This window comes from Kribbella sp. NPDC048915 (genome assembly GCF_040649595.1).
Lineage (GTDB): Bacteria > Actinomycetota > Actinomycetes > Propionibacteriales > Kribbellaceae > Kribbella.
In genome coordinates, this window is record NZ_JBEZFT010000012.1 from 1 (window position 1) to 57,671 (window position 57,671).

General features: G+C 70.1%; 50 protein-coding genes (1 of these 50 running past the window's edge). 18 read left to right on the top strand and 32 right to left on the bottom strand.

Going from position 1 to position 57,671, the window contains the following annotated elements:
- Positions 1–406 precede the first annotated feature (406 nt).
- Positions 407–1,582 carry a M20 family metallopeptidase gene (locus AB0B82_RS09250; protein WP_360164382.1) on the top strand — a complete coding sequence of 392 codons (1,176 nt, stop codon included), beginning with the start codon at positions 407–409 and terminating at the stop codon, positions 1,580–1,582.
- On the opposite strand, the gene AB0B82_RS09255 is transcribed toward AB0B82_RS09250, so the two are convergent.
- Positions 1,552–1,752, bottom strand: a complete 201-nt coding sequence (locus tag AB0B82_RS09255) for a hypothetical protein (RefSeq protein WP_360164384.1) — start codon at positions 1,750–1,752, stop codon at positions 1,552–1,554. The genes AB0B82_RS09250 and AB0B82_RS09255 overlap by 31 nt on opposite strands.
- A gap of 323 nt (positions 1,753–2,075) precedes the next feature.
- Between AB0B82_RS09255 and AB0B82_RS09260 the strand changes: the two genes are divergently transcribed.
- Positions 2,076–2,582 carry an amidohydrolase family protein gene (locus AB0B82_RS09260; protein WP_360164386.1) on the top strand — a complete coding sequence of 169 codons (507 nt, stop codon included), beginning with the start codon at positions 2,076–2,078 and terminating at the stop codon, positions 2,580–2,582.
- Here AB0B82_RS09260 and AB0B82_RS09265 read toward each other — a convergent pair.
- From AB0B82_RS09265 to AB0B82_RS09275, 3 genes are read right to left on the bottom strand one after another with little or no spacing between them, the layout of a single operon-like run.
- Positions 2,569–3,060 (bottom strand): DUF3830 family protein, encoded by a 492-nt coding sequence (locus tag AB0B82_RS09265; RefSeq protein WP_360164388.1) that lies wholly within the window; start codon positions 3,058–3,060, stop codon positions 2,569–2,571. The two genes, AB0B82_RS09260 and AB0B82_RS09265, sit on opposite strands and share 14 nt — an antisense overlap.
- Positions 3,057–4,442, bottom strand: a complete 1,386-nt coding sequence (locus tag AB0B82_RS09270; protein WP_360164390.1) for an amidase — start codon at positions 4,440–4,442, stop codon at positions 3,057–3,059. Before AB0B82_RS09270 ends, AB0B82_RS09265 begins: the two co-directional genes overlap by 4 nt.
- Positions 4,439–5,431, bottom strand: coding sequence for a D-2-hydroxyacid dehydrogenase (locus AB0B82_RS09275; RefSeq protein ID WP_360164392.1), 993 nt, complete (start codon positions 5,429–5,431; stop codon positions 4,439–4,441). Before AB0B82_RS09275 ends, AB0B82_RS09270 begins: the two co-directional genes overlap by 4 nt.
- Before the next feature lie 66 nt (positions 5,432–5,497).
- On the opposite strand from AB0B82_RS09275, the gene AB0B82_RS09280 reads away from it, so the two are divergent.
- The 3 genes from AB0B82_RS09280 to AB0B82_RS09290 are packed head-to-tail and all read left to right on the top strand — an operon-like array spanning position 5,498 to position 8,608.
- A complete protein-coding gene (locus tag AB0B82_RS09280) occupies positions 5,498–6,268 on the top strand; it encodes an Asp/Glu racemase (protein WP_360164394.1) in 771 nt (256 codons plus the stop codon).
- On the top strand, positions 6,265–7,419 hold the full coding sequence (locus tag AB0B82_RS09285; protein ID WP_360164396.1) for a M24 family metallopeptidase: 1,155 nt from the start codon (positions 6,265–6,267) through the stop codon (positions 7,417–7,419). The genes AB0B82_RS09280 and AB0B82_RS09285 overlap by 4 nt, the downstream gene beginning before the upstream one ends.
- Before the next feature lie 4 nt (positions 7,420–7,423).
- A complete protein-coding gene (locus AB0B82_RS09290) occupies positions 7,424–8,608 on the top strand; it encodes a PLP-dependent aminotransferase family protein (RefSeq protein ID WP_360164398.1) in 1,185 nt (394 codons plus the stop codon).
- Here AB0B82_RS09290 and AB0B82_RS09295 read toward each other — a convergent pair.
- A complete protein-coding gene (locus AB0B82_RS09295; RefSeq protein WP_360164400.1) occupies positions 8,605–11,493 on the bottom strand; it encodes an FAD-linked oxidase C-terminal domain-containing protein in 2,889 nt (962 codons plus the stop codon). The two genes, AB0B82_RS09290 and AB0B82_RS09295, sit on opposite strands and share 4 nt — an antisense overlap.
- Positions 11,494–11,535: 42 nt before the next feature.
- On the opposite strand from AB0B82_RS09295, the gene AB0B82_RS09300 reads away from it, so the two are divergent.
- Positions 11,536–12,294: a maleate cis-trans isomerase gene (locus AB0B82_RS09300; RefSeq protein ID WP_360164402.1), complete on the top strand. Its 759-nt coding sequence runs from the start codon at positions 11,536–11,538 to the stop codon at positions 12,292–12,294.
- Positions 12,291–12,941, top strand: coding sequence for a GntR family transcriptional regulator (locus tag AB0B82_RS09305; protein WP_360164404.1), 651 nt, complete (start codon positions 12,291–12,293; stop codon positions 12,939–12,941). The genes AB0B82_RS09300 and AB0B82_RS09305 overlap by 4 nt, the downstream gene beginning before the upstream one ends.
- Positions 12,942–12,950: 9 nt before the next feature.
- Here the strand turns inward: AB0B82_RS09305 and AB0B82_RS09310 are convergent, their stop codons facing one another.
- Complete coding sequence (locus AB0B82_RS09310; protein WP_360164406.1) at positions 12,951–14,411, bottom strand: NAD-dependent succinate-semialdehyde dehydrogenase; 1,461 nt, start codon at positions 14,409–14,411, stop codon at positions 12,951–12,953.
- 80 nt (positions 14,412–14,491) lie between these two features.
- Here AB0B82_RS09310 and AB0B82_RS09315 point away from each other — a divergent pair, with 80 nt between their 5' ends.
- A complete protein-coding gene (locus tag AB0B82_RS09315) occupies positions 14,492–15,745 on the top strand; it encodes an aspartate aminotransferase family protein (protein WP_360164408.1) in 1,254 nt (417 codons plus the stop codon).
- A gap of 47 nt (positions 15,746–15,792) precedes the next feature.
- Here AB0B82_RS09315 and AB0B82_RS09320 read toward each other — a convergent pair whose 3' ends face one another.
- The 9 genes from AB0B82_RS09320 to AB0B82_RS09360 all read right to left on the bottom strand — a co-directional run bounded on the left by AB0B82_RS09320 (position 15,793) and on the right by AB0B82_RS09360 (position 25,795).
- Positions 15,793–17,172: an MFS transporter gene (locus tag AB0B82_RS09320; RefSeq protein WP_360164410.1), complete on the bottom strand. Its 1,380-nt coding sequence runs from the start codon at positions 17,170–17,172 to the stop codon at positions 15,793–15,795.
- 137 nt (positions 17,173–17,309) lie between these two features.
- Positions 17,310–18,281 (bottom strand): glycine betaine ABC transporter substrate-binding protein, encoded by a 972-nt coding sequence (locus tag AB0B82_RS09325; RefSeq protein WP_360164412.1) that lies wholly within the window; start codon positions 18,279–18,281, stop codon positions 17,310–17,312.
- Entirely contained in the window at positions 18,278–19,099 is an 822-nt protein-coding gene (locus tag AB0B82_RS09330; RefSeq protein ID WP_360164414.1) for an ABC transporter permease, read from the bottom strand. Before AB0B82_RS09330 ends, AB0B82_RS09325 begins: the two co-directional genes overlap by 4 nt.
- A complete protein-coding gene (locus tag AB0B82_RS09335) occupies positions 19,096–20,280 on the bottom strand; it encodes an ABC transporter ATP-binding protein (RefSeq protein WP_360164416.1) in 1,185 nt (394 codons plus the stop codon). The genes AB0B82_RS09330 and AB0B82_RS09335 overlap by 4 nt, the downstream gene beginning before the upstream one ends.
- The gene (locus AB0B82_RS09340) at positions 20,273–20,914 is read right to left on the bottom strand and encodes an ABC transporter permease (protein ID WP_360164418.1); all 642 of its coding nucleotides are present in this window, start codon (positions 20,912–20,914) and stop codon (positions 20,273–20,275) included. Before AB0B82_RS09340 ends, AB0B82_RS09335 begins: the two co-directional genes overlap by 8 nt.
- A gap of 132 nt (positions 20,915–21,046) precedes the next feature.
- Positions 21,047–21,406 carry an iron-sulfur cluster assembly accessory protein gene (locus AB0B82_RS09345; protein WP_360164420.1) on the bottom strand — a complete coding sequence of 120 codons (360 nt, stop codon included), beginning with the start codon at positions 21,404–21,406 and terminating at the stop codon, positions 21,047–21,049.
- Between the two features lie 214 nt (positions 21,407–21,620).
- On the bottom strand, positions 21,621–23,519 hold the full coding sequence (locus AB0B82_RS09350) for a glutamine amidotransferase (RefSeq protein ID WP_360164422.1): 1,899 nt from the start codon (positions 23,517–23,519) through the stop codon (positions 21,621–21,623).
- The gene (locus tag AB0B82_RS09355) at positions 23,516–24,475 is read right to left on the bottom strand and encodes a zinc-binding alcohol dehydrogenase family protein (protein ID WP_360164424.1); all 960 of its coding nucleotides are present in this window, start codon (positions 24,473–24,475) and stop codon (positions 23,516–23,518) included. The genes AB0B82_RS09350 and AB0B82_RS09355 overlap by 4 nt, the downstream gene beginning before the upstream one ends.
- Before the next feature lie 39 nt (positions 24,476–24,514).
- Positions 24,515–25,795, bottom strand: coding sequence for an MFS transporter (locus AB0B82_RS09360; protein ID WP_360164426.1), 1,281 nt, complete (start codon positions 25,793–25,795; stop codon positions 24,515–24,517).
- 418 nt (positions 25,796–26,213) lie between these two features.
- Between AB0B82_RS09360 and AB0B82_RS09365 the strand changes: the two genes are divergently transcribed.
- The 4 genes from AB0B82_RS09365 (at position 26,214) to AB0B82_RS09380 (ending at position 30,607) form a co-directional block, all read left to right on the top strand.
- Positions 26,214–26,810, top strand: a complete 597-nt coding sequence (locus AB0B82_RS09365; protein ID WP_360164428.1) for an amino acid synthesis family protein — start codon at positions 26,214–26,216, stop codon at positions 26,808–26,810.
- A 73-nt stretch (positions 26,811–26,883) separates the two neighbouring features.
- Entirely contained in the window at positions 26,884–27,804 is a 921-nt protein-coding gene (locus AB0B82_RS09370) for a LysR family transcriptional regulator (protein ID WP_360164430.1), read from the top strand.
- A gap of 50 nt (positions 27,805–27,854) precedes the next feature.
- Positions 27,855–29,399 (top strand): aldehyde dehydrogenase family protein, encoded by a 1,545-nt coding sequence (locus tag AB0B82_RS09375; RefSeq protein ID WP_360164432.1) that lies wholly within the window; start codon positions 27,855–27,857, stop codon positions 29,397–29,399.
- A complete protein-coding gene (locus AB0B82_RS09380) occupies positions 29,396–30,607 on the top strand; it encodes a CoA transferase (protein ID WP_360164434.1) in 1,212 nt (403 codons plus the stop codon). Before AB0B82_RS09375 ends, AB0B82_RS09380 begins: the two co-directional genes overlap by 4 nt.
- Positions 30,608–30,642: 35 nt before the next feature.
- Here the strand turns inward: AB0B82_RS09380 and AB0B82_RS09385 are convergent, their stop codons facing one another.
- From AB0B82_RS09385 to AB0B82_RS09420, 8 genes are all read right to left on the bottom strand, one after another.
- Positions 30,643–31,272: an SRPBCC family protein gene (locus AB0B82_RS09385; RefSeq protein WP_360164436.1), complete on the bottom strand. Its 630-nt coding sequence runs from the start codon at positions 31,270–31,272 to the stop codon at positions 30,643–30,645.
- Complete coding sequence (locus AB0B82_RS09390; protein ID WP_360164438.1) at positions 31,269–32,123, bottom strand: xanthine dehydrogenase family protein subunit M; 855 nt, start codon at positions 32,121–32,123, stop codon at positions 31,269–31,271. Before AB0B82_RS09390 ends, AB0B82_RS09385 begins: the two co-directional genes overlap by 4 nt.
- Positions 32,120–34,504: a xanthine dehydrogenase family protein molybdopterin-binding subunit gene (locus AB0B82_RS09395; RefSeq protein WP_360164440.1), complete on the bottom strand. Its 2,385-nt coding sequence runs from the start codon at positions 34,502–34,504 to the stop codon at positions 32,120–32,122. Before AB0B82_RS09395 ends, AB0B82_RS09390 begins: the two co-directional genes overlap by 4 nt.
- On the bottom strand, positions 34,501–34,968 hold the full coding sequence (locus tag AB0B82_RS09400; protein WP_360164442.1) for a (2Fe-2S)-binding protein: 468 nt from the start codon (positions 34,966–34,968) through the stop codon (positions 34,501–34,503). Before AB0B82_RS09400 ends, AB0B82_RS09395 begins: the two co-directional genes overlap by 4 nt.
- A gap of 132 nt (positions 34,969–35,100) precedes the next feature.
- Complete coding sequence (locus AB0B82_RS09405) at positions 35,101–36,261, bottom strand: XdhC/CoxI family protein (protein WP_360164444.1); 1,161 nt, start codon at positions 36,259–36,261, stop codon at positions 35,101–35,103.
- A complete protein-coding gene (locus AB0B82_RS09410) occupies positions 36,254–37,357 on the bottom strand; it encodes a VWA domain-containing protein (protein WP_360164446.1) in 1,104 nt (367 codons plus the stop codon). The genes AB0B82_RS09405 and AB0B82_RS09410 overlap by 8 nt, the downstream gene beginning before the upstream one ends.
- A 6-nt stretch (positions 37,358–37,363) precedes the next feature.
- Complete coding sequence (locus AB0B82_RS09415) at positions 37,364–38,239, bottom strand: MoxR family ATPase (protein ID WP_360164448.1); 876 nt, start codon at positions 38,237–38,239, stop codon at positions 37,364–37,366.
- Between the two features lie 38 nt (positions 38,240–38,277).
- Positions 38,278–38,868 (bottom strand): nucleotidyltransferase family protein, encoded by a 591-nt coding sequence (locus AB0B82_RS09420; RefSeq protein ID WP_360164450.1) that lies wholly within the window; start codon positions 38,866–38,868, stop codon positions 38,278–38,280.
- 79 nt (positions 38,869–38,947) lie between these two features.
- Here AB0B82_RS09420 and nadA point away from each other — a divergent pair, with 79 nt between their 5' ends.
- On the top strand, positions 38,948–40,138 hold the full coding sequence (gene nadA / locus AB0B82_RS09425) for a quinolinate synthase NadA (RefSeq protein ID WP_360164452.1): 1,191 nt from the start codon (positions 38,948–38,950) through the stop codon (positions 40,136–40,138).
- A 193-nt stretch (positions 40,139–40,331) separates the two neighbouring features.
- On the opposite strand, the gene AB0B82_RS09430 is transcribed toward nadA, so the two are convergent.
- The 5 genes from AB0B82_RS09430 to AB0B82_RS09450 form a co-directional block, all read right to left on the bottom strand.
- The gene (locus AB0B82_RS09430; RefSeq protein WP_360164454.1) at positions 40,332–41,522 is read right to left on the bottom strand and encodes a glycosyltransferase; all 1,191 of its coding nucleotides are present in this window, start codon (positions 41,520–41,522) and stop codon (positions 40,332–40,334) included.
- Positions 41,522–41,938, bottom strand: coding sequence for an adenylyltransferase/cytidyltransferase family protein (locus tag AB0B82_RS09435; protein WP_360164456.1), 417 nt, complete (start codon positions 41,936–41,938; stop codon positions 41,522–41,524). The genes AB0B82_RS09430 and AB0B82_RS09435 overlap by 1 nt, the downstream gene beginning before the upstream one ends.
- Complete coding sequence (locus AB0B82_RS09440) at positions 41,938–42,660, bottom strand: CDP-alcohol phosphatidyltransferase family protein (RefSeq protein ID WP_360164458.1); 723 nt, start codon at positions 42,658–42,660, stop codon at positions 41,938–41,940. The genes AB0B82_RS09435 and AB0B82_RS09440 overlap by 1 nt, the downstream gene beginning before the upstream one ends.
- Entirely contained in the window at positions 42,657–43,106 is a 450-nt protein-coding gene (locus AB0B82_RS09445; protein ID WP_360164460.1) for an adenylyltransferase/cytidyltransferase family protein, read from the bottom strand. Before AB0B82_RS09445 ends, AB0B82_RS09440 begins: the two co-directional genes overlap by 4 nt.
- Positions 43,107–43,185: 79 nt before the next feature.
- Positions 43,186–44,385 carry a glycosyltransferase gene (locus tag AB0B82_RS09450; protein WP_360164462.1) on the bottom strand — a complete coding sequence of 400 codons (1,200 nt, stop codon included), beginning with the start codon at positions 44,383–44,385 and terminating at the stop codon, positions 43,186–43,188.
- A 76-nt stretch (positions 44,386–44,461) separates the two neighbouring features.
- Between AB0B82_RS09450 and AB0B82_RS09455 the strand changes: the two genes are divergently transcribed.
- Both AB0B82_RS09455 and AB0B82_RS09460 read left to right on the top strand, forming a co-directional pair.
- Complete coding sequence (locus AB0B82_RS09455; protein WP_360164464.1) at positions 44,462–46,177, top strand: right-handed parallel beta-helix repeat-containing protein; 1,716 nt, start codon at positions 44,462–44,464, stop codon at positions 46,175–46,177.
- A gap of 170 nt (positions 46,178–46,347) precedes the next feature.
- The gene (locus tag AB0B82_RS09460) at positions 46,348–47,934 is read left to right on the top strand and encodes a right-handed parallel beta-helix repeat-containing protein (RefSeq protein WP_360164466.1); all 1,587 of its coding nucleotides are present in this window, start codon (positions 46,348–46,350) and stop codon (positions 47,932–47,934) included.
- Between the two features lie 3 nt (positions 47,935–47,937).
- On the opposite strand, the gene AB0B82_RS09465 is transcribed toward AB0B82_RS09460, so the two are convergent.
- Together AB0B82_RS09465 and AB0B82_RS09470 are read right to left on the bottom strand one after the other, a co-directional pair.
- Positions 47,938–49,314 (bottom strand): mannitol dehydrogenase family protein, encoded by a 1,377-nt coding sequence (locus tag AB0B82_RS09465; protein ID WP_360164468.1) that lies wholly within the window; start codon positions 49,312–49,314, stop codon positions 47,938–47,940.
- A 45-nt stretch (positions 49,315–49,359) separates the two neighbouring features.
- Positions 49,360–50,382 (bottom strand): LacI family DNA-binding transcriptional regulator, encoded by a 1,023-nt coding sequence (locus AB0B82_RS09470; RefSeq protein ID WP_360164470.1) that lies wholly within the window; start codon positions 50,380–50,382, stop codon positions 49,360–49,362.
- A 197-nt stretch (positions 50,383–50,579) separates the two neighbouring features.
- Between AB0B82_RS09470 and uxaC the strand changes: the two genes are divergently transcribed.
- Entirely contained in the window at positions 50,580–51,986 is a 1,407-nt protein-coding gene (gene uxaC, locus AB0B82_RS09475) for a glucuronate isomerase (protein WP_360164472.1), read from the top strand.
- Positions 51,987–52,201: 215 nt separating this feature from the next.
- Positions 52,202–53,617 carry a right-handed parallel beta-helix repeat-containing protein gene (locus AB0B82_RS09480; RefSeq protein WP_360164474.1) on the top strand — a complete coding sequence of 472 codons (1,416 nt, stop codon included), beginning with the start codon at positions 52,202–52,204 and terminating at the stop codon, positions 53,615–53,617.
- Position 53,618: 1 nt separating this feature from the next.
- Here the strand turns inward: AB0B82_RS09480 and AB0B82_RS09485 are convergent, their stop codons facing one another.
- The gene (locus tag AB0B82_RS09485; protein ID WP_360164476.1) at positions 53,619–54,887 is read right to left on the bottom strand and encodes a hypothetical protein; all 1,269 of its coding nucleotides are present in this window, start codon (positions 54,885–54,887) and stop codon (positions 53,619–53,621) included.
- Between the two features lie 65 nt (positions 54,888–54,952).
- Positions 54,953–56,575 (bottom strand): Wzz/FepE/Etk N-terminal domain-containing protein, encoded by a 1,623-nt coding sequence (locus tag AB0B82_RS09490; RefSeq protein ID WP_360164478.1) that lies wholly within the window; start codon positions 56,573–56,575, stop codon positions 54,953–54,955.
- A 197-nt stretch (positions 56,576–56,772) separates the two neighbouring features.
- Between AB0B82_RS09490 and AB0B82_RS09495 the strand changes: the two genes are divergently transcribed.
- Positions 56,773–57,671 carry the 5' portion of a LamG-like jellyroll fold domain-containing protein gene (locus tag AB0B82_RS09495; protein ID WP_360164480.1) on the top strand. It continues 1,321 nt past the right edge of the window, so the window shows 899 of its 2,220 coding nt (coding positions 1–899); its start codon is at positions 56,773–56,775; its stop codon lies beyond the right edge, outside the window.

A 57,671-nucleotide genomic window follows, 5' to 3' on the forward strand; every position in this document is an offset into this window, starting at 1 on the left:
GCCGCGCGCAGGATGCCGACCTCGGCCTGTTCACGGATCTGGACGTACTCGGCCGCCGCGGACAGCAGGTCCGCGGTGTCGAGCTCATCCAGATCTGATTCGAACATGTGTTCTAGTGTAGGTCACGGAATGGTCACACGCTAGCCAGATCAAGAGCCACGATGCCTTATATACAAGGCGATTCACGATGCGGGAGGTACGCGGCGCGACGGACCGTCGCGCCTGCAAAGTCTCAGGACATCGGTGACAGTCGGGGGCCATTGGTGATCCCCCGATTGTTCACCGTTGCGGCGTGCTCGGTGCGAGTCGGCGTGTTCGATGAGGAGCTTGCGCCGACGAGGTGTTGGACCCCTGTCAGGTAGCGCGCCGACGCAGAAACCCCGGCACGCACCTAGGGTGGGTGACCATGGGTGTGACGCCGGACGAACAGGCAGTGCTCGATCGCATCGACGCAGACCTCGTGGTGCGCGTGACGCAGGAACTGGTCCGGGCGCGCGGGCAGAACCCACCCGGCGAGGAAGCGGCGACCGTGGCCGTCCTCGCCGACGTGGCCCGCGAACTCGGGCTCGACATCTCCACGACGACGGTCGAACCAGGCCGGGACAACGTCTCGGTGACGCTTGCCGGTGGCAACGAGCCCGGACTGCTGCTGCTCGGTCACACCGACGTCGTACCGGTCGGCGACGGGTGGACGGTCGACCCGTACGGCGGCCTGCTGCGCGACGGCCGGATCTACGGTCGTGGTTCGTCCGACATGAAGGGCGGTCTCGCAGCCGCTGTCGCTGCATTGGCCGCCCTACGCGGCACCGACCTCCGCGGTCCGGTCGAGCTGGCCGCGGTGGTGGACGAAGAAGAGACCGGTAAGGGCATTCGCGCGTTCCTCACCGCAACGCAGCGGAAGTACGGCGGCTGCATCACCGCGGAGCCGACCGACCTGCAGACGATCATCGCGGCCCGCGGTGACTCGTACCTGCAGGTGTCGGTCCACGGCCGTGCCGCGCACGCCGGCCACCCCGACGGCGGCGCCAACGCGATCTACGGCGCGGCAGCTGTGGTGGCCGAGATCGAACGGCTGCATCACGAGCTGGCCGACGACCCGCATCCGCTGCTCGGCCCGGCCACGTGGAGCGTCGGCCAGATCAACGGCGGAACCGGCGGTTCGATCGTCCCGGCCGACTGTGTCGTGGTCGCGGACCGCCGCCTGCTGCCCGGCGAATCCCCGGCGGACGTCCTCGCCGACCTCGAACGCCGGGTAGCCGCTCTGCAGCTGGAGGACCGCGGCCTGACGGTCGAGCTCGCGATGCCGATGGAGATGCCGGCCTTCGAGACTGCGGAAGACCACGAACTGGTGACCATCACCGAGGAGTCCCGCTTCGACGCCGGCGGCCCACCACTCCCGCTCGGCGGCTGGACCGCGGCCTGCGACGGCGGGTACATCGCCCGCGACCTCGGCGTACCGGTCGTCGTCCTCGGCCCCGGTTCGGTCACCACCGAGGCTCACCGCGCCGACGAGTCCGTACCCGTCGCAGACCTCATCACCACCGCCCGCGCCTACACCCTCACCGCCCTGAGGCTGCTATGAGGTTGCTGCTGCACGGTGGTTCGGTCCTCGACGTCGCCGCCGGCCGGGTCCACCGAGCCGATGTCGTCCTGGAAGGCGATCGCATCGCCGACGTCGGCCTGGGGCTCGACGGCGATCAGGCGGTCGACTGCGCCAGTGGGCTGCCCGTGCCGGGCTTCATCGACTGCCACACGCACCTGTGCATCACCCAGACGCGGCAGGAGCCGTTCAAGCTGCCGCGGTCGGTCCGGCCGCTGTCCGCAGTCCCGGTTCTGCGGACGCTGCTCGGTCTCGGCGTCACGACGGTACGGGACGCCTGGGGCGCGGACGCCGGCGTACGGATGGCCGTCGAGAAGGGCTGGATCGATGGGCCGCAAGTGCTGCTCAGCCTGCGCCAGGTCGGGATCACGGGCGGTATCGGTGACCTGTGGGCGCCGCGCACCGGACCACTCGACTTCTTCGATGACCCTTCCCTCCCGGACCCGATCCCCAGCGACGCGGCGGTCGACGCGTCATGGTGCACGCGCACGGCGCGCGAGCGGTCGAGATGGCTGCCCGCGCCGGTGCCGGCAGCATCGAACACGGGACCCACCTGGACGAGGCCGCGGTCCAGGCGATGGCCGACTCCGGAACCTGGTACGTGCCGACCCTGTCGGTCACCCAGACCGACCCGAACTCCGTACCCGACGGGGCCGCCGACGCTCACCGCGAATCGATGCGCCTCGCGATCGCGGCCGGTGTCACCATCGCGATGGGCACCGACAACCCCGTCCGCCCGCACACCGAAGCCCTGTGGGAGCTGAGGCATCTGTCGGCCACCGGCCTGGGCGACGCCGGAGCGTTCCGCGCGGCAACCCTCGACGCGGCGCGGCTGCTCGGTCTCGCCGACGACCGCGGCGAGATCGCCCCAGGCAAACGCGCGGACCTGGTCGTCCTCACCGGAACCGACCTGGACTGCACCGCGCTCGACGCGAGAATCCGGCAGGTATTCCACAACGGCGCTGAGGTCACAACCGGCTGAACGACAGGGTCTCGCCCCGGGCGCCGCCCATCCACAGGTCCTGACACGCGGCGGCAAACTCCTCGAGGTTGGAGGTGACCGCACCGAAGACGTTGCCTGGCACCCAGCCCTGATCGCCGTTGATCAGCAGGTTGTTCCGCCCGTAGAACAACGCGAGGTCGACGATCGCGCCGGTCGTGCCAGTGCCGGTCGTGTTCTCGTACCCGTAGGCCGGGTTACCCAGATCGTCGGAGTCGAACGAGAACCAGCACAGATCACCCGGGATCGGCGTCACCGTCGTGTTCTCCTTGCCGGGATCGGCGGCGAACGCCGGCAGCAGCGTGTAGATCTCGTTGCGCGCGTACTTGCCGTGGAAGACCGGTGCCGACAGCGGCAGCGCGTCCCAGATCGCGGCGCAGGTCCGCGGCGCGACGTCGTCGAGCAGCTTCGCCACGCAGCTCACGCCGCGCTTGTCCAGGCTGACCGTGATCTGCTTCATCGTGCCTCCAGGGTCGGGGTACGCCGATGCCAGTCGGTCGCCGCCTGATACGCCTGACCGACGCGCAACGTCAGCGCATCGGCATGCCGCGGTCCGACGATCTGCAGCCCGACCGGCAGACCAGCCGTCGTGAAACCGCACGGGACACTCAGCGCCGGCTGTTGCGTGAGATTGAACGGATACGTGTACGGCGTCCAGGAGGTCCAGTCCGGCGACGACGACCCGTCCGGCACGTCCTGCCCGACCGGGAACGCGGTGATCGGCAGCGTCGGCGTGACGAGGACGTCGTACCGCTCGTGGAAGCGCCCCATCCTCGTGCCGAGCTCCATCCGGACGGACGTCGCATCGAGGAAGTCCGACGCCGAGTACGCCGACCCGAGCTCGGTCACCCGCCGCAGCCCGGGGTCGACGCGGTCGTCCACGGTGTACTGCGACAGCACCTTCGCAGCGCCCGACCACCACAGCACGTTGAACGCGTCGATCGGGTCCGCGAACCCGGGATCCACCTCGGTCACCTGCGCACCGAGCCCCGCCAGGATCTCGACCGCCGCGCGCACCAGTGCCTCGACCTCGGGCTCGTTACGCACGTACCCGAGGTTCGGCGAGAACGCGATCCGCAGCCCGGCCACCCCGTCGTCCAGCCCGTCCAGGAACGACTCGCGCGGCGTCGGCATCGCCGACCAGTCCCGCGCGTCGAACCCGGTGACCACGTCCAGCAGCGCCGCCGCGTCGCGCACGGTCCGCGTCATCGGCCCTGCGTGCGACAACGTGCCGAAGGCACTCGGCGGATACAGCGGGATCAGCCCGTACGTCGGCTTCAACGCGACCGTACCGGTGAACGCCGCCGGGATCCGCACCGAGCCGCCGCCGTCAGTGCCGAGCGACCACACGCCCATCCCGAGCCCGACCGCGGTCGCCGATCCGCCACTCGACCCGCCCGGCGTGCGCGTCGGGTCCCACGGATTACCGGTCGCGCCGTAGGTGAACGAGTCGGTGACGCCCTTCCACGAGTACTCCGGGGTGGTCGTCTTCCCGAGAATGACCGCACCCGTCCCGCGCAGCCGCGCGACGGACGGCGCGTCCTCGTCCCACGGACCGGCCGGGTCGATCAGCGTGCTGCCGCGCAGCGTCGGCCAGCCCTTCGTCCACAGCGCGTCCTTGATCGACGTCGGTACGCCGTCGCCAGGGCCGAGCGGCGTACCGGCATGCCAGCGGGACTCGGATTCCTTCGCCGCAGCGAGTGCGCCCTCGGCATCGACCAGGACGAACGCGTTGACCTGGTCGTCGTACTGCTCGATCGCATCCAGTGCCGCCTGCGTCGCCTCGACCGGCGACAGGTCGCCGGTCCGGTACCCCTCGACCAGCTCGGTTGCCTCGATCATCGATCTCCCGTCGGGACGTAGCCAAGTTTCTTGTCGACGACGTTGCGCAACGGCCGGCCGGCCAGCCACCGCCGGAGGTTGTCCACGAACTGGGCCGAGAGCGTGTCCCGCCAGCCGGCCACATCGCCGCACATGTGCGCGGTGATCGTGACGTTGGGCGCGTCCCACAGCGGATGGTCCGGCGGCAGCGGCTCGGTGTCGAACACGTCGAGCGTGGCGGCGACCCGTCCGCTCATCACCTCGGTGAGCAACGCCGCTTCTTCGACGATCGGACCGCGGGCGATGTTGACCAGGTGCGAGCCGGACCGCAGCGCCGCGAGTACTTTCGCGTCGACCAGGCCACGCGTCGACGGGGTCAGCGGGGCCGCGATCACCAGGTGGTCGGCCCAGCCGGCCTCCGCCGGCAAGTTGCTGCTGGCAACGACGGTGCCGAAGTCCGGGTCGTCCCCTCGTGCGACCCGGCCGGCACCGCGCACCTCCATCCCGGCCGCGCGCAGCAGCCGGGCCGTCTCCCGGCCGATCGCGCCGGTTCCGACGATCAGCGCCTTCGCGCCCAGGATGCTCCGGGTCTCGCGGTGCTCCCAGCGATGGGCGCGCTGCAGGTCGTAGTTGCGCAGGCTCTCCTTGGCGTGCGCGATCACCGCACCGAGCACGTACTCTGCGATCGGCCGGTCGAAGACGCCGTGCGCGTTGGTGACCACGACCGCGGAGTTCCGCAGTTCGTCGAAGAGCAGTGTGTCGACACCGGCCGCGGTGACATGGATCCACTCCAGCGCGTCGGCGGCCGGCCAGGCGTCGCGGACCGCCCGCGAGAAGTAGTCCCAGAGCAGCAGCGCGTGGGCGCCGCGCAGCGCCGCGGGCAGCCCGTCCGCCACGCAGTACCGGAACTCGGCCGGCAGCCCGTCGAGACCCGGCGGGCGGTCGTCGGCGTGCTCGCAGAGCACCGCGACCACGGGTCGGCCGGCGCGGGGCGGCGAGGTGGCTGGCACGCCTTCGAGGCTAGGAACTCGCTAGTAGGATTGTCAACAATCTCCCGGGACCGCACACTGACTGGCATGAGCGCACGTCCCAGCACGCACCCGATGCCGGCGGCGGTACCGCCCGTGCTGCAGACCGGCGTCGGCGTGGTCGCGCCGTACGACTTCGCCCTCGACCGCGAGCTGTGGCGCTGGGTCCCCGACGACGTCTCGCTGCACGTCACGCGGACGCCGTACGCGCCGATGGCGGCCACCGTCGAGATGGCGTTGCACATCTCGGATCCGGAACTGATCGCGCGGACGACGTACAACGTGCTGCCGGTCGGACCACTCGTCGTCGCGTACGCGTGCACGTTCGGCAGCTTCGTCGGCGGGCTGCCTGGTGAGCAAGCGCTCGTGGACGCGATGGTCGGCGCCGGCGCACCGGCCGCGGTGACGACCAGCGGCGCGCTGCTGCTCGCGCTGCGCCGGCTCCGGGTCAGTCGGATCGCGACCGTCACGCCGTACACGAACGACCTGACCGCGGGGCTGACCGCGTTCCTCGGACAGGCCGGGATCCAGGTGATGGCGACCGCGGGGCTCGGGCTGATCGCGCAGATCTGGGCGGTCCCGTACGAGACAACCGTCGAGCTGGTGCGCAGCGTCGACAGCGACGCGGTCGAGGCGATCTTCATCAGCTGCACGAACCTGCCGACGTACGACGTGATCGCCGGGCTGGAGGCGACGCTCGACAAGCCGGTGCTGACCGCCAACCAGGTGACGATGTGGTCCGCCCTCGAACTGGCCGGACATCAGGCCGTCGGCCCGGGCCAAAGATTGCTGACCACCCGATGCACGAGCGCCCGATGAACGAGCATGCGGCCCGCCTGGCGAAGGTGCGCGCCGTCCTGGCCGAGCGTGGTCTGGGTGCGCTCGTGGTCAGCGACCCGGCGAACCTGTACTACCTGACCGGTTATGACGCGTGGTCGTTCTACACGCCGCAGTGCCTGCTGGTCCCGGCCGATGGTGACGTGCAGTTCTTCGCGCGGGCGATGGACGCGGCGGGCGCGCCGTACACCTGCGACCTCCGCCCCGACCAGATCCACGGCTATCCCGAGGCGCTGGTGCATCGGCCCGACGTCCATCCGTACGACTGGATCGCGGCCGTCTGCCACCAGCTGATCCCACCCGGCGCGGACGTCGCGGTCGAGAGCGACGCGCACTACTTCAGCGCTCGCGGGTATCTTGCCCTCAGCAACGGTCTGGCCGGCCGCCGGCTGGTCGACTCGGCCGAGCTGGTGAACTGGGTTCGCCTGGTCAAGTCCCCCGCCGAGCTCGAGCACCTCCGGATCGCGGGAACGATCGCCGAGCAGGCGATGCGGGTCGCGCTCGAGCGGGTCCGGCCGGGGCGACGGCAGTGTGACGTCGTGGCCGAGATCCTCGCCGCGCAGGCCGTCGGCACCTCCGAGCACGGCGGTGAGTACCCGGCGATCGTGCCGATGCTGCCGACCGGCGACGCCGCCGGGACACCGCACCTGACCTGGAGCGAGCGTCCGTTCGCCGAGAACGAGGCAACCACCGTCGAGCTGGCCGGCGTCCACGGCCGGTACCACGCACCGCTGGCCCGGACCGTGATGCTCGGCGACCCGCCGCGGCGTCTCCGGGAGACCGCGAAGATCGTTGCCGAAGGCATGCAGGCGGCGCTGGCGACGATCCACCCGGGGGTGACCGGCGGCGAGGTCCATGCCGCCTTCCACGCGGTGATCGCGGCCCACGGGCTGGTGAAGGAGTCCCGGATCGGGTACTCGATCGGTATCGGGTACCCGCCGGACTGGGGCGAACGCACCGTGAGCCTGCGGCCGGAGGAGACCACGGTGCTGACCGCGGGGATGGCGTTCCACGTGATCCTCGGGATGTGGATGGACGGCTGGGGCTACGAGCTGTCCGAGCCCGTCGTGGTCAGCCCGGACGGCATGGAACGGCTGACCGGCTTGTCCCACGAACTGACGATCAGGAGGTAGGCCCTTGTCCGCACTCCCGTACGCCGCCCGCGCCGGTGGACTGGTCGGTTCGGTGATCGACTCGAGTACCTCGCTGTTGCACAAACAGACGCACGACATCGTCCGCTTCGCGATGGGATCGCCCGCGGCCGAGGCGGTCCCGGCGCAGGTCCTGTCCGCGATCGCATCCGATCAACTGAGTCGGCCGGACGCCTACGACTACGCGGCAACCGAGGGCGACCCGCCGCTGCACGCCGCGCTGCTGGAGATGCTGCGCGGCACGAGCGACGAGACGACCGCGGACCGGCTGACGATCACAGCCGGGGGCATGCAGGGTCTCGACCTGTTCGGCAAGATCTTCGTCGACCCGGGCGATCTCGTGGTCGTCGAGTCGCCGACGTACACCAACGGCAGCGCGACCGCGCTCTCGTACGGCGCCGAGCTGCTCGAGGTTCCGGTCGACGGCGACGGCATGCTGGTCGACGAGCTGCCGCGCCTCCTCAACGGCCGCACACCGAAGGCGATCTACACGATCCCGACATTCCAGAACCCGTCCGGCGCGACGCTGTCCCTGGAGCGTCGGCACCGGCTGCTGGAGCTGGCGCGCTCGTGGGGATCGATGGTGATCGACGACGACCCGTACGGCCTGCTGCGGTTCGCCGGTGATCCGCTGCCGACACTGCGCGAGCTCGGTGCGGGTGATCCGCTCGTCTTCGCCGTACGGACGTTCTCGAAGATCGTGGCGCCCGGACTGCGCGTCGGCTGGGTGGACACCGACCCCGAGCTGCAGCCGCTGCTGATCAACGCCAAGCAGGCGATGGACACCTGCACGAACCTGCCTGCGCAGCGCTTGCTGACCGGATTCCTCACCGGCGGCCACCTCGAGAAGCATCTGGTCACGCAGCGGGCGGAGTACAGGCGACGCAAGGAGGCGATGCACGCAGCGTTGCGCGAACACTTCGGCGACATCGGGCACTGGACCGATCCGGAAGGCGGCTTCTTCCTGTGGGTCACGCTGGACAACGGCGTCGATACCGAGGAACTGTTCGAGGTCGCGCTCGCCGAAGGTGTCGCGTTCATCCCCGGCCCCGCCTTCTCCCCCACCGGCCGCTTCCAGAACGCGTTCCGCCTCTGCTTCGCCTCCACAGCCCCCGACCGGATCACCGAAGGTGTCGTGCGCCTCCGCCGAGCAGTCGACAAGCTGGCCTAAGCACCCAATGCGTCAGCCAGCACTTGCGCCAGATGCCGGGGTACCCGTTGCGTGCCGTGCGCGATCTGGGTGCGGCAGCTGAAGCCGTCGGCCAGCACGGTGGTGGTCTCAGGCAACGACCGTACGGCGGGCAGCAGCGCGCGCTCACCCACCGCGAGGGACACGTCGTAGTGCTCGCGCTCGAACCCGAAGTTGCCGGCCAGCCCACAACAGCCGGGGTCCGCCAGACGAGAGTCGATCCCGGCTGCCCCCAGCAGCGCGCGGTCCGCGTCGAACCCGAGCACCGCATGCTGGTGACAATGCGGTTGGACAAAGGCCGCTCCGCCGACCTGCGGCGGCTGCCAGCCGGAGTCGACGAGCAGCTCCGAGAAGGTCCGGATGTTCGCGGCCGCCGACGGGGCGAGGGTGTTGTCCGCCAGGAGCGCGGGCGCGTCGTGGCGGAAGGCCGCCGTACAGCTGGGTTCGAGACCGACGATCGGCGTACCCGTTTCCAGGTGCGGCGCGAGGACACGGAGCGATCTCTCCAGGACCCGGCGCGCGGTGGTGAGCTGACCGGTCGAGATCCAGGTCAGCCCACAGCAGACCGGCTTGTCCGGAAGGACGACCTCGAAGCCGGCCGCCTCCAGCACTTCGGTCGCGGCCCGCCCGATCTCCGGCACGAAGTAGTCGGTCAAGGTGTCCGGCCACAGCAGCACCTGCCGCCCCTGGCCAGCGGGCTGGCGTCGACGGGCGAACCACTGAGTGAAGGTCTCCTCGGCGAAGCGCGGCACCGCACGCTCGGCGGCGATTCCACCCAGCCGCTTGGTCAGCCCCGACCCGGCGAAGCGGTTCGCCAGCCGCGGCGCACGGGACGCGAACCGCGCCCACAACGGCAGCCACCCCATCGACCAGTGCGACAGCGGCCGCGCCCACGGACGACGCGCGTAGTGGTGCTGGGTGAACTCGGCCTTGTACGTCGCCATGTCGACGTTGACCGGACAGTCCGACAGACATCCCTTGCAGGACAGGCACAGATCGAGTCCGTCGCGGACCTCGGTCGACCGCCAGCCGTCGGTGATCAGGTCGCCCTGCAACATCTCCCACAGCAGGTGCGCCCGACCGCGCGTCGAATGCAACTCGTCCTTCGTCACCTGATAGCTCGGGCACATCACGCTGCCCGACGACTGCCGGCACTTGCCGATCCCGACACAGCGTCGCTGCGCCTGGGCGAAGCTGTGAGCGTCGTCCGGGTAGTCGAAGACCGTCGGCAGCAGCCGCTCCTTGGCCGGGCCGTCGTGCCGGATCGCGAGATCCAGCGGCGGCGGGTCGACGATCATCCCCGGGTTCATCACCCCCGCCGGATCCCAGATCCGCTTCAGCTCGCCGAACAGCGCCACCCCGTCGGCGCCGTACATCTTGCCGAGCAGCTCACCGCGCGCCCTCCCGTCACCGTGTTCGCCGGACACCGACCCGCCGAGCTCGACCACCAGGTCCGCGGCCTGCTCGACGAACTCGCGGTACGTCGCGATCCCCTGCGGACTCAACAGGTCGAAGTCGATCCGCATGTGCATGCAGCCCTCGCCGAAGTGCCCGTACGACGCACCCGACAGTCCATGCCGTCCGAGCAGGTCGTCCAGACCGCGCAGGTACACACCGAGCCGCTCCGGCGGTACGGCGGCATCCTCCCAACCGCCCCACGCCTCGGCCCCGTCCGCGCGCCGGGTCGCCAGACCGGCGGCGTCCGTACGGCAACGCCACAGCACCGCCTGCGCCCTCGCGTCGGTGACCAACGACGCGGTCGCTCCGGAGTCGCGCAGTTCGTCGAGCATCGCGCGCGCCGCTGCGGCCGCCGCCTGCTCGTCCTCGCCACCGATCTCGACCAGCAGCCAGGCGTTCCCGGCCGGGAGACCGGCATGAATCGCGGCGTCGCGGACCTCGGTCGGCAGCCGGTCGACCAGCGTGCTGTTGATCGACTCCATCGTCAGCGGCGTGTGCCGCAGCACGATCGGTACGCAGTCGGCCGAGGTGATCGAGTCGGTGAACCCGAGCACACACAGCACCTTGGCCTTCGGCAACTCCATCAGCCGGACCGTCGCACGCAGGGTCGCGGCGAGCCCGCCCTCACTCCCGGCCAGCAGACCGGCGACGTTGTACCCGTACTCCGGCAGCAGCCGGTGCAACGCGTACCCGGAGATCTGCCGCGTGAACTGCCCGAACCGCCGCCGGATCAGCAACTCGTGCCGCTGCACGAACGCCTGCAACGCCCGATGCAACTCGCCCTCGCGCCCAGGCCGCGCAGCCAATGCCTCCGTCGACCCAGCTGCTTCCAGGGTCAGCCGCGTTCCGTCGGCGAGGACGACGTCGAGCGAGCGGAGGTTGTCGGCTGTCGTGCCCCAGGCGACCGAATGCGCGCCGCAGGCGTTGTTCGCGATCATGCCGCCGAGCGTCGCGCGACTGGCCGACGAAGGATCGGCCCCGAACGCCAACCCGTACGGCTTGGCTGCGGCCAGCAGGTCAGTGAGCACGACGCCGGGCTCGACCACCGCGGTGCGACCCTCGGCGTCGAGGTCGAGAATGCGGTTCACGTGCCGGGAGGCGTCGATCACGACACCTCCACCCCCGACACTCCCGATCGCGTTGCCCGCCATCGACGTACCGCCGCCGCGCAGCACCACCGGCACCCCGGCCGCAGCGGTGGACGCGACCGCGGTCGCGAGATCCTCCACGTCGGCGGGGACGACGACCAGGTCCGGTACGGCGCGGTAGTTCGAGCCGTCCGCGGCGTACAGCGCCCGCGTCCGCCGGTCGGCACGGACCTCGCCCCGGAGCTCCCGCCGCAGCGTCGCGACCAGCCGCGTGACGTCGTACGCCATGGCACCGGTCCGGCTGCGCTCTGGGGTTAACATTGTCGACAATCTACCTTTCCTTGGATCCAGGCAGGAGGCCCGATGGTCACGGTAGGACTCCTTTACCCCGGACACAGCGCGGAGGACGACTACCCGGCGCTCGAGGCCCGGCTCGACGGCGCGGTGAAGCTGCCGGTCGTCATCACCTCGGTCGGCGAGGACGCGCATCGCGTGGACGCGCTGCTCGACCTCGGCCGGGCGGAGCGCCTCGCCGAGGGCGCCGCGGAGCTGAAGCCCGCCCGTCCCGACGCGGTGATGTGGGCGTGCACCTCGGGCAGCTTCGTGTTCGGGCGCGAGGGCGCGAACATCCAGGCTGCTGGTGTCGCGCAGGCGCTCGGAGTCCCTGCCTCCTCCACCTCGATCGCGTTCGTCGACGCGTGCCACGCGCTCGGCGTCCGGCGGGTCGCGGTCGCCGCGTCGTACCCCGAGGACGTCGCCCAGCACTTCGTCCGGTTCCTGACCGCGGGCGACGTCGACGTGGTGTCGATGGGCAGCAACGGCATCGTCACCGCCGCGGAGGTCGGGACGCTCGCACCGGGCCAGGTGCTGGCGATGGTGCAGGCGGCCGATCACCCGGAGGTCGAGGCGGTCCTGGTCCCGGACACCGCGATGCACACGCTCGGGATCGTCGACGACCTCGAGGCCGCGGTCGGCAAGCCGGTGCTGACCGCGAACCAGGTGACGGTCTGGAAAGGTCTGCAACTCACCGGCGCGGTACCGTCGGTGCCGAACTTGGGGACGTTGTTCGCCGGCCCGAGACCAACCGCCGGGAAGACATCGACGAGGGGGAACACGAGGTGACCAGTTTCATCGAGCCGCTGGCCCAGGAGTCGACGCCGAGCATCATCGCCGACAAACTGCGCAAGGCCATCGGCCACGGGGAGCTGAAGCCCGGCAGCCAGCTCGGCGAGGCCGAGCTGGCCCGCAAGCTCGGCGTCAGCCGCGGACCGCTGCGCGAGGGCATGCAGCGGCTGACCCAGGAGGGGTTGCTGATCTCGATCCGCAACCGCGGGCTGTTCGTCATCGACATGACGCCCGACGACATCCGCGACATGTACCTGGCCCGCGAGGCGATCGAGCGCGCCGCGGCCCGCAAGCTGTTCCTCGACGGCAACCACGAGGCGGCCGGCGCGGCGCTGCTCGCGATCGTCGACCGGATGGCGGCCGCCGAGGGCGACCCGGCGGCGGTCGGCGAACTGGACATCGCGTTCCACGAGCTGCTCGTCCGGACGGCCGGCAGCCCACGGCTGTCCCGGATGCACCAGACGTCGATCGTCGAGACCCGGATGTGCATCCACGCCCTGGAGGAAACCTACGCGGCCTCCGACCTTCGCGCGGGTGAGCACGCCCAGCTCGCCGAAGCGATCCGGACCGGCGACGCCGACCGCACCGACGAGCTGCTGCGCGCCCACATGGACGACGCCATTCAAAGGTTGGTCAACCGCTGACTGCCTTGCTCAGCTGACCGCGATCCCGATGTACTTGGTCTCGAGGAATTCGTCGATCCCGACCGCACCGCCTTCGCGGCCGAGCCCGGACTGCTTCACGCCGCCGAACGGCGCGGCCGGGTTCGACACGACGCCCTGGTTCAGGCCGACCATTCCGGTCTCGATCGCCTCGGCGACCCGCAGCGCGCGCCGCAGGTCGTTGGTGAACACGTAGGCGACCAGTCCGTACTCGGTGTCGTTCGCCGCGCGCAGCACCTCGTCCTCGGCGCTGAACGGCGTGAGCGGCGCGACCGGCCCGAAGATCTCCTGATCGGCCATCGCCGCCTCCCGCGGTACGCCGGTGAGCACCGTCGGCGGATAGAAATACCCGCCGCCACCCGTCGGAGCCTCACCGCCGGTCAGGACGGTGGCGCCACGGCCGACCGCGTCCGCCACCAGCGAGCGCACCTTCTCCAGACCCGCTTCGTCGATCAGCGGACCGACGTCGACCCCGGCTTCGGTGCCGCGGCCGACCGTCAAAGCACCCATCCGCTCCGCGAGCCGGCGGCCGAACTCGTCGATCACCGACGCGTGCACGAAGATCCGGTTGGCCGCCGTACAGGCCTCGCCCATGTTCCGCATCTTCGCCGCGAACGCACCGGCCACCGCCTCGTCCAGGTCCGCGTCCTCGAACACGATGAACGGCGCGTTGCCGCCGAGCTCGAGCGACGTCCGCAGCACCTTCTCGGCGGACTGCTCGAGCAGGATCCGACCGACCTTCGTCGAGCCGGTGAACGACAGCTTCCGGGCCAGACCCGAGCGGATCAGCGGCTCCATCACGCCGCCGGCGTCCATCGCGGTGATGCAGTTGACGGCACCCGCCGGTAGGCCGGCCTCGGCCAGGATGCCCATCAACGCGAGCATCGACAGCGGCGTCTGGTGGGCGGGCTTGATGACACTCGTGCACCCGGCCGCGATCGCCGGGCCGAGCTTGCGGGTGCCCATGGCCATCGGGAAGTTCCACGGCGTGATGAGCAGGCACGGACCGACCGGCTGCTTGGTGATCAGGAACCGCGCGTTGCCGGCCGGAGCGGTCTGGTACCCGCCGTCGATCCGTACCGCCTCGCCGGCGAAGTGCCGGAAGAACTCGGCCGCGTACGCGATCTCGCCGCGCGCCTCGGCCAGCGGCTTGCCCATCTCCAGCGTCATCAGCAGCGCCAGGGCGTCCACGCGGTCCATCAACAACCGGTACGCCGTCATCAGCAAGTCGGCGCGATCGCGCGGCGACGTCCGCGCGAAGGCGGGCTGCGCGGCGACCGCGGCCTCGAGCGCGGCCCGGCCGTCCGCCGGAGTCGCGTCCGCGACCGCGCACAGCACCTTGCCCGTCGACGGGTCCACGACCTCGAACGTCGCACCCCGGGTGGCGTCGACCCAGCGGCCGTCGATGAACAGTTGCTTTCCGACCGCCTCGACCACTCTCGACTCGTCCATTTCCACCCCTTCACCGACTCTGGACGCTGAGATACGCTGATTGTCGACAATCTACCATCCATCGGTGGGAGGGACAGTCCGTGGCCGAGCTCTCGCAGATCCTCAAACAGGCGACCGGCGTGGTGGTGGCGCGGGGTGCGGGCGTCCAGCTGTTCGACGAGGACGACCGCAGGTACCTGGACTTCACCGCCGGTATCGGCGTCACCTCGACCGGGCACTGCCATCCGCGGGTGGTCGCGGCCGCCCAGGAGCAGGTCGCCAAGGTCATCCACGCGCAGTACACGACCGTCATGCACCGGCCGCTGCTCACGCTGGTCGAGCGCCTGGGCGACGTCCTCCCCCGGCACCTGGACCGGATGTTCTTCGCGAACTCGGGCAGTGAGGCGATCGAGGCGGCGCTGCGGCTCAGCCGCCAGGCAACCGGGCGCCCGAACGTGATCGTGTTCCACGGCGGCTTCCACGGCCGGACCGTCGCCGCGGCCTCGATGACCACGTCCGGGACGAAGTTCCGCTCCGGCTTCAGCCCACTGATGGCCGGCGTCCACGTGTCGCCGTTCCCCGATCCGGGTCATTTCGGCTGGCCGGTCGAGCAGGCCACGGACTTCGCGCTCAGCCAGCTCGACTACACGCTGCAGACACTGAGTACGCCAGCCGACACCGCCGCGTTCTTTGTCGAACCGGTGCTCGGCGAAGGCGGATACGTCCCCGCGAACGAGCGATTCTTCACGGGCCTGCGCGAACGGGCCGACGCACACGGCATCCTGCTCGTGGTGGACGAAGTACAGACCGGCTTCGGCCGGACCGGCAAGTTCTGGGGCGGCGACCACTTCGGATCACATCCCGACGTCCTCGTCACCGCGAAGGGCCTGGCGTCCGGCTTCCCGTTGTCCGGCATCGCCGCGTCGTCGGAGCTGATGGCCAAGGCGTGGCCCGGCTCCCAGGGCGGAACGTACGGCGCGAACGCCGTCGCCTGCGCGGCCGCACTCGCGACCCTCGACGTGATCGAGGACGAAGGGCTGGTGCAGAACGCCGCCGACCGCGGCGCCCAACTCAAGCAGGCGCTGCAACTGGTCGCCGACAAGCACGACCAGATCACTGACGTCCGCGGACTCGGCCTGATGATCGGCAACGAGTTCCGCAACGCCGACGGCAAGCCGGACCCGGTGACGGCAACCGCGGTCCAGCAGGAGGCGGCGCGCCGCGGTCTACTGCTGCTCACGTGCGGGGCGTGGGGTCAGGTCGTGCGCTTCATCCCGGCCCTGGTCGTGTCTCCCGACGAGATCGACGAAGCCACCGCGATCTGGTCCGACGCCGTCGGCGCCGTCCTCGACTGACTCCGGCCCGCCGCTTCCCCCGAGGGCACGGCGGGCCGGGTCCCGCTTCAGGCCTTCGCGTGAGCCGGTTCGAGGGCCACCGGCGGCGGTGCATCCTCGGTGCCCGGGATCTCGGTGCCGTTCAGCGGGCACCGCGTCGTCTCGGGCATCTTGAGCAGCGCGATGGCGCCCACCACACAGGCCGCCATCATGTAGTACGCCGGTACCAGCGAATCGCCGGTCTTGGCGGTCAGCCAGTCGTTGACCGCGGGCGCCGTACCGCCGAACAGCGACGTCGACACGTTGTACGCGATCGCGAATCCGGCGTACCGGACGTGGGTCGGGAACATCGCCGGGAAGGTCGCGGAGATGGTCGCGAGCTGCGGCACGTACAGCAGACCGAGGACCGCGAACCCGACGATCGCGCCGAGCACGTTCGTGCCCATCAGCAGGAACATCGGGATCCCGAACACGAACAGACCACTCAGCGAACCCCACCACAACGGCTTGCGCCCGAAGCGGTCCGAGGCCCGGCCGGCGAGCGGGACGAAGACCATCATCGACAGCATCCCGATGATGGGGACCACCAACGACAGGTCGGCACTCAGGCCGATCTCCTTCTCCAGGTACGTCGGCATGTAGGTGAGCAGCGTGTAGTTGACGACGTTCAGCGCGATCACCAGACCGCCGAGGCGCAGGATCGGCTGCCAGTAGCCGGCCAGCAGGTCCTTGAACTGGGTCGCGGTCTCCTCTTCCTTCTGGCCCTTCTCCTCGAGCTCCCGGAACACCGGGGTGTCCTCGAGCCGGGACCGCAGGTAGACACCGACCAGACCGAGCGGTGCGGCGACCAGGAACGGCAGGCGCCAGCCCCAGGCATGCATGGCGTCGTCACCGAGCACCAGCGAGAAGCCCAGCATCAGCAGCGCGCCGAGCGAGAAGCCGGCCAGCGTGCCGAACTCCAGGAAGCTGCCGAGGAACCCGCGGCGGCGGCTCGGCGCGTACTCGGCCATGAAGGTCGCGGCACCGCCGTACTCGCCACCGGTCGAGAAGCCCTGCACCATCCGCAGCAGCACCAGCAGGATCGGTGCCCACAGGCCGATCGAGTCGTACGACGGGACCAGACCGGCGAGCAGGGTCGCGCCGGACATCATCAGGATCGTGATCGCCAGCACGTGTTTGCGGCCGAGGCGATCACCGAGCGGACCCCAGACCAGGCCGCCGAGCGGCCGGACCAGGAACGACACGGCGAACGTCATCAGCGCGAGCAGCGTCTGGCTCTCGGTGTCGCCGGGGAAGATCGCGGCCGAGATGTAGGTCACGCCGTACGCGTAGATGCCGTAGTCGAACCACTCGGTGGCGTTGCCGATCGCCGACGCGGCGATGGCCTTCTTCAGCACGCCGGGCGGCGGCTCCTTCTCGACGGTCGCGGGTGGATTCTCGGCGTCCACGGTCTTCCTCCTGTCATTCGTACGGCCTCACTCGGGTGCCCCGCCCGCGCCACATCCACACGCCGAGAACTCAGTCGTAGTTTTGTTGACAATCCGAAGGTTAACCAAGTGCGCTCCCGGGCCACAACCGATCGACCTCAGTCGCGACTGACGAATCCCTCCTGCACCAGCCAGTCCATCGCCACGTCGGCCGGCTCCCGGCCGTCCACGTCGACCTGCGCGTTCAGCTCGATCAGCACCTCGTCGGTGAGCTTGTCCGACACCGGCTGCAACAGGTCCCTGAGCTGCGGATACTCGGCCAGCACGTCCTTGCTGATCACCGGCGCCACGTTGTACGCCGGGAAGTACGCCTTGTCGTCCTCGAGCACGACCAGATCGAGCGACTTGATCCGTCCATCGGTGGTGAAGATCTCACCGAACCGGCAGTCACCGTTCTCGGTCGCGGCGTACACCGCGCCGGTGTCGAGGGTGCGGATGTTGTCCCGCGGTACGCCGGAGCCCAACGGGATCCCGTAGTGCTTGAGCATCGGCTCGAAGCCGTCGTTGCGGTTGGCGAACTCGGACTCGACGCAGAACGTCCGCTCCTTCGCCGGCAGCGACTCGATCTGCGAGAGCTTCGTGACCTTCGTACGCTCGGATTCCTCGCGGGTCATCGCGAAGCCGTAGCTGTTGTTCATCGGCGCCGGCTTCAGCCAGATCAGCCCGTACTTCTGCTCGTCCTCCCGGCGTACGGCGTCGTACTGCTGCTGTTTGTCCGGGATGCCGGTGTCGTGGCCGAGGTACGAGATCCAGGCCGTCCCGGTGTACTCCCAGGCCATCTGGATCTGACCCTGGATCATCGCCTGCCGGGACGTGTCACTGCCGGGCATGTTGGTGAGATCCTTCACCTCGGCACCCGCCGACTGCATCAGGATCGCGGCGATCTTGCCGAGGATCAGCTGCTCCTGGAAGCTCTTCGAACCGATCGCGATGGTCAGGCCGTCGAGGTTCTTCACCGACGAGAGCGGACCCTGCAACGCGCCGGTGGGCACGAAACCGCCGCTGGTCCCGAGGCCGCACCCGGCCAAGATCATCACGAGCGCGGACGCTGCCGCGACGAGCCGCTTCATTCGAGTCCCCTCGGTCGGGTCACTTCTTCCAGCACCCGGCCCGCCCAGTCGATGAGCAATGCGAGCGCCGCGACCAGCAGCGCGCCGCTGATCAGGACCGGGTACCGCAGCAGGCGGATCCCGGTGGTGATGAGACTGCCCAGTCCCCCGGCGTCGATGAACGTGGCGAGCGTCGCCGTACCGACGACCAGCACCAAGGCGGTGCGGATACCGGCCATGATCACCGGCACGGCGAGCGGCAGCTCGATCCGGCCGAGGACTGCGGCACCGGACATGCCCATGCCGCGACCGGCCTCGACCAGCGTCGGGTCGACGCCCTGCAGTCCGACGATCGTGTTCCGCAGTACCGGCAGGATCGCGTACAGGCAAAGCGCCAGGATCGCGGTCCAGAAGCCGAACCCGAGCCAGATCGCGAGCAGCACGATCAGGCCGATCACCGGGGCCGCCTGACCGGCGTTCGCGAACGCGACCACGATCGGAGCCGCCCGCCGCGACCGCCGCCGGGTCAGCAGGATCCCGAGCGGTACGGCGACCACGAGCACGATGACGGTGGCAACGACGGTCAGTTGCAGGTGCTCGATCGTCAGCCGGCCGACCAGTTTCCAGTCGAGCTGACGCTGCTCGATCGAGTCCAGCTCGGCCTGCGAGCGCCAGATCGCCCAGCCCGCCACAACGACCGCGACGAACAAGGGCTGGCCGATCAGCAGACCCCAGGACGGCCGTCGGGTACGGCTCGAGGCCAGGCCGGCGGCCTTCGCCTTCGCGTCGGCGAGGTTCTCCTTGGGCTGGACGTCAGGTCCGGGATCGACGGCGGTCACGGCGCGCCCTCCTGGAGACGGGCGATCACGGTCTGGAAGTCGACCACGCCGAGGTACTCGTCCCGGCGGCCGGTGACCACCGCGCTGCCGTGGCTGGACATCAGCATCGTGTCCAGCGCGTCGTTCAGCGTCGCGCGCCGGTCGATCGTCACCAGGTCGGTGTCCTCGTCCGGCGGCGGCACGCTGTCGACCTCCGACAGGTCGTCGGTCCACATCCAGTCCACCGGGCGGCGCCGCCGGTCGAGCACGACCACGGACTCGTCACCGGCGGCCTGCGCGGCCCGCAGTACCTCGGACGCCGGGGCGCCGACCTCAGCGACCGTCGGCTGGCTGAGCTCGATCTCACTCACCCGGCTGAGCGTGAGCTGCTTGAGCGCCGCGCCCGCGCCGACGAAGTCCGCGACGAACCGGTCGGCCGGGTTCGCCAGGATCGCCTCCGGGGTGTCGTACTGCGCGATCTTCGCGCCCTCGGTGAGGATCAGGATCCGGTCGCCGAGCTTCACCGCCTCGTCGAAGTCGTGCGTGACACAGACGATCGTCTTGCGCAGTTCCTCCTGGATGCTGAGCAGTTCGTCCTGCAACCGTTGCCGGGTGATCGGGTCGACGGCGCCGAACGGCTCGTCCATCAGAATCACCGGCGGGTCGGCCGCCAGTCCGCGGGCGACGCCGACGCGCTGCTGCTGACCGCCGGACAGTTCCCGCGGGTAGCGCCCGCGGTACCGGGCCGGGTCGAGGCCGACGAGTTCGAGCAGTTCGTCGACGCGTTCGGCCGTACGGCGTTTGTCCCAGCCGAGCAGCCCCGGGACCAGCGCGATGTTCTGCGCGACCGTCATGTGCGGGAACAGGCTGCCGCCCTGGATCACGTACCCGATCCGGCGGCGCAGGTCGTCGTCGTTACTGCGGCTGACGTCCTCGCCGCCGATCCGGATGCTGCCCGAGGTCGGCTCGATCAGCCGGTTGATCATCTTCAGCGATGTGGTCTTGCCGCAGCCGGACGGGCCGACGAACATCACGATCTCACCGGCCGGGATGTGCAGCGAGAGGCCTCCGACGGCCGGCTTCTTCTGCCCGGGGTAGCGCTTGACGACGTCGGTCAGCTCGATGTCGACCCCGCTGACCTCCGGTTCGGCCGCGGTGCCGGTCACGGGTGTGGTGGCAGCTGTGGTTTCGATTTCAGGCACGGATACCCCTCGAGGTGGTCAGGCGGCCGACGAGCAGCAGCAGTGCGTCCAGGACAAGAGCGAGCAGGACCACGCCGATTGTGCCGACCAGCGCGGAGTTCAGGGCGTTCTTGCCGCCGATCTGGGTGAGGCCGGTGAAGATGAAGCTGCCCAGCCCGGGGCCGAGCACGTACGCCGCGATCGCCGCGATGCCCATCGACATCTGCGCCGAGACCCGGACGCCGGCCAGGATCACCGGCCAGGCCAGCGGCAGCTCGATCCGCAACAGCGTCCGCGCGGCGCCCATCCCCATCCCGCGCGCCGACTCGATCAGCGTCGCGTCGACGCCGGCCAGCCCGACGACGGCGTTGCGCAGGATCGGCAGGCACGCGTAGAACGTGACGGCGACCACCGAGGTCGCCGTACCGATGCCCGCGATCGGGATCATCAACCCGAGCAGCGCGAACGACGGGATCGTCAGCCCCACCGCGCTGACCCCGCCCGCCAGCGCGGCGATCCGGGGATTGCGGTGCACGACGACGGCCAACCCGACTGCGATCACCGTGGCGAGCAACACGCACTGGATGACCAGGCTCAGGTGCTGATAACTCTGGTAGAGGAGCTGGGAGTATCTCTCACTGATGTAGTCCCACACGTGGGACCGGGTACCCAACAAGTGTTGGATTCACTCATCGGGACGCTCGTCCCACGATCCGGACATGACGAAGCCCCCGGTCACCGCGTCGGTGACCAGGGGCTTCGAGGTGCTCTAGGTCGGGCTACACCCTCAGTTGAACGAGTCGCCGCAGGCGCAGGAGCCGGTGGCGTTCGGGTTGTCGATCGTGAAGCCCTGCTTCTCGATGGTGTCGACGAAGTCGATCGTCGCGCCCTTCAGGTACGGCGCGCTCATCCGGTCGGTGACGACGTTCACGCCGCCGAAGTCGGCCACCACGTCCCCGTCGAGCTGCCGCTCGTCGAAGAACAGCTGGTACCGCAGTCCGGAGCACCCGCCGGGCTGCACGGCGACCCGCAGCGCGAGGTCGTCGCGGCCTTCCTGGTCGAGCAGCGCCTTCACCTTGGCGGCGGCCCCGTCGGTGAGGAGAACGCCCGTCGCCGTCGTGGCCTGCTCGGTCTGCGCTTCAGTCATCCCTGACTCCAGTCATCTACTCAAGTGCCGGGCGCCCACTCCCCGGCACGGAAGTCTCTTGTCAACACTGGCCAACAGCGGTCGGCCGGCGCTCATTCCCATGGTCGCACACCAATTTCACAGATCAACGACCCTGGTCACACCCCGAACCCGGCCGACCCGTCCGCGTGACCACGCTCCGCTACCAGTGCCTTCGTACGGTCACCGGTCGTTGTTATCGCGCCCACGTCCGGGCGACCCGCTCGGCGACCGCGGCGAGCGAACCGTGCGGGTCCGCGAAGGCCCGCTCCTCACCGACCGCGTCGACCAGCGCGTACGCCGATTCGACGCCCATCGAACGCATCTCGCGGGAGCCGATCAGGACCTTCCCGGCCAGCACCACACAGGGTCGCATCGCGTCGTTCGCGACCTTGGCGACGCCGGCGATCACCTTCCCGTCGCGGGACTGGAAGTCGAACGCGCCCTCACCGCTCAGCACCAGATCCACCTGCGATGCCTTCTGCCGGAGCCCGGTGAGCTCGGCGACCAGGTCGATCCCGGAGACCCGCTCGGCACCGAGCAGCAGCAACGCGTACCCGAGCCCGCCCGCCGCCCCCGCGCCCTTCTGGTCCGCGGTCTTCCGGCCGGCCAGCTCGGCGAAATGCGTCAGCCAGCCGTCGACGACCGGCTTGCGCTCGTCGGTGATCCCCTTCTGGGTACCGAACACGTTGGTCGCGCCACGCAGCCCGAGCATCGGGTTCTCGACGTCGCTTGCGGCGACGAACTCGACACCGGCCACCCGCTCCAGCGCCGGCGCGAGGTCGACCGAGGTCACGTCGGCCAGGCCCGCGGCACCGGCATCCAGCGCGCCGCCTTCCGCCGTCGCGCCGAGCGCGGCGAGCAGGCCCGCGCCGGCGTCGTTCGTCCCGGAGCCGCCGAGGCCCAGCACGATCCGCCGCGCACCGGCGTCCACCGCCGCGGTGATCAGCTGCCCCACGCCGTACGTCGTCGCGTCCTCGGGGCGGCGCTGCTTCGGTTCCACCAGGTGCAGCCCGCACGCCTGCGCGGTCTCGACGTACGCCGTCTCCCCCGCCAGCAGCACCGTCGCCGGGGTTTCCTCGCCGAGCGGGCCCCGGACGGTGACCGAGAGCAGCTTGCCGTCCACCACCGCGGACAGGACGTCGATGAACCCCGGGCCGCCGTCGGCCATCGGCGCGACCAGCACCTGGGCCTCCGGGTCCCGGCGTCGCCAGCCCTCCTCGATGGCCGCCGCGGCCTCCACGGCGGTCAGCGTGCCCGCGAACTTGTCCGGCGCAATCAGAATCCGCATGGCGACATCCTCTCCCACCGGCTTCGGCTGACGACGGCCAGTGCCACCAGGTGGATCGACGGCACGGGGTTGACGGGTGAGGTGGGTGAGCCAGGTTGTGAAGATCGAGCGGGCGCGAGCTGCGAGTTCGGGGCCGTGGAGCTGTGCGTCGGCCCGGATGACGGCCGGATCGATGCCGTGGCTCGCGAGTTCGTGGGCGTGGCCGACGAGCCAGCGTTCGATCCGGGTGTGGTCGGCTTCGAGATGGAACTGCAAGCCGAGCAGGTTCGGTCCGGCAAACGCCTGGTTCGGGTACCCCGGTGTCTCCGCGAGCCGGACCGTGCCCTGCGGGATCTCGAACGCGTCGCCGTGCCAGTGCAGCACCGGCGTACCGGCGAGCAGACCCAACGCGCTCTGCCGTCCGGACTCCGTGAGCGCAAGCGGCGCGTAGCCGATCTCCACCCGGCCTGTGGGCGTGACGGACGCACCCAGGGCGGCGGCCATGAGCTGAGCGCCGAGGCAGATCCCCAGCGTGGGCCGACCGCGCTCCAGCCGCGCCGCGATCGCGCGCATCTCCGGGAGCAGGAACGGATACCGCGCGGCATCGTTCACCCCGATCGGGCCGCCGAGAACGACGACGAGATCGGCGTTCAGCATCGCGGCCTCGTTCAGGCTGTCCACTCCGGCGTCGAGGTAGCGGATGCCGTAACCGAGGTCGGTCAACAGCGGGCCGAGCAGACCGAGGTCCTCAAACGCGACATGCCGGATCACCAGCGCGGTGCACTCCGCCTTCGGACCGGCCCCCTCGGTACCACCGCGGCTCAAGGCTCCAGCACCAGCTTCACGCCAGGCGACGCTGCTTGCCTGCCCCAAGCCTCGGCGACGCGAGCCAGCGGCAACGTTTCCAGCTCCACTCGCAGCCGATCGGCCATCACATGCTCGGCAAGTGCCTGGTACGCCGCACGCTTCTCGGGCCACGGGATGGCGTAGATCGTGTACCCGAGGATGCTGGCCGTGCTCCTGCGCACCAGGCCGGCAGGTAGTTCGAGCGTCTCGCCGCCCGACGAGCCGATCTGTACCAGCCGCGCCCCGTCCGCCGCGCAGGCAAGGGCCGCCTGGGCGGCGAGCCCCCACACCGGATCGAGAATCACGTCGTAGCCACGCGGAGCGCCCGCCTGCAGTCCCGACACCAGGGTTGCGAGCTCCGCGCTGTCCAGCCTGATCACCTGATCGGCGGCGGCGAGGGCGGCCGAGCTCATGACGGCAGGGTTCCGCGTCGCGGCCACGACCCGTGCCGCCCCCATGATCTTGGCAATCTGTACGGCGAACTGTCCGACCGCACCGCCCGCACCGAGCACCAGCACCGACTCGCCGGAGCGCAAGCCGCCACGCCTGCCGAGCGCGTCCCAGGCCGCGAGCCCCGCGACGCCGAGTGTGGCCGCGACCGGATCGGCCAGTCCGTCCGGGATCTCCACAAGATGGGCGTCGTCCACTGCGGTCAGCTCGGCGAAGGCACCGCCGAGCGGCCCGCGCTCGTACCAGACGCGTCGGCCTGCTTCGAAGGCCGCACTACGGAGCACGCTGCCCACGCCTTCCGCCCCGGCGACGTACGGCGGGTCCGGAGCTCCGAAGTAGTAGCTGCCGGCGGCCATCTTCAGGTCGACGGGATTGACTGCGGCGGCCAGGTTGCGGATCAGCGCCTGCCCGGCGGCCGGCTCCGGCTCCGCCCACTCCGACAGCGCGGGGACCTGACCATAGGCGTGGACAACTGCGGCATCCATCGGTACTCCGTTCAGCGTCGTCCGACTTACCCGGGCAGATCAGGTGAACGCCGGGCCTGTCTTGTCCGTGATGGTGGGCTGGACCTCGCTCGGGCCGGCAGACAGCGTCCGGCGCGTGTCGGGAGCGAGCGTCGCGCCGATGAAGGTGATGACCTGCAGTGCGGCGACGTACAGAATGACGTAGATCGGAGATCCGCCGCCGGCGAGGAGAAGACTCGCGCCGACCAGCGGCGCCAGACCACCCACCACCGAGCCGAGCTGATACCCGAGCGACGCACCGCTGTACCTGACCTCCGCCCCGAAAAGCTCACTGAAGAACGCGGCCTCGGGCGCGTACATCAGCGCATGGACCACGGCGAGGCCGAGGATCAGCGCCAGATAGATCAGCGCCGGCCGGCCGGTGTCCAGCAGCGCGAAGAACGGGAACGCGAAGACCACCGCCGCGGCAGCACCGAGCCGGAAGAGTGTTCGCCGCCCGAAACGGTCGGACAGCGCGCCGATCAGCGGCAGCGTGACCAGGGCGACCAAGGCGGCGATGAGGGTTCCGTTCAGCATCACGCCGCGAGTGACGCCGACCTGCTCGGTCCCGTACGAGACCGCGAAGGTGACGACCACGTAGAACACCGTGGTCTCCTGCCGCATCGCGGCCGCCAGCAGGATGTTCTTGGGGTTGTTGCGCAGCGCGGAAAGTACTGGGTTCTGTACCTGGCCGCCGGTGTCCCGGAGTTTCTCGAACTCGGGACTCTCGGCGACGGTCAGCCGGATCATCAGGCCGGCCACGACCAGCACACCGCTGGCCAGGAACGGGATGCGCCAGCCCCAGGCGGCGAACTGTGCGTCGTTGAGCGGGGCAAGCGCGATGAACGCTGCGGAGGCGAGGATCAAGCCGGCCGGCACGCCCATCTGCGGGAAACTGCCCGCCAGCCCGCGACGTCGCGGGTCGGAGTGTTCGACCGCCATCAGCACTGCGCCGCCCCACTCGCCGCCGACCGCGAACCCCTGACAGAACCGCAGCAGAACGAGCACGACAGGGGCTGCCACACCGATGGTGTCGTAGGACGGCAACAACCCCACCAGGACGGTAGCTGTTCCCATCAGCAACAGAGATCCGACCAGTGCCGACTTCCGCCCGTGCCGGTCACCGAAGTGGCTGAACACGATGCCGCCGAGCGGCCGGGCGACGAATCCGACCGCGAACGTCGCGAACGCACTCAGCGTGCCGACCACCGGATCGAACTTCGGAAAGAAGAGTTCGCCGAAGACCAGCGCCGCGGCGAGCCCGTAGACGAAGAAGTCGTACCACTCGATGGTGGTTCCCACGAAACTGCTCCAGAACACCCGGCGCCGCATGACCCGGCCGGACGGGGTGGGGGCAGTGGAATCGCCGACGCCCATTGGTCCTCCCAAGCGAAGATGTGCCACGCTGACCGCCAGGTACTCCGGGCCGGCCGAATGGGCCGGCAACAGCGGTCAGTGCGAGATCGATTGACCTGAAGCTAGCAGCGCCCACGGAGGCCGAAAATGCTCATCTCTGCACAGATCGTTGCATCGAATCGCCCCCTTTTCTACGGCCCGCGCCCGGTGGGTACTCAGTGGTCCGGCCGTGACCGAGCGCGGCGCACCGGACACCGGCCGCGTCGTGCGCCGATGCAAACGCCGGTGCAATTCTGGCTCTTCTCGCCACTCGTTGCGCCCGGCTACTTTCGTTCCGAAGCAGCGATTTCGAAGGAGCGAGAATATGGACGCGAACGCATTGATTCGCAAACTGGTGCATTTCGAGGAAGAGATCCGGACCGAGTACGGGCAGCCGGTCCAGCCGGTGCTGCGCCGGGTCGTCCAGGGTGCGGTGATCGCCAACCCATGTCTGTCGCCGGATACGCCGGCCGGGCTCCCTGATCTCGTCGACGTCTCCGCGCAGCTCGGCATCGAGCTGACCCGGCGGGCCCTGGAGCGGGTCGGTGACGCGACCGGTATCCGGGCGTACGCGAAGGCGGTGGTGGTCGGCACCGCCGGGGACAAGGAGCATGGTGCCGCGATGATCCATGCGCGGCTGGGGATGGCGATGCGGCAGACCATCCGCCGCGGCCGGGTGCTGATCCCGGGCAATGCCAAGGTCGGCCCGGCCGGCACGCCGATCGACGTCTGTTTCGGCCCGATCGACGAAGGCTGGGACCTGGACGCCATGGACAGCCTGACCGTGTCCGTCGCCGACGCCCCGCACCCGGACGAGATCCTGCTGCTGGTCGCTTACGCTTACGGGCCGCGCGCCAACGCCCGCACCCAAGGCCCGAGCCAGGCCGATGTCGATCAGCTCCTCGTCACCGCGAGCGCCTGAGCGGCCACCGTCCCCGGAGGCCACCTGGTGGCCTTCCGGGACAATGGGCGCGTTCGGCCACACAATGGTGGATATGGAGGGGACGCCCGGTCACGACAGCCGTCCGGAGCCGCTGCCCTGGGACGACGTCCAGTACTTCCTCGAGCTCGCCCGCCGGCGCACGCTCGCGAAGGCGTCCCTGCGGCTCGGTGTCGCGCACACCACGGTCCTGCGCCGAGTCGCCTCGTTGGAGCGGCGTCTGGACCGAAAACTGTTCGACCGTTCGCATTCGGGGTTCGACCTGACCAGCGCCGGTCAGGAGTTGCTGCATCGCGCCGAGGAGATGGAGTCCGTCGCCGACACCATCTTCAGTGCGGGCGGCGAGCGCGGCCGGGTGGCGGGCACGGTCCGGGTCGCGATCGTCGAAGGGCTGGCGCACTCGATCGTGGTGCCGGCGCTCCGGCCGTTCCACGTCGCGTTCCCGGACGTTCGCCTGGAGCTGATCACGGTCATGCAACTGGCGAACCTCACCCGCCGTGACGCCGACATCGCGGTCGGTCTGAGCCGGCCCAGCGGCTCCAAGCTGTACGCCCGCAAGGTCGCCCAGTCCCATGTGCACCTGTACGCCTCGACCGCCTACCTCGCCGAGCACGGGACGCCGGCCACGGTGTCCGACCTGGACCGGCACTTCTTCGTCGACTACGTCGAGGACATGATCGAGATCCAGGCGCTGCGCTGGCTCGCCGACGTCGTGGGCTCGAACCGGGTCGTGTTCCGCAGCACCAGCCCGCTGGTGCAGCTGGCCGCCGTCCGCAGCGGACTGGGCATCGGCATGTTCCCGACCTACCTGACCCGCGACGAACCGGACTTCGTCCGCCTGCTGCCCGACGAGGTCTGCGCGCACCGCGAGTTCTGGGCGGCCGTCCATCAGGACCTCCTGCGTCTGCCGCGGATGCAGAGCGTCTTCGACTTCCTGATCCACTGCCTGACCGCGGAACTCGAGCCCGAGTCCTGAGTTACCGGCGGGCCGTCGCGCACGACACATCTGCCGAAGGGAAAGCAACCATGACGACACCGTCGTCCGTCCAGTCACGCCTGCCCGCGAACCCGGCGGACACCGGCACCGGTACGACCGCCGAACAGCGGCCCGAGGCAACCGTCAAGCGCATGCTCATCGGGGGCCGATGGGTCGAGAGCCGGACCGGTGCCTGGCGGGAGGTGATCAGTCCGGCCCATCGCGGCCGCGTGCTCGGCCAGGTCCCCGAAGCGGGCCCGGACGACGTGGATCGCGCGGTCGCCGCCGCTCGTGCCGCTTGGCCGGCGTGGCGGGATCAGCACTTCACCGCCCGGCAACGCCAGCTGCTCAAGATCGCCGATCTGGTGGAGCAGCGGGCCGACGAGCTCGCCCGGATCACGGCCGCCGACACCGGCAACGCCCTCCGCACCCAGGCCCGGCCGGAGGTCGCGACCCTCGTCGACCTGTTCCGATACTTCGGCGGGGTCGCCGGTGAGGTCAAGGGATACACACTGCCGGCCGGTCCGGCACAGCTGCAGTACACCCGGCAGGAGCCGCTCGGCGTCGTCGGCGGGATCCTGCCGTGGAACTCGCCGCTGATGATCGCCGGCTTCAAGGTCCCGGCCGCGCTCGCCGCGGGCAACACCGTGGTCCTCAAGGCCGCGGAGGACGCCCCGCTGTCGATTCTGCTGCTCGCCGAGATCTGCCAGGACGTGCTGCCGCCCGGCGTGCTGAACGTCGTGACCGGCGCGGGCGCCACCGTGGGGCAGGCGCTGGTGAACCACGACGGCGTCGACAAGGTCTCCTTCACCGGCTCGACCGAGGTCGGTCGCCGCATCGCCCAGCAGGCGGCCTCCCGACTCGCACACGTCTCGCTCGAGCTCGGCGGCAAGAGCCCTTCGATCGTCTTCCCCGGCGAAGTCACCGACGCGCTGATCGACGGCCTGCTGCTGTCGTCGCGGGTGACCCGGCAGGGCCAGAGCTGTACGGCGGGCACCCGGCTGTTCGTCCATCGCGACGTCCACGACGAGGTCGTCGCCCGCCTCGTCACACGGATGAGCGCGCTGACGGTCGGAGATCCGCTGGATGAGGCGACCGACATCGGCGCGATCATCAACGAGACCCAGTTCCGGACCGTCGGTGACTACCTGGACGAAGGACTGTCCGATCCGCGGCTGACCCTGGAACTCGGCGGGCTTCCGCCGGACACGGGACCGCTCGCCGAGGGCTACTTCCATCTGCCGACCCTGTTCTCCGGCGCCGACAACTCGTTCCGGCTGGCACGCGAGGAGATCTTCGGTCCGGTGCTGGTGGCGATCCCGTGGGACGACGTCGACGACGTGATCCGAATGGCGAACGATTCCGCCTACGGACTGGCGGCGTACGTCTGGTGCGACGACATCCATCGAGCCGTCGACACCGCACACCGTCTCGAGGCCGGGTGGGTCCAGGTGAACCAGGGCGGCGGTCAGGTGGTCGGGCAGTCGTACGGCGGATACAAGCAAAGCGGGATCGGCCGCGAGGTGTCGCTGGAGGGCATGATCGCCGGGTTCACCCAGACCAAACAGATCAACATCCAACTGGCGGACCGATGAACGCATCCGTCCGCGGTCCGGGCGCAGGCCCGTTGGCCGGTTACCTGGTCGTCGACCTGTCCAGGGCACTCGCTGGGCCGCACGCCGCGATGATGTTCGGAGATCTCGGCGCCCGGGTGATCAAGGTCGAACCGCCGGGCATCGGTGACGACGTCCGAGGCTGGGGACCGCCGTTCGCGGGGCCGGTCGACGCGCCACAGTCGACGTACTTCCTGGCCGCGAACCGCAACAAGGAGTCGATCCAGCTGAATCTGAAGGACCCGGCGGACCTTCGGACACTGCAGCGGCTGATCGAGCGGGCCGACGTGCTCGTCGAGAACTACCGCCCAGGTGTTCTCGATCGGCTCGGTCTGTCCGCCGCGGTCCTGGAGGCGCTGAACCCGAGGCTCGTCGTCCTGTCCATCACCGGATTCGGCCACGACGGACCGGAAGGCCACCGGGCCGGTTACGACCAGATCGCTCAAGGCGAGGCAGGCCTGATGAGCGTCACCGGCCCGGACGCCGACTCCCCCACCCGGGTCGGTGTTCCCGTCGGCGACATCCTGGCGGGCCTGAACGGCGCGATCGGTGTGCTGGCAGCGCTGCTCGACCGCCAGGCGACCGGCCGCGGATCGGTCGTCCGGACCTCGCTGCTCGCCGGCCTCGTCGGCGCACACGCCTTTCACGGGACGGCGTGGACGGTCGCCGGTCAGGCCGGCCGGGCCGGCGGCAACCACCATCCGCAGATCTCGCCGTACGGCGCCTTCCGGTGCGGCGACGGGCACGTCCAGGTGGCGATCGGCTCGCAGGCGCTGTGGCACACCTTCGCCGCGCTCCTCGGGCTCGACGCCGACGACGAGCGCTTCGCGACCAATGCGGCGCGGCTGCGGCATCGCGACGAGCTCACCGCACTGATCGAAGAACGGCTGGCAACCGGCAGTCGCGAGCACTGGCTCGGCCGGTTCGAGAACGCGGGGGTCCCGGCCGGCGCGATCAAGACGATCGACGAGGTCTACGAATGGGACCAGACCCGCAGCCAGAACCTCGTCGTGACGGTGCGACACGCTGCCCTGGGGCCGATCGAGCTACCCGGTCCCACGGTGCGGCTCGAGGACTTCGACGGTCGGGACGTCGGCCGACACAGCCACCAGCCGCCACCGCTGCTGGGGGCTCATCGAGACGACATCCTCCAGTGGCTCGACGACGCTTCCTCGAACACCCGCCGCTGACCATCCCCTGCCCAGCCTCAGAGTCAGCGGCGGGCTCACCGTCGGATCAGGCGGCGGACGACGAGGGCGAGGACCGCGCCGATCAGGAACGGGGCCGCACGGCGGACGAGGGTCGGGATCAGGGTGTTGCCCAGGTCCAGGACCGCCTCCGGGGCCTCGGGCGTGTCGGGTGGCGGGTTGGGAGTGGGAGTGTCGGCGGGCTGCTCCTGTGGGCTCGAGGTGGTGTCCAGCTTGGTTTTCAGGCACTCGGTGAACTGATCGAGGAGCTTGTCGGACACCTCCTGGATCAGGCCGCGACCGAACTGAGCGGGCCGGCCGGTGATGGTCAGGTCGGTGTCGACGGTGACCTCGGTCGTGTCACCCGGGCCGGCGGTCAGCCGCGCGGTGACGCGGGCGGTCGCCGTACCGTTGCCGCGGCGGTCCTTGCCCTTGGCCTCGATCACCGCGTGGTGGTCGCTCTCGTCCCGCTCGACGAAGGTGCCGGTGCCCGTGTACTGCAGGGACACCGGCCCGAGCTTCACCTTGCAGGCGCCGGTGAAGTCGTCACCTTCGGACGACGTCAGGGTGGCGCCGGGAAAACACGGCACCACCCGTTCGAGGTCGTTGAACGCGGCCCAGGTCGTGTCGACCGGAGCCGGTACGACGAACTTGTGCTCGAGCTTCACGCCGTACCTGCCGCAGCCAGGACCGCGCGCCGGGTGAGCACCGTGGCGAGGTGCCGCCGGTAGTCGGCGTCGCCGTTGAGGTCGCTCGTCGGTGACGTCCCCTCGGCCGCCCGGGCCGCCGCCTCCCGCACCGCGTCGGCGGTCGCGGGCCGGCCGACCAGGGCCTGCTCGACCGCGGTCGCCCGGATCGGGGTCGGGCCCATGTTGCCGAGCCCGACCCGCGCCTCGGCGATCGCGTCACCGTCGAGCCGGACCGCGGCCGCGACCGACACGATCGACCACGCCTGCGCCACCCGGCGGAACTTCTCGTAGTGCGCGCCCCACCCGGTGTACTTCGGCACCCGGATCTCGACCAGCAACTCGTCCTCCCCGAGCGCCGTCGTGAACACGCCCTGGAAGAACTCGCCCGCCGGCACCGTCCGGCGCCCGGTCGGCCCCGCGATCACGAACGACGCGTCCAGCGCCACCGCGACCGCGGGCAGATCGGCCGCCGGATCCGCATGTGCCAGCGACCCGCCGAACGTCCCACGGTGCCGGATCTGCGGATCCCCGACCGTTGCCGTGGCCAACGAAATCAGCCGCGCGTGCTCGCCGACCAGCGGATCCGACTGCACGGTGCTGTGCGGTGTCATCGCGCCGATCACCAGGGCGTCGCCGTCGTCGCGCACACCACGCAGTTCGTCGATCTTCGCCAGGTCGACGATCGACTCCGGCGCCGCCAGCCGCAACCGCAGCGCGGGCATCAGGCTCTGCCCGCCGGCCAGGACCTTCGCGTCGGAGTGCTCGCGCAGCAACGTCAGCGCCTCGTCGACGGTCGTCGGGCTGTAGTACTCGAACGGCGCCGGGATCATGACTGCGCTCCTTCCTGGATCGCCTTCCACACGCGGTACGGCGTACACGGCATCGGCACGTCCGTGACGCCCAGCGGCCGCAGCGCGTCGACGATCGCGTTCACCACGGCCGGCGTCGACGCGATCGTGCCCGCCTCGCCGACACCCTTCACGCCGAGCTGGTTCGTCGTCGCGGGCGTCTCGGTCCGTGCGGTCTCGAACGCGGGCAGATCAGGCGGCCCGGGGATCAGGTACTGGTCGAAGGACCCGGTCACCAGCGTCCCGGACTCGTCGTGCACCGCCTCCTCGAACAGCGCCTGCGAGATGCCTTGCGCCAGACCGCCGTGCACCTGACCCTCGACGATCAACGGGTTCACCACCACGCCGACGTCGTCGACGGCGACGTACGAGCGGATCTTCGTGCCGCCGGTCTCGGTGTCGACCTCGACCGCGCACAGGTGCGTGCCGTGCGGGAACGAGAAGTCGTCCGGGTCGAGCGTCGCGTCGGCGTCCAGACAGGCCTCGGCGGCGCCACCGAGCTTGTGGCTCTGGAAGACCGCGAACGCGAGCTCGGCCATCGTCATCCCGGTGTCCGTGCCGCGCACGCCGTACCGCCCGGCGCTGAACTCGAGGTCGTCCGGGTTCGCCTCGAGCAGCTGCGCCGCGATCGGCTTCGCCTTCTCGATCACCTTGTCCGCGGCGGCCAGCACCGCCATCCCGCCGACGGCCAGCGAGCGGGAACCGTAGGTGTCCAGGCCGCGGACCGCGACCTGCGTGTCACCGTGCAGCACTTCGACGTCCTCGAACGCCACCCCCAGCCGGTCCGCGATCAGCTGACTCCACGCGGTTTCATGGCCCTGACCGTGCGGACTCGTCCCGGTGACCACCTCGACCTTGCCGGTCGGCAGCATCCGCACCGATGCGTGCTCCCAGCCGCCGGCGGCGTACCCCATCGAGCCCAGCCAGCGCGACGGGGCCAGGCCGCACATCTCGGTGTACGTCGACACGCCGATGCCGAGCTGCACCGAGTCATTGGACGCGCGCCGCTCGGCCTGCTCCTTGCGCAACTCGTCGTACCGGAACAGCTCGCGCGCCTTCGCGGTCGCGGCCTCGTAGTTGCCGGAGTCGTACCGCAGACCCGCCACCGTGCTGAACGGGAACTCCTCGTGCTTGATCCAGTTCCGCTCACGGATCTCCAGTGGATCGACGCCGACCTGCGCGGCCAGCTCGTCCATCATCCGCTCGATCGCATACGTCGCCTCGGGCCGGCCGGCGCCGCGGTACGCGTCGGTCCAGGTCATGTTCGTGTACAGGTTCGTGATGCCGAGCCGGTACGCCGGGAACTTGTAGATCCCGTTGTACATGAACGCCCCGAGCAACGGGATCGCCGACGTGACCAGGCCGAGATACGCGCCCATGTTCACCAGTAGGTCGACCTTGAGCCCGGTGACCGTCCCGTCGGCGTTCGCGGACAGCGTGACCTGCTGCCACTGGTCGCGGCCGTGGTGCGCCGCCATCAGCGACTCCGACCGGCTTTCGGTGTACTTGCAGGGCTTACCGATCCGCCGCGCCGCGATGACCGTCAGCGCCTCCTCCGGGGTGAACTGCAGCTTGCCGCCGAACCCGCCGCCGACGTCGGGCGCGATCACCCGGACCTTGTGCTCCGGAACCCCGAGCACCAGCGCGATGAAGACCTTCACGAAATGCGGCACCTGCGTCGACGACCACACGGTCAGCTGCTCGGAGGTGGGGTCGACAACGATCGATCGCGGCTCCATGAACGACGGGATCAGCCGCTGCTGACGGAACTCCTGCTCGATCACGATGCCGCCGTTGCGGGCGGCCTCGATCGCCGCGTCGACGTCGCCGCCGGTCCCGGCCGCGGCCGAGTCGTACGACCAGACCGCGGAGACGTTGGTCCCGAGGTCGGGATGCGCGAGCACCTCGTCACGAACTGCCTCCTTCAGATCCAGCACCGGTGGCAGTTCCTCGTAGTCGACATCGATCAGGTCCGCGGCGTCGCGGGCCTCGGCCGCCGTCCGAGCGGCGACCATCGCGACGATCTCGCCGGCGAACGCGACGTGGTCGACGGCCATCGCCGGGTGGTTCGGCGCCTTCTGGTCCGGGATCACCGACCACGCGTTCGGCAGCGAGCCCTGCTCGTCGGCGATGTCGGCACCGGTGATCACGGCGACGACCCCGGATGCCTCCTTGGCCGCGGCGGTGTCGATCGAGGTGATCCTGGCGTGGGCGAACGGACTGCGCACCATCGCGAGGTGCTGCATCCCGGGCAGCACAATGTTGTCGGTCCAGCGGGTCCGGCCGGTGATCAGCCGCGCGTCCTCCTTGCGCAGCCGGGCGTTGCCGACCTCCGTCGTGCGGCGTTCCTCGGTGGCGGTCATCGCGCACCTCCCGCGGCCGCGGCGCGGACGGCCTTGACGATGTTCTGGTAGCCGGTGCAGCGGCACAGGTTCCCCTCGAGCCCGTGCCGGATGTCCTCGTCGGTGGGATCCGGATTGTCGGCGATCAGATCGATGGACTGCATGATCATCCCCGGCGTGCAGTACCCGCACTGCAACGCGTGGTTCTCGTGGAAGGCCTGCTGCACCGGGTGCAGCTGACCGTTCGTCGCGAGACCCTCGACGGTGGTGATCTCGTGACCGTCGGCCTGGACCGCGAGCAGCGAACAGGACTTCACGCTGCGCCCGTCCAGCTGAACCGTGCACGCGCCGCAGTTGCCGGTGTCGCATCCCACGACCGTGCCTGTCTTCCCCAGCTCCTCGCGCAGGTAGTGCACGAGCAGCGTGCGCGGCTCCACGTCGTCCGTGAAGCTGCTTCCGTCGACCTTCACCGTGATCCGGCTCATCGCCCCGCCTCCAGATGTCAGCAAACCGTCGTACTGCGATCCTGCTCCGATGTGATGTGACCGACAAGGGACCTTCGTCCTACCCGCACCCCCTTCTTCAGTGAGGGTTCCGACTTGACTTTGGTCAAGGGTCTAGTGATGGATCGGCCCGGCCTGGGCCGACAGTCGATGCCCCGCACCTCCCCAGCGCAGCGCGATGATCTCCGCGGCGATGCTGACCGCGGTCTCCTCCGGCGTCCGGGCGCCGAGGTCGAGACCGATCGGGCTGGCCAACCGGCTCAGCTCGTCCTCGGTCAGCCCGGCCTCCCGCAACCGCTTCAGCCGGTCGTCGTGCGTCCGCCGCGACCCCATCGCGCCGATGTAGGCGACCTGCGGCAGCCGCAACGCGACCTCGAGCAGCGGTACGTCGAACTTCGGGTCGTGCGTCAGCACGCAGATCACCGTCCGGTCGTCGATCCGGCCGGCCCCCGCCTCGGCGGCCAGGTACCGATGCGGCCAGTCCACGATCACCTCGTCGGCGAACGGGAACCGGGACGCGGTCGCGAAAACCCCTCGCGCGTCGCACACCGTCACGCGATACCCGAGGAACGACCCGAGCCGCGCGACCGCCGCCGCGAAGTCGATCGCACCGAAGACCAGCATCCGCGGCACCGGCGCGAACGAGGACACGAAGACTCGCATACCTTCCCCGCGCCGCTGCCCGTCCGGCCCGTACTCCAAGGTCTCCGAGCGCCCGTTGGCGAGCAGCCCGCGCGCATCGTCGAGCACCGCGTCATCGGCGCGATCCGAGCCCAGCCCCGCGCCCGCCGGCCGACCGCCACCCGAAGCAGCACCCGAAGCAGGATCCGAAGCGTCGGCCGGACGGATGATCAGCCGCCGCCCGACCCGCGCGGGATCCGGGTGCGCGACCACCGTCGCCACCGCCACCGGCCGGCCGGCGCGGATGTCCGCGGCCACCTCCCCCAGCTCCGGGAACGTCGTCCGGTCGACCTTCTCGACGAACACGTCGATGATCCCGCCGCAGGTCAGCCCGACCGCGAACGCCGACTCGTCGCTGACGCCGTACCGCTGCAGCACCGGCCCGCCGGACGCGAGCACCTCCTCGCCGAGCTGGTACACCGCGCCTTCGACGCAGCCACCGGACACGCTGCCGACCGCCTCCAGGCCGGGCCCCACCAGCATCACCGCGCCCGGCGGTCGCGGCGCTGATTCGAACGTCGCGACAACGGTGCCGACGGCAACCGATTCACCGGCCTCCCACCAGCTCAGCAACTGATCGAGCACGTCACGCATCCGCCACCACCTCCAGAAGTTCGGCGAAGCTGGCCAGGCTGTGCCCGGCCACGAGATCGTCCAGATGCGGCAGAACGGCGACGATGCCCGACTGCACGGGTTCGTAGCCGCGCTTGCCGCGATGCGGGTTCAGCCACACCACGCGGTGCGCCAGGCCGGACAGCCGCCGCAGTTGCGCGCCGAGCAATGCCGCGTCACCGCGCTCCCACCCGTCGCTGCACACCACGACCACGGCCCGCCGCGCCGTACCGCGTTGTCCCCAGCGATCCAGGAACACCTTCAGAACCTCGCCGAGCCGCGTCCCGCCCGACCAATCGGGTACGACGTCACCGGCGGACCGCAACGCGTACTCGGCGTCGCGGTGCCGCAGGGCAGGTGTCACGCGCGTGAGCCGCGTACCGATGGTGAAGACCTCGACCGACCGCGGCGTCTGCTGCACCATCACATGCGCGAGCCGCAACAGACTGTCGGCGTACGGCCTCATCGAACCGGACACGTCGATCAGTACGACGACGCGCCGCGGCCGGATCCCGCGCCGGCGATACCGGACCCGACCCGGTTCGCCGACCTGGCGGAGCTGGTCGCGCAGTGTGCGGCGGGGATCGATCTGACCACGATGCGACGGGCGCCGGCGGTTCGCCCGACGGGTCGGGCTGCGCGGTGACAACGTGCCGAACAGGCGGGCGAGTTCGGCGCGGTCCGCCGCGGACAACTCGGCGACATCGCGGTGCCTGAGGAGTTCCGTCGTACTCGCGGACACGTTGAACGTCTGGTCGCCGTCCGCGCTCTCACCGGTTTCGCCGAGATTCGCCTGCGGAGAAGGCTGCGGGGGCCGGCTCGGGATGGCACCGCGCGAACGGCTACCGGTGAACCACGCCGCGAACACCTCGTCGTACCGGGCGGTGTCGTCCGGCCCGCTGCACAGCGCGGAGCGCCCGGCCCAGTAGACGTCGGCGGTCCGGCTCGCGTCGAGCGCCGCGACCGCGCGGAGGAACAACTGCACGCGGTCGGCCGTCACCGGCAGGCCCGCGTGGCGCAGCGCCACCGCGAATCCCGTCAGCGCGAGATCCGGTTCGGCGGCTGTGCGTGCTGTCATGGCCGGTCAACTCGCCAGCAACCGATCGAGGGATTCGCGGACCCGGTCGGTGTCCTCGCGATACTTGAGCACCGCGCCGAGCGTGGCGGCCGCGGTCTCGATGTCGAGGATCTCGGCGCCGAGCGCCTCCAGGGCCCGCGCCCAGTCGAGCGTCTCGGCGACCCCCGGCGGTTTCAGCAGGTCGAGGTCGCGCATCCGCTGCACCGACCGCGTCACCTGCTCGGCAAGTCGCGCCGACACCTCCGGCAAGCGGGTGCGGACGATCTCGATCTCGCGGGCCAGGCCGGGATGGTCGATCCAGTGGTACAGGCAGCGCCGCTTCAGCGCGTCGTGCACCTCGCGGGTGCGGTTCGACGTGAGCACGACGATCGGCGGTACCTCGGCGGTGATCGTGCCGAGTTCGGGGATCGTCACGGCGTATGTCGACAGCACCTCGAGCAGGAAGGCCTCGAACTCGTCGTCGGCCCGGTCGATCTCGTCGACGAGCAGCACGGCGGGACTTTCGCGGAGCGCCCGCAGTACCGGCCGCGACAACAGGAACCGCTCGTCGAACAGGCTTTTCTCGACCTCCTCCACCACGGCGTCGGAGGTGGTCGCCTCGACGGTGCGCAGGTGCAGGATCTGCCGCGGGAAGTCCCAGTCGTACAAGGCCTGGGAGGCGTCGATGCCCTCGTAGCACTGCAGGCGGATCAGCTCGAGATCGAGCGCCTCCGCAACCGCGGCCGCGAGCGAGGTCTTGCCGGTGCCCGGCTCACCTTCGAGCAACAGCGGGCGGTGCAGCGCGAGCGCGAGATATCCGACCGTGGCCAGGCCCTCGTCGGCCAGGTACCCGGTCGTCCGCAACTGCTCGGCCAGCTCGGCCGCCGAGCCGACGGCTCTCACACCTTCAGGATTCACCTCCTTGCGGAGCTTGCCAAGACTCAGCCGTGTCCCGGCGGTAGCTCCTCGACCGTGTCCACGTCCACGCCGTCACTCACGTCCGCGCACTCGACGTGGACGACGTCGTGCGCCCGCAAATAGCTCCGCGCGCCTTCGTCTCCGCGCGCCGAGGCGATCACACCGGCCCAATGGGTCCGCCCGATCAGTACCGGATGCCCAGGCGCCCCGTCGTACGTCGCCCGCGCCAGCGCCCCGGGTCCCGCCTCCGCAAGAACCCGCCGTACCGCGACCCGCTGGACGCCGGGAACATCCACCGGCACGACGGCGACCGCGTCGACCTCGGAGTGTTCGTCGAGGAAGCTCAGTCCGGTGCGGAAGGACGCGCCCATCCCCTCGATCCAGTCCGTTGCCTCGATCACCTGCACCGGCTCGGCCGCCAGCTCGGCGCGCACCTCGTCCGCGGCGGCGCCGACGACCACAACCACGGGTGAGCACCCCGACTCGGTGAGTAAGCGCGCGGCCCGGACCACCCACGCCGTACCGTCGGCGTCGCGGACGAGCGCCTTCGGCCGGCCCATCCGGCGACCGGCACCAGCGGCGAGAACCAGGCCGGCAACCCCTGCGGTCTCCACAGCCGCAGCGTAGTGCGGCGGGGTCCACAGTGCGGGCAGTGCCGCGGTCCACGCGGCGCGGGAAGGTGGGCATGGGACGATGTCTGACGTGACGACGATGGCAGCAGGCTCGAAATCCCTTCCGTTGCTGTTCCTCGGCCAGAACACCGACCCGCACTCCGAGCGCGGCGTCGAGTGCCCGGGAGCGCTCCCGCCGGCCTCCGACCCGGACCTCGTGCAGCGGGCGCTGACGGCGAAGGCGGCGCTCGGCGACCAGGTCTTCGTGCTCGGGCACCACTACCAGCGCGACGAGGTGATCCAGTTCGCGGACGTCACCGGTGACTCGTTCAAGCTCGCCCGCGACGCCGCGGCCCGGCCGGACGCGCCGTACATCGTGTTCTGCGGTGTGCACTTCATGGCCGAGTCCGCCGACATCCTCACCAACGACGACCAGACCGTGATCCTGCCCGACCTCGCGGCCGGTTGCTCGATGGCGGACATGGCCCGGATCCAGCAGGTCGAGGCCGCCTGGGACGCGCTCGCCGACGCCGGCGTCGCCGACGTCACAGTGCCGGTCACCTACATGAACTCCAGCGCCGACATCAAGGCGTTCTGCGGCCGCAACGGCGGCGTCGTCTGTACGTCGAGCAACGCCGAGACCGCACTGAACTGGGCGTTCGAGCAGGGCGAGAAGGTGCTGTTCCTGCCCGACCAGCACCTCGGCCGCAACACCGCCGTCCGGCAGCTCGGCCTCGCGCTGGACGACTGCGTCGTCTACGACCCGCACAAGAAGGACGGCGGACTCACCCGCGAGCAGCTCGCCGCCGCGAAGATGATCTTGTGGCGCGGGCACTGCTCGGTGCACGGCCGCTTCACCGCCGAGTCGGTCGACGACGTCCGGGCCCGGGTCCCCGGTGTGAACGTGCTGGTGCACCCGGAGTGCCGCCACGAGGTCGTCACGAAGGCCGACCAGGTGGGCTCGACGGAGTACATCATCAACGCGCTCGACGAGGCCGAGCCCGGCACCTCCTGGGCCGTCGGCACCGAACTGAACCTGGTCCAGCGGCTCGCCAAACAGCACACCGACAAGAACATCGTCTTCCTCGACAAGACGGTCTGCTACTGCGCGACGATGAACCGCATCGACCTGCCGCACTTCGTCTGGGCGCTGGAGAACCTGGTCGCCGGCCAGGTGGTCAACCCGATCAAGGTCGACGCCGCCACCCAGCACTACGCCAAGGTCGCCCTCGACCGCATGCTCGCCCTCCCGGGCAAGACCGCCCGCGACTGATTCCTCCAGCCGGCGCGGCACTCCCCGGTCAGAAGCCGTCGAGGAACAGGCAGAACAGGTGGCCGTCGGGATCGCGCAGCACGCGGACACCCTCAGGCTGCGGCTGGTGCGACTCGACGGTGCCGGGTGCGCCACCGATCGTGCTGTCGTACTCGCCGGCCAGAACTCAGTCTGCCAGAGCTGGTTGGCTGGGTCAGTCGGCGGCGACGTGGGCCGGGGTGTACCACTGGGCGAGGAGGTCGGGGAGGCGGTCGGGGCCCCAGCGGTCCACCGGGGTGATGCGGTGCTGGAGGGAGGCGAGGCCGCGGGCGAGGTCGCCGACGACGTCGCCGTTCCAGGGGACGGTGACGCCTTCGCCGGGGCCGACGATGACCGCGGGGCCGCCGCGGGCGACGCAGACGACGGGGCAGCCGGAGGCCAGGGCCTCCGTGACTGCCCAGCCGGCGGCCTCGCGGAGGGCCGGAGCGAGCAGGGCGTCGGCGCGGAACATCGCGGCGAGCACCTCCTCGCGGGGCAGTGCGCCCATGAACTCGACGCGGTCGCGGACCCCGAGCTGGAGGGCGAGGCTCTCGGCGCGTCCCCAGTCGGGGCCGTCGCCGATGATGCGGAGTTCCCAGTTCGCGGCCTCGGGCCGGGCCAGTGCGCTGATCGCGAGCAGGACGCCCTTCCACGGGATCAAGCGGCCGACGAACAGCGCGGTCTGCACACCGGGCGCGCCGAACGGCTCGTACGGGCCGGAGGCGGTGAACCGCCGGATCGCGACGTTCGGCTGGACCACGATCTCGCGCGCATACCGGCGGAACGCCTCGGCGACATCGTTGTTCTGGGCAATCACCAGGTCGGCGGTGCGGGCCATCCGGCGACCGGTCGCGCGGCGCCGGATCCCGGTGTACCCGCGGCGGACCAGCTCGCCGACGACCCCGCGCGGGCCGAGCCAGTGCGCCATCGACAGTGGCGCGGTCGTCGATCCGCCGACCGGGCCCCAGATCACCTTCGCGGACGATGGCTCGACCACGCCGGCGCCCATCCAGTCCACCGCGAACGTCAGGTGGTGGATCACGTCGAACGAATGCTCCGCATGCAGCCGCCGCGCCGTCTGGCGGGCGAGGTTCTGCCAGAGCGGGTAGTACCAGTACACGTCCGACGGGCGGCGCCGCAGCCGCAGGATCCACGACGGCAGCTCCAGCGGTACGACGGTGAGCCCCGGAACCGGCCGCGCCGCGAGCTCGTCGGCGATCTCGTGCGCGAACTTGCCGCGAGTCAGCAGCCACACGTCGTGGTCGCGCGCCGCGGCCTTCGCCCACGCCCAGCCGGCGCCGGGCTCGGAACCGCCCGCCGGCCGGCAGGCGTACGCGCTGAGCAGGACCTTGGGCCGGCCAGGCATCAGCTCATCCCCTCCAGAAGCCTCCGCAGATCGGTGCTGGAGGTGGAGGCGGTGTACGGGAAGTAGTGAACCGATGCGCCGACCTCACCCAGCAGCCTCTCCAGTCTGGTCCCCTTTTCGGTTCCCTTCCAGTCGTCGCCCTTGAAGAGGATGTCGTAGCGCAGCTGCTGCCACATCTCGAACTTGTCGCTGGACCAGTCGCTGACCACCTCGTCGACCAGGTCGAGCGCCCGGATGACCTCCATGCGCTCCTCGTGCGGCACAACCGGTGGGCGGCCCTTGATCCGAGCCACCACATCGTCCTCGACGACACCGGCGATCAGGTGGTCGCAGTGCTCGCGGGCGCGACGCAGGATGTTCAGGTGGCCGATGTGGAACATGTCGTAGACCCCGGGTGCGTACCCGACGATCGCCATCAGGCCCGCACCCCCAGGGCGGCCATCTCGCGGTACCACTTCGCGATCGCGGCTGCCAGGAACAGCAGGTTCAGTGCCAGCAACGCGCCGTACAGCACGACGAACAGCGACGGCGTACCGAAGGCGAGGAAGACCAGGCAGAGGACGCCGTAGTCGGTCGGCGCGATGAGCAACGACTTCACGACCGAATCGCCACGCTGGTTGGGTTCTCCGGCGGCACCGTGGCGGCGCAGCTGGTCGATCAGGATCAGTCCGAAGAACAGCACCGACGACATGCACACGTACGCCAGCGGCACGAGCAGCACGAGATCGTTGTCAAAGGCATCGAAGCGGAAGAACGAGACCAGCACCGCACTGTGCAGCAGCACGATCTTCACCGCGTCGATCATGTGGTCGAGCCACTCCCCGAGCGGCGATCCGCCGCCGCGCAGCCGCGCCAGTTGGCCGTCCGCGGAGTCCAGCCCGTACCCCAGCACGAGCAGCGCGGTCACCGCCAGCGAAAGCCCGAACGACGGCCGAACCAGCGCGATCAGCAGGATCCCCGCGAGCGAACAGGCACCACTCGCGAGGCTGACCTGATTGGGCGTCCGCCGCGCGTGGAACGCCGCCGCCGCGAAGACGCGGCCGATCCGACGGTTCACGAACCGGGAGTACGCCGGCGTACCGGCCGAAGGCTTCTGTGCCTGGGACAACTGCGCGACAGTTGCTCGCAGCCCGCTCATGCGACGTTCGAGCTGCGCGACTGCCGCTGGTCGATCGCGGCGCGCAGGATCGTACTGCGCGACTCGCGGCCGGCGGGGAGGACAGTGAGCATCGTGGCAGGTACCCCGGTCAGCTCCGCGGCACCGAGGACGCCGTCGGTGCCGGTGGCGGCGAACACGGTCCGCACCTCCGGGACGGCGGACAGCCATCCGGGCGCAAGGTCGTCGACGGCAACGACCGCGTCGACACACCGCAGGTGCTGGACGATCTGCGCTCGCTCGAGCAGCGGCACGAACGGCCGCCCGCCCCACGCGGCTGCTGCCCAGTCGTCGGACAGCACCGCGACCACCAACCGGTCGCAGTGCCGCCGGGCCCGCTCCAGCACGTCGATATGACCGACGTGGAACAGGTCGAACGTCCCGGCCACGCAACCGACCAGCGGCAGCTCCCCTACGGCGCCACCCACGCCATCACCATCCCCCAACACCACTTCCTGAGCTCCCTCCGGTCCGGCGCTGCCCCCTGCACCGGCCGTGATCCTGTGCTTAGACTCCCGTGCGCGCCCGGCCGCTGGCGGAGTGCCGGGCGATCGCATCGGTGTAGATCCTTTCCGTGGCTGCCACGTCGCGCTCCGGTGTGAAGCGCTCCAGGTAAGCCTGACGGGCTCGTCCGCCGAAGGCTATCGAAGTCTCGGGATCAGCCACCAACCCGATCGCCTTTCGGAGCGCCTCCGGATCACCCGGGGCGGTGAGCGCACCGGTTTCCCCGTCGTCGACCAGCTCCGCCAGCGCACCGAGCCGCGACGCCACCACGGGCACGCCGTGCGCGAACGCCTCCACCACGACGAGCCCGAACGTCTCGTACGACCGGGCCGGTACGACGGCGGCGCGTGCCGACCGCAATTGCGCCATACCGTCCGCCCACGGTAGTTGCCCGAGCACCTCGATCGAGGGATCGAGCCGCGCCCGCTCCTCGGCCGCCGCCCGCAGCGGACCGTCGCCGATGACAACGAGCCGGCCGAGCCTGGAGTCCCAGGCCTCGAGCAGATCCGCGAACCCCTTGTCCTCGCTCAACCGGCCGAGGAACACCACCGCTTCCCCGGCACCATGTCGGACGGCTCCGGGGTCCGGTACGGCGTGCGGCTTCACCACGAACCGCTCCGGGTCGAACCCGGCCGCGACGTACCGCTCCGCGACGAACGCCGACGGTACGACGAACGTGTCGACGTACCGCTGCCACGTGTGCACGGTGTTGTGGACGCCGATGCTCAACGCCAGCGGAAGTGTCTGCACTCGCGAGTCTCGATAACACCCGTGCCGCACCGCGGGCAGCGGCAGCTTGCCGAGGCACGACTCACAGGGCCTGCCGTCGCGCTGGAGTACGGCGTTCGCGCAGAGCAGCCGGAAGTTGTGCAAGGTCGCCACGATCGGCAGGCCGAGCCGGTGCGCGGCCCGCAGGACGGAGGCGCTGAAGAGCGGGAACGTGTTGTGCACGTGCACCACATCGGGCCGCTGCGCCTGCAATAGCTTCGTTAAATCGCGTTCGGCCGAGAATGACCAAACGGAGCGAAACGGTAACAATGCGCGATCTTTTCGGCTGAATCCGGCGATGTCGTCGCTGTCCCGGGCGTAAAGGTCGACTTCATGTCCTGAGTTACGCAACAAATCAACCGTTTGTGCGACAACTGTGTTCTCACCGCTGGGTTGACCGGTTCGGTACCGGTTGTGCAGCATGGCGACCCGCATGGCACTACCTTAAGTCTCGCAGTGGCTACACCTGGTCTCGCCCGCCCCTCCCACTGAGGGAAATCAGGAGAGTTCATTGAGGAAGTTGTGGTTCGGAGCGCTCATCGCTGCGGCCGTCGCGATCGTTACGATCGCGGTGCCGGTGATCGCCCAGGAGAACAAGGCGACCCGAGCGGCGAAGGTCCAGGATCCCGAACAGGCCGCGGCCCGAGCCCTGCCCTCCCACCGGCCCGGCCGGACCACCCCCGCCACCACCGCTGCCCCACCGAAGACCTCGACCAAGCCGGGCTCGCCGATTACCACCGCGGTGCCGAAGAAGCCCGTGACGGCGCCGAGCAAGAAGCCGACCACGACGCCGACCACGACCGCCGAGCCCAAGCTGCCGAAGCCGCCCGTCGTCGACTCCGACGAGGCCGGGCCTGCCGTCGCGGGGCCGTGCTCGGGCGTCGTGATCAAGCCGGGCCAGGACGCGCAGTCGATCGTCGGCTCCAAGCCGGCCGGTACGACGTTCTGCTTCGCCGCCGGCCTGCACCGGATCGGCAAGACCATCCGCCCGAAGGCCAACCAGGTGCTCGCCAGCGCGCAACGCGCCGTACTGAGCGGCTCGGTGCCGTTGACCGGATGGACCAAGTCCGGGTCCGCCTGGATCGTGCGTGGCGCACTCCCGTCGGCGTACGGCAAGAGCGGTGAGTGCGAGGACAACAAGGCGAACATCTGCCACCTGCGGGAGCAGTTGTTCCTCGACGGTACGCACCTGAAGCGGGTCGGCAGCCTGGCCGCGGTCAAGGCCGGCACGTTCTACGCCGACTACGCGGCAAACGCGATCTACCTCGGCAGCGACCCGGCCGGTCATGAGGTCGAGATGTCGAAAACGGCGACCGCGATCGAGTCCAACGCGAACGGCGTCGTCGTCCGCGGCCTGACCATCGAGCATTTCGCCAGCGCGCCGCAGGCCGGTGCGCTGGTGTCCGGCCCGGGCTGGAAGGTGACCGCGAACGACGTCCGCTGGAACCACGCGGTCGGCGTGATGCTGGTCGACGCCGACAACGCGAAGATCGACAAGAACCTGATCCACCACAACGGCCAGCTCGGCCTCGGCCAGTACAGCTCGGCCGCGGCGGCCGTGACCCGCAACGTGATCAGCGCGAACAACACCGACGGCTTCTGGATCGCCGACTGGGAGTCCGGCGGGATCAAGTCCACCCGCTCGTCCGGCACGGTCAGCGGCAACGTGATCAAGGGCAACCTGGGTGTCGGCATGTGGGCCGACGTCGCCGATGACGGCCGGGTGATCAGCGGCAACCAGATCATCGGCAACGCCGCGGACGGCATCCGGTACGAGATCAGCCGCAACGGCACGATCGAGGGCAACACGATCACCGGCAACGGGTTCGGCACCGGGCGTGGATCCGGTACGTCGCTGTGGGACGGCGGCGGGATCAACGTGAACACGTCGTCCGGCGTGACGATCAAGGGCAACCGGGTCGCGGGCAACGTCAACGGCGTCACGATCCAGTCCCGGACTCGCGGCAGCGGCCCGTGGGGGACGTACCTGCTGCGTGACGTCCAGGTCAGCGGCAACACGATCGAGATGACCGGCGGTACGGCCGCGACCGGCATGGTCCAGAACTCCGGCGCCGAGGTTCCGGCCGGTGAAGTGGTGTTCACCGGCAACAAGTACGTGCTCGACGACCTCGGCACGCAGCGGTTCGCCCGATTCGGCGCCAAGCTGACCGCCTCCGGGTGGCGCCAGGCCGGCCTGGACACGATCGGCAGCTTCCTCGCCAACTGACGCTTTGAGCCTGCCATGGGCACCGGCTGAGCGTGATCGGTTGCTTGCACATCGCAACATATTTGTGCGCTACGTATTGCCATGACTACGTGACGTGGGAGTAACCTGCGTAGCGAAGCCGCGCCATGGGGGGTGCGCCCAGGGCTACCTGTGCCACCGGAGGCTCCGCTATGAGAACAGCTCTACTGGCAGTTGTTGCAGTCGGCACCGGACTGGTTGCCGTCGGCCCGCTGCCTGCGAACAGTGCGCCGATCGGCGACGACTGGACGGTCACCACGTCCGCGCCGGCCGCATCCACTCCGCCGGCGGACGGTTCCTTCCGAACCGGGCCGGAACTCGCGCCCGCGTGCACCGGCGTACCGATCCGGACCGCCGACAACGCCGCCGAGGTCGTCGCCGATCATCCGACCGGTACGACGTTCTGCTTCACCGCCGGACTGCACCGGATCCGGGACACCATCCGCCCGAAGGCCGGCCAGGTCCTCGCCAGCGACCAAGGCGCCGTGCTGACCGGGTCCGTCCGGCTCACCCGCTGGTCCGCGTCCGGCAAGGCTTGGGTCACCACCGGCGTCCTGCCGCCGGCGTACCCGAAGACCGGGCAGTGCGAGGACAACCAGGCGAACATCTGCTACCTGCGAGAGCAGGTCTTCCGCGACGGCAAACACCTGACCCGAGTGCCCAGCCGCGACAAGGTTGCCCCCGGCACCTTCTATGCGGACTATGCGGCGAACGCCGTCTACCTGGGCGACACTCCGGTCGGGCACGCGATCGAGATGTCCAGCACCCCGACCGCGATCGAGCCGGGTGGCAACAACGTCACGGTTCGCGGCCTGACCATCGAGCACTTCGCCACGCCGCCGCAGGGCGGCGCGGTCGTCCTCGGCCTGGGCTGGAAGGTGTTCGCGAACGACATCCACTGGAACCACGCGGTCGGGGCGATGCTGGTGAACGCCGACGGCGCCGTCCTCGAGAGGAACCGGATCCACCACAACGGTCAGCTCGGCGTCGGGCAGTACAGCACGCTGCGCGGCACGATCTCGGCGAACGAGGTCAGCGGCAACAACACCGACGGGTTCTGGATCGCGGACTGGGAGTCCGGCGGCATCAAGACCACCTGGTCGAACGGCGGCTGGGTGACCGGCAACCTGATCAAGGACAACCGTGGCATCGGCCTGTGGAGCGACGCGTACGACGAGAACCGGACCTTCGGCAACAACCACATCGTCGGCAACGCGGCCGACGGGATCCGCTACGAGATCGGCCGCAACGGCGTGATCGCGGACAACGTGGTTTCGGGCAACGGATTCGGCACCGGCCGCGGATCCGGTACGTCGCTGTGGGACGGCGGCGGGATCAACGTGAACACCTCGTCGAACGTGCAGGTCCGCGACAACGTGGTGGCGAACAACGTCAACGGCATCGCGATCCAGTCCCGGACCCGCGGCTCCGGGCCGTGGGGCACGAACCTGCTCCGCGGCATCGTTGTCTCCGGCAACCAGGTGACGATGCGCGGCGGGACCGCCGCCACCGGCATGGTGCAGAACTCCGGTGCGGCGATCCCGGACGGCGAGGTGTCGCTGAACGGCAACACCTACATCCTCGACAGCCTCACCGTCGAGCGCTTCCAGAAGACCGGGCGCTGGTTCACCGCGAAGCAGTGGCAGGCCACCGGCCAGGACACCACGAGCGTCTTCACGATCGGCAAGGCCGTGCTCGACGCGACCGGCATCCTGACCGTCCTCGGTCCGCCCAGCTGAGGGTCAGGCGAGCAGCGCGGCGGCGTGGTCGATCAGCAGGTCCCGGAAGGCGGCCGAGTCACGCAGGTCGGGCGTGAAGATCGAGTCGACCGCGAGCAGGGCGTCGACCAGCTTGGCCGGCTCGCTCACTCCCGCGACCGCCGCCTGCAGCCGGTCGGCCTGCGGATCGTCGATGTCGGGCGTCTTCGACACGTAGACCATCCAGGCGGCGACCGCGAGCGAGATGATCCGCGGTTCGGCGCCGGCCGCGAGCCGGTCGCGGACGGTACCGAGCATGCGGACCGGCAGCTTGACCGAGCCGTCCATCGCGACCTGCCGGGTGCGGTGCTTCAGCGCCGGGTTCTCGAACCGCTCGAGCACGCTCGCGCCGTACGCCGTCAGGTCCAGCCCGTCCGGTGGTGTCAGCGTGGGTACGACGTCGTCGGTCATCAACTGCCGCGCGAGCGCGCCGAGTTCGTCGTCGCGCACCGCCTCGGCGATCGTCTCGTACCCGCGCAGCGCACCGAGGTACGCGAGCATCGAGTGGGTGGCGTTGAGCATCCGCAGCTTTGCCTGCTCCCACGGCGCCACGTCCGCGGTCAGGACGGCGCCGCCGCGCTCCCAGGCGGGACGCGCACCGGCGAAGTCGTCCTCGATCACCCATTGCAGGAACGGTTCCGCGACCACCACGGCCTCGTCCCGGACACCGAGCATCCGAGCGGCCTCGTCGCGGTCGGCGTCGGTGGTCGCCGGGACGATCCGGTCCACCATCCCGGCCGGGAACCGGGTCGCCTCGAACGCCGGCGGCAGCTTGCCGAGCGCATCGAAGTAGTCGGTCACCAGCTGGCGCAGGAAGGGGCCGTTGGACACCAGGTTGTCGCAGGACAGGATCGTCAGCGGTTCGTCCCGGCGCGCGATCGCCGCCGCCAGCTGGCCGACGACCGTCCGCGGCGGGCGACCGGTGAGGTCCGCCTGGATCTCCGGGTCGGCCAGATTCAGCCCGTCGCCGGCCGCGCGGTACCCCTTCTCGGTGACCGTCAGCGTGACCACGGACACCGCCGGGTCGGCCATCCGCGCGACCACCGCCTCCGGGTCCTCGGGCACCGTCAGCACCTCGCGGACGCTGCCGATCACCTGGATCGACGGCTCACCGAGACCGCGCTCGAGCACGGAGTACAGCCCGTCCTGCGGTGCCAACTGGTCCCGCACTGTCGTGGACCGCTGGCTGACTCCGGCGATCCCCCACCGGGTGTCCCCGGTCTCCACCGCCGCCCGCTCGGTGACAACCGCCTGGTGCGCCCGGTGAAACGCACCGATCCCGAGATGGACGATGCCGACGGACAGCGCCCGCGGATCGACCGCAGGAGCAACGGGCAGATTGGTAAGACTCAGCCTGTTCAAGCGACAGCACCTTTCAGTGGCGGTGGTCAGTGCGAAGGGCGGTGGTCAGTGCGAGGGGCGTCGGTCGGTGCGTGGCGCCGGCCCGGTGGAGTCGCGGACGATCAGCTCGCCTTTGAGCTCGTCCTGGTGCGCGACCGGCCTGGTGTAGCCGAGCCCGTCAGGGGCGTCGAGGACGGTGAGGAGCAGTTCGACGGCGATCCGGCCGGCTTCCTGTTTCGGGAGGCGGATCGTGGTCAGCGCGGGCCGCGCCATCCCGGCCATCGCGATGTCGTCGACACCGACCACGCTCAGATCGGCCGGTACGGAGATTCCGCGGCTGTGCAGGCGGGCCAGAAGGCCGATCGCGACCAGGTCGTTGTACGCCACGACGGCCGTCGCGCCGGTGGCGACCACCTGGTCCGCGGCCGCCACCCCACCTTCGTACGTCGGCGCGAAGTTGCCGACCGGGACGAGCCTCGCGCGCAGCGAGTCGGCGGCGTTGCGCAGTCCGAGACCGCGGTGCTGCGTTGACCACGACGTGGCCGGACCACCGACCCACGCGATCTTGCGGTGGCCGAGGGCGACGAGGTGGGCGACGGCCTGACGCATGCCGTCCTCGTTGTCGTACGCGACACCGGGCAGACCCGCAGCGCTGCGGTTGACCAGTACGACGGCGGCGTCCTGCGCGATCGCGACCAGTTCGTCGTCGTCGACTCGCGGCGAGCAGAGCACGATACCGTCGACCTGCTTCGCGAGCGCCCGGACCAGGCCGGCCTCGGCGGACGGGTCCTCGTCGGTGTCGGCGACGAAGACGGCGACGTCGTGGTGCCGGGCACGCGCCTGCACCCCCTTGGTGAGGCTGGCGAAGAACGGGTTCGCCAGATCGGGGACGACGAGACCGATCGTGCCGGTGCGGCCGGTGATCAGGCCGCGGGCGGCGCGGTTCGGCGCGTAGCCGAGCTGTTCGACGGCCGCCGCGACGCGAGCCCGGGTGGCCGGGTTGACCATCTCCGGCAGCGAGAGCGCCCGCGAGACCGTGGACGGCGAGACGCCGGCCAACCGCGCCACGTCCCGGATCGTTGCCGCCATGGTGGTCTCCTCCGAGGGTCGCGATCGAGTTTGCAATCGGTTGCAGCTCGTGTCAAGAATGCCTGCCACCGCCCGCTGCCGGGTGCGGACACGCTCGTGGACACGCCCTTGTGCGGACAAGGCTCCCACTGCAATCCTTTGCAGCATCGTTTCAGCACTGTGCCAGCCCGGTTCCTGAGCCGCTCATCGGAGGATCCATGTCGAAGGCCCTGCAGCCTCATCCGGACCGCGCCCTGCCGGCCGGTCCCGCCCGCGACGTCGCCCGCCGGATCCACGCCGCGACCAAGGACCTGCCGCTGCTCTGCCTGCACGGTCACGTCGACATCGGGCTGTTCGCCTCCGACGCGCCCTTCGGCAACCCGGCCGAGCTGCTGGTCGTCCCCGACCACTACGTGACCCGGATGCTGGTCTCCCAGGGCGTCGCCCCCGACGCGCTCGGACTGCCCCGCCGCGACGGCCGGCGGACCGCCGAGCCGAGGGAGATCTGGCGTGCGTTCTGCGCGAACTGGCACCTGTTCCTCGGCACACCGAGCCGCTACTGGCTGGAACACGAGTTCGCCGAGGTGCTCGGGCTGACCACCCACCCGTCCGCGGAGACCGCCGACGAGCTCTACGACCAGATCATGGCGCGCCTCGCCGAGCCCGAGTTCCGGCCGCGGGCGCTGCTCGACCGGTTCAACATCGAGCTGATCTCCACCACCGACGCGGCCACCGACGACCTCGCCCAGCACGCGGCTCTGGCTGCGGACCTGCCCGGCCGGGTCGTGCCGACGTTCCGCCCGGACGCCGTCGTCCACGTCGACCGCGACGGCTGGCCCGGACTGATCGAGCAGCTCGGCGCACTCGCCGACGTCGACACCTCGACGTACGACGGTTACCTCGAAGCACTCCGTCACCGGCGGCAGGCGTTCGTCGCGGCCGGTGCGCGGGCGACCGACCACGGTCACCTCAGCGCCGCCGCCGTACCGCTGACCGACGCGGAGGCGAGCCGGATCTACACCGGTGCGTTGAAGGGCGACGTCACCGCAGCGGACGCGGCCGCGTTCGCGGGGCACATGCTCTACCAGTCGGCGGTGATGTCGGCCGAGGACGGGCTGGTCATGCAACTGCACCCAGGCGTCCTGCGCGACCACGATCCGGCGATCTTCGCGACATACGGGCCGGACCAGGGCCACGACATCCCGGTCGCGACCGAGTTCACCCGGTCGCTGCGGCCACTGCTCGAGCGGTTCGGGCACGCCGAAGGCTTCCGGCTGGTGCTGTTCACCGTCGACGAAACCGTCTACTCGCGGGAGCTGGCGCCACTGGCCGGCGTCTACCCGGCGGTGCGGCTCGGGGCACCGTGGTGGTTCCTCGACAGTCCTGACGGCATGCGACGGTTCCGCGAGCTCGTCACGGAGACGGCCGGGTTCTACAACATGAGCGGGTTCGTCGACGACACCCGCGCGTACCTGTCGATCCCGGCCCGCCACGACCTCGCCCGCCGCATCGACGCCGGCTACCTGGCGAACCTCGTCGTCCAGCACCGCCTCGACGAGGACAACGCCGTCGAGGTCGCCCGTGCCCTCGCCTACGACCTTGCGAAGGACACCTACCTGTCCTGACCCCGCATCGACCCTACGGGGCGTCGCGCCGTACCGAACCGGGTGCCGGGTAGGGTCCCGGGAGTCTGGTACGGCGGGGGTGGCTGGAAGGGACGTGGATGAGGCGTGGGGCTGTCGCGGCGACTGGTGCCGCGGTATTGCTGTTGGCGGGCTGTTCGAACTCCGACAGCTCGCCCGAACCATCGAAAGCCGCAACGCCGACCGTCACGGTGACGGTGCCAACCGCTCCACCGGCCGCGGCCGCGGCTGCCCTCGGACCGACCGGACCCAGTACGGCGAAACCGTGCAAAGGCACCGTCATCGCCGTCGGCGTCGACCCGCAACCCGTGATCGACACCGCACCCGAGGGCGCGACGTTCTGCTTCGCGAAGGGCGTGCACCGGCTCACCAAGCCGATCCGGCCGCGCACCGGTGACACGCTCGCCGGGGAACCAGGCGCGATCCTCAGCGGCGCCGTCCGCCTGACCGGATGGCAGCGCACCGGCAACGCCTGGGCGGTCCGCGGCGTCCTGCCGGCGCCGTACCCGCTCAAGGGCCAATGCGAGGACAACCAGGCCAACCCCTGCCGGCTCGGCGAGCAACTGTTTGCCGACGGCAAGCACCTGACCCGCGTGATGAGCCTGGCGCAGGTCAGGCCCGGGGCCTTCTACGGCGACTACCGCAGCAACACGGTGTACGTCGGTGACGACCCCACCGGCCACGCGCTCGAGATGTCGCGGACCCAGACCGCGATCGACAAGAGCGCCGACGACGTGACCGTCACCGGCCTGACGATCGAGCGGTTCGCCAGCCGCCCGCAGGCCGGTGCGCTGCAGGTCGGCCGGGGCTGGACGGTGACCGCCAACGAGGTCCGCTGGAACCACGCCGTCGGCATCATGGTGATCGAGGGCGACAACACCGAACTGAGTCGCAACACGGTCGCCGACAACGGCCAGCTCGGCATCGGGCAGTACAAGTCGGCCGGTGTGAAGATCACCGCGAACCTGGTCACCCGCAACAACACCGACGGCTTCTGGATCGCCGACTGGGAGTCCGGCGGCATCAAGTCCACGCGGTCGTCGGGCGAGGTGCGCGACAACGACATCGTCGCCAACCGCGGTATCGGGATGTGGAGCGACATCGCGGAGTACGACCGCCGGATCACCGGCAACCGGATCCGCGACAATGCCGCCGACGGCATCCGGTACGAGATCAGCTACGCCGGCGTCATCGACCAGAACGTCGTCGAGCGCAACGGCTTCGGCACCGGCCGCGGCTCCGGCGGCTCGCTCTGGGACGGCGGCGGCATCAACGTCAACACGTCGTCCGACGTCGAGGTGCGCGGCAATCTGATCCGGGACAACCGCAACGCGCTGTCGATCCAGTCCCGGACCCGCGGCGACGGCCCACGCGGTACGTACGTCCTGCGCAATGTGCTGGTCGAGGGCAATCTGGTCGTGATGACCGATGCCGCGTCGACCCTCGGCGTCGTGGAGAACAAGCGCTCCCCCGTGCAGCCCGGCGCGGTGACGTTCCGCCGCAACAGCTACCAGGTGGCCGGCGGCAAGGAGCGATTTGCGTTCCGCGGCAGGACGATGTCCTGGTCGCAGTGGCAGGAGTCCGGCTTCGACAAGGACTCCGTGAACAGCTGACTCACTGCGGAGCCGGCACTCGCTGGCGACGGCGTAATCGGTCGGCGTCGCAGATGGCCGCGGCGACCAGCAGGTGCACGGTCATCGAGGACAGGTCGGACAGCCCGCTCTCGTTGAGCGAGGCAGCCGTGACGTACCCGAGCAGCAGCGCGCCACAGGCCCGGATGTACGGCGTGGGCGCGCGCAGCACCGACACCCACGCGACGATCAGCGCGACCGCCACGATCGCGACCGCGAGCAACCCGGTCTCCCAGTACAGCCCCAGCCAGCTGTTGTCGATCGCCATCACGTCGATGTCGCCCTCGCCGCGCCGGAGCAGGACCCGCTTGTTGCCCAGACCGTGGCCGATGATCGCGGTCTGCAGCGACACCTTCTCCTCGAGGACCGCCTGCCAGCTCGTCGTCCGGCCGCTCAGCGAACTGATCTGCTGCGTTCCCTGCCCGCGCAGCAGCCACGTACGCAGCGAGTCGATGGTGAGGAAGGCCAGGCCGAGCAACGCCGGTACGGAGAAGCTCAGGAGCCGGCCGGTCCAGGTCTTGCGCGTGATGACCAGCGCGATCACCAGACCGAAGGCGACCGCGGCCGCCGAGGTCCGGGTCCGGCTGGCCGCGACCAGGACCCCGCCCAGCCCGATCAACGTCACGGCGGGCAGCGTCGCGAGCTTCCGGCTGAACCATCCGATCAGCGCCAGCCCCAGCAGGATCGCGCCGACCTCACCGACCCGCGGCGGCAGCATCGGGATGATGACACCCTGCAGGCGGTAGCCGTTCCCGAGCGAGCGCAGTGGACGCCACGCCTCCGACGGCGCGTACGCCAGGCTCATGACGACAGTCGCCGCCAGCAACAGATGCGCCCAGAGGTGGGCCCGCACCAGCCGCTCCGGAACCCGGACCAAGGGCCGCCAGAGCAGGAACACCAGCAGCAGGCCGATCAGGAACCGGGCCAGCCGGGTCAACGGTCCCATCGGCTCGGCCAGCAGGAACGCGGTCCCCGACGCGAACAGCACGTACATCACGTACAGCCAGCTGGACGGATTCACCCGCGTCCGGAAGCCGGGCTTGGTCGCCGCCAGCGCCACCAGGAACACCGCGCCGAGCAGCAGGCCCTTCGCGATGCTGTTGGTGGATCCGGTCGTCCCCTGCGGCGCCGCGACCCGCGACGACCACGGCTGCACACCGAGCACGAACAGGCACCACAGCAACAACCAGAACCAGGCCGGCCGCTCGTTCTCACCCTCGACGGTGCCCGGCACCGCCGGCGCCAACCGCATTGGTCCAGACAGTGGTCCAGACGGTGGTCCAGACGGCGATGCAGTCCTTCGCCCGGTCATCGCCATCAGCGCGTCGGCGTACCCGAGTCCAGCGGCTGGAAGTTCACCGGGATGCCGAGGGTCTCGTCCTGCGGCGCGGCGCCGATCAGGACGACGCCCAGCACCGGCGCGCCGGCGAACTGCAGCGCACCGGTCAGCCGCGCGACGTCCATTTCCTTGTCGAGACCGACCTGGATCACCAGTACCGACGCCTCGACCGCCGCCGCGAGCGGAGCGATCCCGTGCCGGCCGACGGACGCGGGTCCGTGGATCACGACCGAGTACCCGGGTGGCAGATCCGCGACGATGCCCGGCACCAGCGACGGGCCGACCGCTTCGGCGTTCTCCTCGTGGTTCAGCCCGGGCGGCAGTACGTACAGGTCCGCGACGGTGCCCGGACGGAACAGCTTGCGAGCCCGGATGGCACGGGTCGCGGCCGGTTCGTTCACCAGGTCGGTGAGGCCTTCGTGGCCGGTGAGGTGCGGGAGCACCGGCGGACCTTCGATGTCGGCCAGCACGAGCAGCGTCTCGCGCCCGTCGCGGGCGTTGGCCTCGGCCATCGCCAGCGCGATCCCCGCCGAGTTCGGGGTCGGCGACGCGGACACCACCAGCAGTGCGCCCGGACCGCCACCGGCATACGCCCGCGGGTTCAGCTCGCGGCGGGCCAGCGCGCCGCTGGCCTCGGCGCCGAGCGCGGTGATCTCGTACTGCGGGAGCTCCGGGGCGTACCGCTGCCAGAACCGGCGCCGGTTCCCCTCCGAGGCCGCGATCACCGGCGCGGTGGCCGCGCGGGCCGCCTGGTCGCGGGTCAGGATGTACGGCGTCAGGTGCGAGCGCAGCAACGCCAGACCGAAGCCGAGCACCAGGCCCAGGATGCCGCCGACGAGAATGTCGCGGGCGACCATCGGCGACGAGCTGGCGGTGTCGGTCGTTGCCGGCGTCACCAATTGGCTGCCCGCACCGACCGTCGCCAGCGCCTTGAGCATCGCGGCCGCGTCGTCTGCGGCCTGCCGCGCCTCGGTCGCCAGCCCGACGCGCTGGTCGCGCAGCGCGGCCGCGGTCTGGTTGTCACCGCGGCCGACCGCCTCGTCGATCTGGCTGACCAGGCTGCGGGACTGCTGGGTCGCGGTCTTCGACCGGGCCTGGGCCTGCTCGGCCAGGTTGGTGAGCAGTGCCTTGGCCTCGGCGTTGCGCTGCGCCAGGTAGATGGTTGCGATCGCGTTGGCTCGGTCGACCGCCTGCTGCGCGGTCGGACCGTCGGTGGTGACCAGGTACGCGTTGTCGGTGACCGCCTTCACCCGGGTCACCGCGGCCAGGTCCTGCACGGTCTGGTCGTCGTCCGGCAGCCCGAGACCCTTCACGACCGCCTTCAGCAGCGTCGGACTGGCCATCACGCGGGCCTGCGTCTCGGCCGGGAGGTCCATCCCGAGCGGACCGCTCTTGTCCGCGGAGGTGGACAGCTTCCCGACCAGCGCCGGCGGCACGGCCGGGCCGATCACCAGTTGACTCGAAGCCGTCCAGCGCTCGGTCTGGGACAGCGCGAACACCGAGGCGCCGAGGAGGCCGAGCACGATGCAACCCAGGATCAGCCACTTCTGCCGCAGCAGTGACTGAGCGGTTTCCCGCCAGACCACGGTCCCCGGTTCCATCGACTACCTCACTCCGCTCGGCGCCAGCGCCCCAGGATATCCACAGGTTCGGACGGACGCTCACGCGATGGCGCTGTTGTGCCCTACTCTCTTCCCCGGGGGAGCATCACCGCTGTCAAAGCAGTCAGAGCTGCGTGAGCAGTGCGAACTGCACGGCGCCGCCCGCGCCGCACATGTCCAAGGGGGGACATCGCTACATGACAAGACGACGGCTGTTCACGCGCCTGGGGATCGTGGGCACCTTGCTCGCCGGAGCGCTGGTGGTGACACTGGCGCCACCCGCGCAAGGCATCGAGGCGTCGCTGTCGGCGACCACCAGCCCGGCCTGGCAGACCAACGCCAGCGTCCAAGGCATCGCGGTCGCCGACGGTAAAGCGTACGCCGGAGGCCGCTTCACCACCGTTCGCCCACCGGGTGCCGCGCCAGGCACCGGTGAGGTCGCGCAGGCGTACCTGGCGGCCTTCGACGCGACCACCGGCGACCTGGTCACCGCGTTCAACCCGGTGCTGAACGGTCAGGTCTACGCGGTCGCCGCGTCCGCGGACGGCTCCCGGATCTTCGTCGGCGGCGACTTCACCAAGGTCAACGGCCAGACCCGGAACCGGATCGCCGCCTTCGACACCGCCACCGGCGCCCTGGTTTCGAACTGGAAACCGTCGGTCTCGTATCGCGTCAAGACGATCGCGGTGTCCGGTACGACGGTGTACTTCGGCGGCTCGTTCGGCCTGGTCAACAACCAGGAGCGGCTGCGCCTCGCGGCCGTCACCACCGACACCGGCACGTTGTTGCCCTGGGCCCCCGCGGTGAACGGCGACGTGTACGCGGTCGATGCCGCCGACGACGCGTCGAAGGTGTACGCCGGCGGTCAGTTCAGCACCGTCAACGGCACGAACCAGAACACCGTCACCAGCCTCGACCCGCTCACGGGTGCGGTGCTCCCGTTCCCGGGCGCATCCGCCGTACCGCCGCCGAACGGGTCCTGCAAGACCCGGGTGAAGGCCATCGACGCGAGCGGCGACACGGTGTACTTCGGCAACGGCGGCGACGGCGGCGGGTGCTTCGACGGCACCTGGGCGGCCGACATCGCGACCAACAC

What these genes read in the sequence shown, in the direction of transcription:
- AB0B82_RS09250 (WP_360164382.1), top strand. Translation starts at nt 407, where the DNA reads ATGGGTGTGACGCCGGACGAACAGGCAGTGCTCGATCGCATCGACGCA.
- AB0B82_RS09260 (WP_360164386.1), top strand. Translation starts at nt 2,076, where the DNA reads ATGGTGCACGCGCACGGCGCGCGAGCGGTCGAGATGGCTGCCCGCGCC.
- AB0B82_RS09265 (WP_360164388.1), bottom strand. Translation starts at nt 3,060, where the DNA reads ATGAAGCAGATCACGGTCAGCCTGGACAAGCGCGGCGTGAGCTGCGTG.
- AB0B82_RS09270 (WP_360164390.1), bottom strand. Translation starts at nt 4,442, where the DNA reads ATGATCGAGGCAACCGAGCTGGTCGAGGGGTACCGGACCGGCGACCTG.
- AB0B82_RS09280 (WP_360164394.1), top strand. Translation starts at nt 5,498, where the DNA reads ATGAGCGCACGTCCCAGCACGCACCCGATGCCGGCGGCGGTACCGCCC.
- AB0B82_RS09285 (WP_360164396.1), top strand. Translation starts at nt 6,265, where the DNA reads ATGAACGAGCATGCGGCCCGCCTGGCGAAGGTGCGCGCCGTCCTGGCC.
- AB0B82_RS09295 (WP_360164400.1), bottom strand. Translation starts at nt 11,493, where the DNA reads ATGTTAACCCCAGAGCGCAGCCGGACCGGTGCCATGGCGTACGACGTC.
- AB0B82_RS09300 (WP_360164402.1), top strand. Translation starts at nt 11,536, where the DNA reads ATGGTCACGGTAGGACTCCTTTACCCCGGACACAGCGCGGAGGACGAC.
- AB0B82_RS09310 (WP_360164406.1), bottom strand. Translation starts at nt 14,411, where the DNA reads ATGGACGAGTCGAGAGTGGTCGAGGCGGTCGGAAAGCAACTGTTCATC.
- AB0B82_RS09325 (WP_360164412.1), bottom strand. Translation starts at nt 18,281, where the DNA reads ATGAAGCGGCTCGTCGCGGCAGCGTCCGCGCTCGTGATGATCTTGGCC.
- AB0B82_RS09345 (WP_360164420.1), bottom strand. Translation starts at nt 21,406, where the DNA reads ATGACTGAAGCGCAGACCGAGCAGGCCACGACGGCGACGGGCGTTCTC.
- AB0B82_RS09355 (WP_360164424.1), bottom strand. Translation starts at nt 24,475, where the DNA reads ATGGATGCCGCAGTTGTCCACGCCTATGGTCAGGTCCCCGCGCTGTCG.
- AB0B82_RS09365 (WP_360164428.1), top strand. Translation starts at nt 26,214, where the DNA reads ATGGACGCGAACGCATTGATTCGCAAACTGGTGCATTTCGAGGAAGAG.
- AB0B82_RS09370 (WP_360164430.1), top strand. Translation starts at nt 26,884, where the DNA reads ATGGAGGGGACGCCCGGTCACGACAGCCGTCCGGAGCCGCTGCCCTGG.
- AB0B82_RS09375 (WP_360164432.1), top strand. Translation starts at nt 27,855, where the DNA reads ATGACGACACCGTCGTCCGTCCAGTCACGCCTGCCCGCGAACCCGGCG.
- AB0B82_RS09380 (WP_360164434.1), top strand. Translation starts at nt 29,396, where the DNA reads ATGAACGCATCCGTCCGCGGTCCGGGCGCAGGCCCGTTGGCCGGTTAC.
- AB0B82_RS09390 (WP_360164438.1), bottom strand. Translation starts at nt 32,123, where the DNA reads ATGATCCCGGCGCCGTTCGAGTACTACAGCCCGACGACCGTCGACGAG.
- AB0B82_RS09395 (WP_360164440.1), bottom strand. Translation starts at nt 34,504, where the DNA reads ATGACCGCCACCGAGGAACGCCGCACGACGGAGGTCGGCAACGCCCGG.
- AB0B82_RS09400 (WP_360164442.1), bottom strand. Translation starts at nt 34,968, where the DNA reads ATGAGCCGGATCACGGTGAAGGTCGACGGAAGCAGCTTCACGGACGAC.
- AB0B82_RS09405 (WP_360164444.1), bottom strand. Translation starts at nt 36,261, where the DNA reads ATGCGTGACGTGCTCGATCAGTTGCTGAGCTGGTGGGAGGCCGGTGAA.
- AB0B82_RS09410 (WP_360164446.1), bottom strand. Translation starts at nt 37,357, where the DNA reads ATGACAGCACGCACAGCCGCCGAACCGGATCTCGCGCTGACGGGATTC.
- nadA (WP_360164452.1), top strand. Translation starts at nt 38,948, where the DNA reads ATGTCTGACGTGACGACGATGGCAGCAGGCTCGAAATCCCTTCCGTTG.
- AB0B82_RS09430 (WP_360164454.1), bottom strand. Translation starts at nt 41,522, where the DNA reads ATGCCTGGCCGGCCCAAGGTCCTGCTCAGCGCGTACGCCTGCCGGCCG.
- AB0B82_RS09435 (WP_360164456.1), bottom strand. Translation starts at nt 41,938, where the DNA reads ATGGCGATCGTCGGGTACGCACCCGGGGTCTACGACATGTTCCACATC.
- AB0B82_RS09440 (WP_360164458.1), bottom strand. Translation starts at nt 42,660, where the DNA reads ATGAGCGGGCTGCGAGCAACTGTCGCGCAGTTGTCCCAGGCACAGAAG.
- AB0B82_RS09450 (WP_360164462.1), bottom strand. Translation starts at nt 44,385, where the DNA reads ATGCGGGTCGCCATGCTGCACAACCGGTACCGAACCGGTCAACCCAGC.
- AB0B82_RS09460 (WP_360164466.1), top strand. Translation starts at nt 46,348, where the DNA reads ATGAGAACAGCTCTACTGGCAGTTGTTGCAGTCGGCACCGGACTGGTT.
- AB0B82_RS09470 (WP_360164470.1), bottom strand. Translation starts at nt 50,382, where the DNA reads ATGGCGGCAACGATCCGGGACGTGGCGCGGTTGGCCGGCGTCTCGCCG.
- uxaC (WP_360164472.1), top strand. Translation starts at nt 50,580, where the DNA reads ATGTCGAAGGCCCTGCAGCCTCATCCGGACCGCGCCCTGCCGGCCGGT.
- AB0B82_RS09485 (WP_360164476.1), bottom strand. Translation starts at nt 54,887, where the DNA reads ATGCGGTTGGCGCCGGCGGTGCCGGGCACCGTCGAGGGTGAGAACGAG.
- AB0B82_RS09490 (WP_360164478.1), bottom strand. Translation starts at nt 56,575, where the DNA reads ATGGAACCGGGGACCGTGGTCTGGCGGGAAACCGCTCAGTCACTGCTG.